This window comes from Stenotrophomonas sp. STEN033, from assembly GCF_056856655.1.
The window spans coordinates 1-44,111 of record NZ_JBXFWM010000032.1; the positions used below are offsets into that span (position 1 = coordinate 1).

Annotated in this window: 32 protein-coding genes and 1 pseudogene; 17 read left to right on the top strand and 16 right to left on the bottom strand. The window is 63.8% G+C overall.

The window, feature by feature from the left end; translation table 11 throughout:
* Positions 1–192: 192 nt before the first annotated feature.
* The 3 genes and pseudogenes from AC1VXC_RS12210 to AC1VXC_RS12220 form a co-directional block, all read right to left on the bottom strand.
* Positions 193–3,357: a multidrug efflux RND transporter permease subunit gene (locus AC1VXC_RS12210; RefSeq protein ID WP_481539205.1), complete on the bottom strand. Its 3,165-nt coding sequence runs from the start codon at positions 3,355–3,357 to the stop codon at positions 193–195.
* A gap of 24 nt (positions 3,358–3,381) precedes the next feature.
* Positions 3,382–4,551 (bottom strand): annotated as a pseudogene (locus AC1VXC_RS12215) (efflux RND transporter periplasmic adaptor subunit); the annotation flags it as partial.
* Positions 4,551–5,162, bottom strand: coding sequence for a TetR/AcrR family transcriptional regulator (locus AC1VXC_RS12220; RefSeq protein WP_481539206.1), 612 nt, complete (start codon positions 5,160–5,162; stop codon positions 4,551–4,553). The gene AC1VXC_RS12220 and the pseudogene AC1VXC_RS12215, both read right to left, overlap by 1 nt.
* Before the next feature lie 297 nt (positions 5,163–5,459).
* Between AC1VXC_RS12220 and AC1VXC_RS12225 the strand changes: the two genes are divergently transcribed.
* The 4 genes from AC1VXC_RS12225 (at position 5,460) to AC1VXC_RS12240 (ending at position 14,396) form a co-directional block, all read left to right on the top strand.
* Entirely contained in the window at positions 5,460–10,442 is a 4,983-nt protein-coding gene (locus AC1VXC_RS12225; protein WP_481539207.1) for an NAD-glutamate dehydrogenase, read from the top strand.
* 294 nt (positions 10,443–10,736) lie between these two features.
* A complete protein-coding gene (locus AC1VXC_RS12230) occupies positions 10,737–11,501 on the top strand; it encodes an NAD kinase (protein WP_481539208.1) in 765 nt (254 codons plus the stop codon).
* A gap of 98 nt (positions 11,502–11,599) precedes the next feature.
* Positions 11,600–12,544 (top strand): 5'-nucleotidase, encoded by a 945-nt coding sequence (locus AC1VXC_RS12235; RefSeq protein ID WP_313169953.1) that lies wholly within the window; start codon positions 11,600–11,602, stop codon positions 12,542–12,544.
* Positions 12,545–13,022: 478 nt separating this feature from the next.
* Positions 13,023–14,396 carry an NAD(P)-binding domain-containing protein gene (locus AC1VXC_RS12240; RefSeq protein WP_313169955.1) on the top strand — a complete coding sequence of 458 codons (1,374 nt, stop codon included), beginning with the start codon at positions 13,023–13,025 and terminating at the stop codon, positions 14,394–14,396.
* Between the two features lie 15 nt (positions 14,397–14,411).
* Here the strand turns inward: AC1VXC_RS12240 and AC1VXC_RS12245 are convergent, their stop codons facing one another.
* From AC1VXC_RS12245 to asnS, 12 genes are all read right to left on the bottom strand, one after another.
* The gene (locus AC1VXC_RS12245; protein ID WP_481539223.1) at positions 14,412–14,966 is read right to left on the bottom strand and encodes a DUF2939 domain-containing protein; all 555 of its coding nucleotides are present in this window, start codon (positions 14,964–14,966) and stop codon (positions 14,412–14,414) included.
* A gap of 19 nt (positions 14,967–14,985) precedes the next feature.
* Positions 14,986–15,459, bottom strand: a complete 474-nt coding sequence (locus AC1VXC_RS12250; RefSeq protein ID WP_481539224.1) for an SRPBCC family protein — start codon at positions 15,457–15,459, stop codon at positions 14,986–14,988.
* A gap of 71 nt (positions 15,460–15,530) precedes the next feature.
* Positions 15,531–16,217 carry a DUF2461 domain-containing protein gene (locus AC1VXC_RS12255; protein ID WP_313493006.1) on the bottom strand — a complete coding sequence of 229 codons (687 nt, stop codon included), beginning with the start codon at positions 16,215–16,217 and terminating at the stop codon, positions 15,531–15,533.
* Positions 16,214–17,653, bottom strand: coding sequence for an exodeoxyribonuclease I (gene sbcB, locus AC1VXC_RS12260; protein ID WP_313169962.1), 1,440 nt, complete (start codon positions 17,651–17,653; stop codon positions 16,214–16,216). Before sbcB ends, AC1VXC_RS12255 begins: the two co-directional genes overlap by 4 nt.
* On the bottom strand, positions 17,653–19,023 hold the full coding sequence (locus AC1VXC_RS12265) for an FAD-dependent oxidoreductase (RefSeq protein ID WP_481539225.1): 1,371 nt from the start codon (positions 19,021–19,023) through the stop codon (positions 17,653–17,655). Before AC1VXC_RS12265 ends, sbcB begins: the two co-directional genes overlap by 1 nt.
* 18 nt (positions 19,024–19,041) lie before the next feature.
* Entirely contained in the window at positions 19,042–20,316 is a 1,275-nt protein-coding gene (gene kynU, locus AC1VXC_RS12270) for a kynureninase (protein ID WP_481539226.1), read from the bottom strand.
* A gap of 50 nt (positions 20,317–20,366) precedes the next feature.
* Positions 20,367–20,894, bottom strand: coding sequence for a 3-hydroxyanthranilate 3,4-dioxygenase (locus tag AC1VXC_RS12275; protein WP_313169967.1), 528 nt, complete (start codon positions 20,892–20,894; stop codon positions 20,367–20,369).
* A gap of 295 nt (positions 20,895–21,189) precedes the next feature.
* Positions 21,190–21,852 (bottom strand): carbonate dehydratase, encoded by a 663-nt coding sequence (gene can, locus AC1VXC_RS12280; RefSeq protein ID WP_313493013.1) that lies wholly within the window; start codon positions 21,850–21,852, stop codon positions 21,190–21,192.
* 81 nt (positions 21,853–21,933) lie between these two features.
* On the bottom strand, positions 21,934–22,578 hold the full coding sequence (locus tag AC1VXC_RS12285) for an FMN-binding negative transcriptional regulator (RefSeq protein WP_313169970.1): 645 nt from the start codon (positions 22,576–22,578) through the stop codon (positions 21,934–21,936).
* Positions 22,579–22,588: 10 nt separating this feature from the next.
* Complete coding sequence (locus AC1VXC_RS12290) at positions 22,589–22,900, bottom strand: hypothetical protein (RefSeq protein WP_313169972.1); 312 nt, start codon at positions 22,898–22,900, stop codon at positions 22,589–22,591.
* The gene (locus tag AC1VXC_RS12295) at positions 22,897–23,202 is read right to left on the bottom strand and encodes a hypothetical protein (RefSeq protein ID WP_313493014.1); all 306 of its coding nucleotides are present in this window, start codon (positions 23,200–23,202) and stop codon (positions 22,897–22,899) included. Before AC1VXC_RS12295 ends, AC1VXC_RS12290 begins: the two co-directional genes overlap by 4 nt.
* A 32-nt stretch (positions 23,203–23,234) precedes the next feature.
* Positions 23,235–24,629, bottom strand: coding sequence for an asparagine--tRNA ligase (asnS, locus tag AC1VXC_RS12300; RefSeq protein ID WP_313169976.1), 1,395 nt, complete (start codon positions 24,627–24,629; stop codon positions 23,235–23,237).
* Between the two features lie 149 nt (positions 24,630–24,778).
* On the opposite strand from asnS, the gene AC1VXC_RS12305 reads away from it, so the two are divergent.
* A complete protein-coding gene (locus AC1VXC_RS12305) occupies positions 24,779–25,117 on the top strand; it encodes a HesB/IscA family protein (RefSeq protein WP_313169977.1) in 339 nt (112 codons plus the stop codon).
* A 228-nt stretch (positions 25,118–25,345) separates the two neighbouring features.
* Here the strand turns inward: AC1VXC_RS12305 and AC1VXC_RS12310 are convergent, their stop codons facing one another.
* Positions 25,346–26,560, bottom strand: a complete 1,215-nt coding sequence (locus AC1VXC_RS12310; protein WP_481539227.1) for an MFS transporter — start codon at positions 26,558–26,560, stop codon at positions 25,346–25,348.
* A 247-nt stretch (positions 26,561–26,807) separates the two neighbouring features.
* Here AC1VXC_RS12310 and rpsF point away from each other — a divergent pair, with 247 nt between their 5' ends.
* From rpsF to AC1VXC_RS12370, 12 genes are all read left to right on the top strand, one after another.
* Positions 26,808–27,239 (top strand): 30S ribosomal protein S6, encoded by a 432-nt coding sequence (gene rpsF, locus AC1VXC_RS12315; RefSeq protein WP_293708576.1) that lies wholly within the window; start codon positions 26,808–26,810, stop codon positions 27,237–27,239.
* An 11-nt stretch (positions 27,240–27,250) separates the two neighbouring features.
* Complete coding sequence (rpsR, locus tag AC1VXC_RS12320) at positions 27,251–27,481, top strand: 30S ribosomal protein S18 (protein WP_002804494.1); 231 nt, start codon at positions 27,251–27,253, stop codon at positions 27,479–27,481.
* Between the two features lie 176 nt (positions 27,482–27,657).
* Positions 27,658–28,107: a 50S ribosomal protein L9 gene (gene rplI / locus AC1VXC_RS12325; protein ID WP_313169980.1), complete on the top strand. Its 450-nt coding sequence runs from the start codon at positions 27,658–27,660 to the stop codon at positions 28,105–28,107.
* A 233-nt stretch (positions 28,108–28,340) separates the two neighbouring features.
* Positions 28,341–31,844, top strand: coding sequence for a chromosome segregation protein SMC (smc, locus tag AC1VXC_RS12330; RefSeq protein ID WP_482995050.1), 3,504 nt, complete (start codon positions 28,341–28,343; stop codon positions 31,842–31,844).
* A gap of 48 nt (positions 31,845–31,892) precedes the next feature.
* A complete protein-coding gene (zipA, locus tag AC1VXC_RS12335) occupies positions 31,893–32,633 on the top strand; it encodes a cell division protein ZipA (RefSeq protein WP_481539229.1) in 741 nt (246 codons plus the stop codon).
* Between the two features lie 185 nt (positions 32,634–32,818).
* On the top strand, positions 32,819–35,296 hold the full coding sequence (gene ligA / locus AC1VXC_RS12340; protein ID WP_481539230.1) for an NAD-dependent DNA ligase LigA: 2,478 nt from the start codon (positions 32,819–32,821) through the stop codon (positions 35,294–35,296).
* The gene (locus tag AC1VXC_RS12345; protein WP_481539231.1) at positions 35,293–35,769 is read left to right on the top strand and encodes an N-acetyltransferase family protein; all 477 of its coding nucleotides are present in this window, start codon (positions 35,293–35,295) and stop codon (positions 35,767–35,769) included. Before ligA ends, AC1VXC_RS12345 begins: the two co-directional genes overlap by 4 nt.
* On the top strand, positions 35,766–36,713 hold the full coding sequence (epmA, locus tag AC1VXC_RS12350) for an EF-P lysine aminoacylase EpmA (RefSeq protein ID WP_313169990.1): 948 nt from the start codon (positions 35,766–35,768) through the stop codon (positions 36,711–36,713). The genes AC1VXC_RS12345 and epmA overlap by 4 nt, the downstream gene beginning before the upstream one ends.
* 122 nt (positions 36,714–36,835) lie before the next feature.
* Positions 36,836–37,519, top strand: coding sequence for a DUF3011 domain-containing protein (locus AC1VXC_RS12355; RefSeq protein WP_313169992.1), 684 nt, complete (start codon positions 36,836–36,838; stop codon positions 37,517–37,519).
* A gap of 61 nt (positions 37,520–37,580) precedes the next feature.
* Positions 37,581–38,645, top strand: coding sequence for an S-methyl-5-thioribose-1-phosphate isomerase (gene mtnA / locus AC1VXC_RS12360; RefSeq protein ID WP_313169994.1), 1,065 nt, complete (start codon positions 37,581–37,583; stop codon positions 38,643–38,645).
* A 722-nt stretch (positions 38,646–39,367) separates the two neighbouring features.
* Complete coding sequence (gene gyrA / locus AC1VXC_RS12365; RefSeq protein ID WP_481539945.1) at positions 39,368–42,067, top strand: DNA gyrase subunit A; 2,700 nt, start codon at positions 39,368–39,370, stop codon at positions 42,065–42,067.
* A gap of 319 nt (positions 42,068–42,386) precedes the next feature.
* Positions 42,387–44,006 (top strand): acyl-CoA synthetase, encoded by a 1,620-nt coding sequence (locus AC1VXC_RS12370; protein WP_313169998.1) that lies wholly within the window; start codon positions 42,387–42,389, stop codon positions 44,004–44,006.
* Positions 44,007–44,111: the final 105 nt, after the last annotated feature.

The window sequence follows — 44,111 nt, forward strand, 5'->3', positions numbered from 1 at the left end:
AGGCAGCGTGGATGGAAATGCTGGAGGACTGAGCGTTGTGGGCGCGGCACAAGCCGTGCAGTGATGAGCGATGCCACTGTAGAGCCGAGCCATGCTCGGTTGGGGGTTTTCCGGTGATGCCCCTTGCCGAGCATGGCTAGGCACTACACAAAGCCATAAAAAAAAGCCCCGGCAATGCCGGGGCTTTTCGTATCAGCGGTCCTTCTGGATCGCGTGCACCTTGTGCCGTGCGATGTACTCCTTGGACTGTTCGTCCAATTTGTCACCCAGCACGCGGCGTACGGTGACGAAGAACAACGGAATCAACAGCACGCCGATCACCGTGGCGAACAACATGCCGCCGATCACGCCGGTACCCAGCGAGTGGCGGGCATTGGCGCCGGCGCCGGTGGAGATGGCCATCGGCAGCACGCCCAGGATGAAGGCGAACGAGGTCATCAGGATCGGGCGGAAACGCAGGTGCGCCGCTTCGATGGTGGCCTCGCGCAGGGTCTTGCCGGCCGCACGCTGTTCCACCGCGAACTCGACGATAAGAATCGCGTTCTTCGCCGCCAGACCAATCACCGTCACCATGCCGATCTTGAAGTACAGATCGTTCGGCAGGCCGCGCAGCAGCGAGAACACCACCGCGCCGAGGATGCCGACCGGCACCACCAGCAGCACCGCCACCGGGATCGACCAGCTCTCGTACAGTGCCGCCAGGCACAGGAACACCACCACGATCGACAGGACCATCAGCAGGGTGGCGGCGTTGCCGGCGAGGATTTCCTGGTAGGACATGCCCGACCAGTCGAAGCCGAAGCCTACCGGCAGGTCGTCATGCACCAGCCGTTCCATCGTGTTCATGGCTTGGCCGGAGCTGCCGCCCGGGGCCGGGGCGCCGACGATGTTGACCGCCGAATAGCCGTTGTAGCGGTTCAATGCCGGTGGGGCGTAGATCCACTCCGACTTGACCACCGCGCTGAGCGGGATCATCGCCGGCTGGCCGGTGGCGTCCTTGCTCAGCGAGCTGGGCACGAAATAGCTGTTCAGCGATTCCGGGCCGGTGCGGTAAGCGGCGTCGGCCTGCATGTTGACGCGCTTGATGCGGCCGCCATAGAAGAAGTCGTTGACGTACACCGGCGCCAGCATCATCTGGATGGCGGTGTAGACATCATTGACCGACACGCCCATGGCCTGGGCCTGCACGCGGTCAACCTTCAACTGCAGCTGCGGTGCATTTTCCAGCGTGTTCGGGCGTACGCCCACCAGCGATTTGTCCTGGCTGGCTGCACCCAACAAGGTGTTGCGCGCATCCATCAAGGCGTCCTGGCCCGCACCGGCGCGGTCCTGCAGCCACATGTCGAAGCCGCCGAACTGGCCCAGGCCCTGCACGGTAGGCAGGTTGACGAAGAAGATCTGTGCATCCTTGATGCCGTACGCCTTCTTGTTCATCTTCTGGATGAACTCGGGCGCGGTCTCCTTGCGCTCGTCCCAGTCCTTGAGGCGGACGAAGGCCATACCCACGTTCTCGCCGGCGCCGATGAAGCTGAAACCGGTGATCTGCATCAGGCCTTCAAAGGCTTCCTCGTCCTGCAACGTGCCCAGCAGCTGATCGAACACGGCGCTGGTACGGGTCTTGGTAGCGCCCGGTGGCAGCTGCACGATGGCCAGTGCATAACCCTGGTCTTCTTCCGGCAGGAAGCTGCCCGGCAGACGGGTGAACAGGAAGCCACACAACACCAGCAGCAGGGCGAACACCATCAGCCAGCGCGGGGAGTGCTTGATGACGCCGCCGACGGTGCCGACATAGCTCTTTTCCAGCTTGCCGTAGTACTTGTTGAAGGTGCGGTAGACCCAGTTCGGGTTGTCGTTGTGGGTGGGCTTGAGGAAGGCGGCACACAGCGCCGGGGTGAAGGTCAGCGCCAGCAGGGCCGAGAACGCCATCGCCATGGCGATGGTCAAGGCGAACTGCTTGTAGATCTCACCCGAGGCACCCGGCTGCAGGGCGGACGGAATGAACACTGCCGCCAGCACCACGGTGATCGCCACCACGGCGCCGGTGATCTGGCCCATGGCTTTCTGCGTCGCCGGCTTCGGGTCGAGCTTTTCCTCGGTCATGATGCGTTCGACGTTCTCGATGACGACGATGGCGTCATCGACCACGATGCCGATCGCCAGCACCATCGCGAACAGGGTCAACTGGTTGATGGTGAAGCCGATGGCCAGCATGCCCATGAAGGTGCCGAGCAAGGCGACCGGGATGACCAGGGTGGGGATGATGGTGGCGCGGAAGTTCTGCAGGAACACCAGCATCACCAGGAACACCAGGATGATGGCTTCGACCAGGGTGTGGACCACTTCCTCGATCGAGATGGTGACGAAGGTGGTGCTGTCGTAGGGAGTGAACCAGCTGACGCCAGGCGGGAAGCTCGGGGCCAGTTCGTCCATCTTCGCGCGCACGGCCTTGGACACGTCCAGTGCATTGGCACCGGGCAGCAGCTGGATGGCGAACACCGCCACCGGCTTGCCGTTGTACTTGGTGTCGAAGCCGTAGTTGGACGCACCGAAGGAGACCTTGGCCACGTCCTTGAGCTTGACCACGCTGCCGTCATTGTTGGCCCGCAGGATGGTGTTCTCGAACTCTTCCGGCGAGCTGTAGCGGCCTTCGGCTGCCACGGTGGCGGTGAAGGCCTGGCCGTTGGGGGCCGGGTCGCCGCCCACTGAGCCGGCAGCGAACTGCAGGTTCTGGGTGCCGATGGCGTTGTACACGTCGGTTGCCGACAGATGGTAACCCTGCAGCTTTTCAGGGTTCAGCCATACGCGCATGGCGTATTCGGAGCCGAACTGCTGGGTGCTGCCGACGCCGGGAACACGCGAAACCTGTTCCAGCACGCGTGCACCGACGATGTCGTTCAGCGCATCGCGGTCAACCGTACCGTCATCCGAACGCACGCCGATGGCCATCAGGAAGCCGGCGTTGGCCTTGGCCACCACCACACCCTGCTTGGTCACTTCCGAGGGCAGGCGCGGGGTCGCCAGCGACACCTTGTTCTGCACCTGCACCTGGGCGATATCGGCATCGGTGCCGCTGTCGAAGGTCAGGGTGATGGTGACGCGGCCGGTGGAAGACGACGACGAGCTGAAATACATCAGGTTGTCGATGCCTGTCAGCTGCTGTTCGATTACCTGGGTGACCGATTTTTCCGCGGTGGACGCACTGGCGCCCGGGTAGTTGGCGGTGACGGTCACCTGCGGTGGCGCCACGCTGGGGTAGGACTCGATACCCAGGTTGAGGATCGAGATCACGCCGCCAAGCGAGATCAGGATCGCCACCACCCAGGCGAAGACGGGATGCTCGATGAAAAATTTAGGCATGACGGCTTCCCGTTATTCCTTCTTTGCCGGTGCTGCCGCCGGCGCTGCCGCGGCAGGCTTGGCGGCGTCGGGCTGCCAGGGTTTGGTCGTGGCCGGTGCGCCTTCCTTGACCTTCTGTATGCCCGAAACAATGATCTGGTCGCCGGCGGCCAGTCCCGAAGAGACCAGCCAGTTGCCGCCCTGCTGGTTGTCCAGGGTGACGTTCTTGCGTGCGACCTTGCCGTCCTTGCCGACGATCAGCACATAGCCACCCTGGGTGTCGCGCTGCACGGCCTGCTGCGGCACCAGGAAGGCATTGTTGCGCTCGCCCAGGTTGGCCTTGAAGCTGACGAACGAGCCCGGCAGCAGGATGTGGTCCGGGTTGGGCAACTGCGCACGCAGCGACACGGTGCCGGTGGCCGGATCAACCGTGGTCGAGGAGAAGTCCAGGGTGCCTTCGTGCGCATAGGCGCTGCCATCGGGCAGGTTGACCTGCACCGTGGTCTTGCCGTCGCCGGCCAGTGCCACCGCGCCCTTGTCCTGGGCCGCACGCAGCAGGCTCAGTTCGTCGGCGGTCATCGAGAAGTTCACGTACAGCGGGTCGATCTGGTCCACGGTGGTCAGCAGGGTCACATCACCCTGGCCGACCAGCGCGCCTTCGGTGACCTGCTGCTTGCCGGCCTGGCCGGCGATGGGTGCGGTGACGCGGGCATAGCCAAGGTTGATGCGGGCGGTGGTGACCGCTGCTTCGGCCTGCTGTACGGCGGCGGCGGAGGAGCGCTCGGCGGCCTCGGCACTGTCCAGGTCGGACTTGGACACATAACTCTGCGGTGCCAGCGAGCGGGCGCGGTTGGCGGTTGCGCGGGCGTTGGCGTAAGTGGCGCGGGCCGAGGCCAGTGCACCCTCGGCGGAGGCCAGCGCGGCCTGCAACGGTGCCGGGTCGATCAGGAACAGTACCTGGCCTTCCTTGACCGTGCTGCCTTCTTCATAGACGCGCTTCTGCAGCACACCGGCGACACGGGCGCGGACGTCGGCGGAGCGGTACGGCGACAGGCGGCCGACCAGCTCGCGCTGCAGGGGCAGGGTCTGCGGTTTGGCATCTACCACACCGACTTCCTGCGGAGGAGGGGCGGCTTGCTCCTGCGGTTTCTTACAGGCGGCAAGGCTCAGTGTCGCTGCACAGGTGAGAGCGAGGAGGCGGAGTGGGGCGGTCATCAGGAGAAACTCCGGGTGTTGTTTTTATTTGGAGCTGCGGCGGCGTGGTAGGTGCAGGCAAAGGCACGTAGAAAACCGTCGGTGGCAAATTCGGCCCAGCGGCGACGCTGCTGTGGATCATCGCGGTAGGGGGTGTGAAAGCGCTGTCGTTCAAAATCCTGGCCTGCAATCATGCTGATCAGCAGCTCGGCCATGAACTGCGGGTCGTCATGCTTGAGCCGCCCGCGCTGCATCTCGGTTTGCATCCATTCAGCCACGTGGTTGCGGAGGGCCTCCGTGCTTCCCTGGTACATGAAGCGTGCTTCATCACGGAACTCGTGGACACTGGCGCCGATCAACTGCGCGGTGCGACGGACGTTGGGCTTGTTGCGATGTTCGAGATAGCCGATGGCGAAATCGAGCACGGTCTGGTCCAGCGGTTTCTCGTCGCATACCGACAGGGCAGCAGTCGCGTTGGATACATGCAGCCGCATTGCCTGCCGCAGCAATTCGCGTTTGCAGCCGTAGCGGCTGTACAGCGTTTGCTTGGAGCAGCCTGCAGCGGCGGCAATTGCATCCATACTCAGGCGTATTCCTTGCTTCGCCAACAGCTCACGCACGGCTTCGAACACGCGCTCGTCGCGCGCGTCGATTGGCGCGGGGGTGGCAGAGGGGGTTTGCATAAGCATTGGACTATACCGTCCAGTTTAGAAACGCCGCAACGTAATTCGTCTTTCACTGTGCCCGGTGAGCGAATGAGATTCAGGTGGCGGACATTGTCGTGTGATCGGCCATCAGTGAAATCGCGGCGGTTGCCCGCGTTCGACTCGTGATTGCGATGCAGATAATGCGGCCCTGCAGCAAGGTTCTTTTTGTTACCAGCGATACAATCGCGGTTTCTCCAACCGAGCAACACCCAAAGCTCTGCCATGAAATCGCAAAACAGTGCTGCCAAGTCCGCAAAGACGAAATCCAAACCGGCTGTGAAGCAGAACAACGCAGAAGCCGGCCTCTCGCTAGAACCGGTATTTGCAGCCTTGCGGAAGCGTTATCCCGCTGCGGCCGCACAGGCGCAGGCAGTGGCTTTTGCTACGGCGTTCTACAAGCGCATGGAAGCCGATGAGTTCACCCTGCACTCGGCCGATGATTGGGCGGTGCTGGCCGCCGGCATGCTCGAATTCGCACGCACCCGCAAGCCGGGCAAGGCCAATGTGCGGGTGTTCAACCCGACGCTGAAGGCGGACGGCTGGGAGTCGGCCCATACCGTGCTGCAGATCGTCAACGACGACATGCCGTTCCTGGTAGACACGGTGACGCTGGCCTTGGCCGAGCAGGGCATCGGCGTACACGTGCTGGGCCACCCGGTGATCAGCATCGCGCGCGACAAGGCCGGCAAGCTCAGCGGCGTGGGCGAGGGCAAGCTGGAATCGGTGATGCTGCTGGAAATCGATCGCCAGCCGGCCGAGGCGCTGGACGCGGTTGCCAAGCGCGTGACCGCCGCATTGGATGACGTGCGTGCCATCGTCAATGACTGGCAGCCGATGACCGACAAGGCGTTGGCGCTGGCCGACGACCTGGGCAAGCGTACCCTGCCGGTGAGCAAGGCATCGCGCGCCGAGGCGCAGGAGTTCCTGCGCTGGGCCGCCGACAACCATTTCACCTTCTTTGGCTACCGCGAATACAAGGTGGAGAAGAAGGGCAAGGAAGAAGTGCTGGTCGCCCAGAACGGCACCGGCCTGGGCCTGATGCGTGGCAAGGACACGATGGTCGCGCGCCCGGTCAAGGGCCTGGCCGCCGAAGGCCTGAACGCCACCAGCAGCCTGCACGACGCACTGATCCTGACCAAGACCAATGCCCGCTCGCATATCCACCGCGGCGGCTACATGGACTACATCGGCGTGCTGGAATTCGACGCCAAGGGCAAGATCATCGGCGAGCAGCGCTTCCTCGGCCTGTTCACCTCCAGCGCCTACAACCGCCGCCCGTGGGAAATCCCGCTGGTGCGCCAGCGCTATGAAAACGTGATGGCACGCTCGGGCCTGAGCCTGTCCAGCCACAGCGGCAAGGCACTGCGCCATATCCTGGAGTCGCTGCCGCGCGAAGAGCTGTTCCAGTCCAGCGAAGACGAGTTGTTCCGCACCGCCATGGGCGTGCTCGGCCTGCAGGAGCGCGTGCGCAGCCGTCTGTTCCTGCGCCGCGACAAGTTCAGTCGCTTCATCTCGGCGCTGGTATTCCTGCCGCGCGAGCGCTTCAACACCGACGTGCGCCTGCGCGTGGAAAGCATGCTCAAGGACGCCCTGCAGGGCGAATACGTCGATTCCAGCGTGGTGCTGGGTGACTCGCCGCTGGCCCAGGTGCACCTGATCGTGCGCCCCAAGGCCGGGCAGAGCCTGGAGCTGGACGTGGAAGGCATGGAGAAGCGCCTGGCCCACGTGCTGCGCAACTGGCAGGACGATCTGCGCGAAGCGCTGGTCGGCAGCCATGGCGAAGGCGAAGGCCTGCGCATTGCCTCGCGTATCGGCAAGGCCCTGCCGGCCGGTTACATCGAGGATTCCAGCGCTGAAATCGCTGCGGCTGACGTGGCCCAGCTGGACGCGCTGACCGGTCCGGACGATCTGCGCCTGAGCCTGCAGGCGATCCGCCGCGACGACGTCGACGGCCTGCGCCTGAAGCTGTACCGCCAGCTCAAGGACATCCCGCTGTCCGACGTGTTGCCGATGATGGAAAACATGGGCCTGCGCGTGATGGCGGAGCGCCCGTACAAGCTGATGGTCGACGATGCACCGGTGTATGTGCAGGACTTCGAAGTCGAGTCGGCCATCGGCACGATCGACCCGGCCCATGCCAATGCCGCCTTCAGCGACGCCTTCGCACGCGTCTGGCACGGCGATGCCGAGAACGACGGCTTCAACCGCCTGGTGCTGGGCGCCGGCCTGGACTGGCGCCAGGTGTCGATGCTGCGTGGTTACTGCAAGTACCTGCTGCAGATCGGCGTGCCGTTCTCGCAGGCCTATGTGGAAGGCACCTTCAACCGCTACCCGCTGCTGGCGCGCCTGATCGTGGAACTGTTCGAAGCCCGCTTCGAGCCGACCCCGTCGGCCGACAAGGCAGTGCTGGACGCGCAGCTGGCCCAGTTCAAGCTACTGGCCGGTGACGACGCTGCCACCCTCAAGCTGCTCGAGGGCGTGGTCAAGGCGCGCAAGAGCGACCGTGATGCGCGCATGGCGCTGGTGCACGAGGTGCTGGTCAAGCTGCTGGACGGCGTGTCCAGCCTGGACGAAGACCGCATCCTGCGCAGCTTCATCGGCGTGATCGAAGCCACCCTGCGTACCAGCTACTACCTGGTGCGCAAGGATGGCGTGCGTGCCGACGGTGGTCCGGCCGACTACATCAGCTTCAAGTTCGACGCCGCCAAGGTGCCGGACCTGCCCAAGCCGCGCCCGTACCGCGAGATCTTCGTCTGCGGCCCGCGCGTGGAAGGTACCCACCTGCGCTTCGGCCCGGTGGCCCGTGGTGGCCTGCGCTGGTCGGACCGTCGCGAAGACTTCCGCACCGAAGTGCTGGGCCTGGTCAAGGCGCAGATGGTGAAGAACACCGTGATCGTGCCGGTCGGCTCCAAGGGTGGTTTCTTCGCCAAGCAGCTGCCGGACCCGTCGGTCGACCGTGACGCTTGGTTCGCCGAGGGCGTGGCCTGCTACAAGCGCTTCATCAACGGCCTGCTGGACATCACCGACAACATCGTCAACAACAAGATCGTGCCGCCGCAGGGCGTGGTGCGTCATGACATGGACGACCCGTACCTGGTCGTCGCTGCCGACAAGGGCACCGCTACGTTCTCCGATACCGCCAACGGCATCGCCCGTGCACACGGTTTCTGGCTGGACGACGCGTTCGCCTCCGGTGGCTCGGTCGGTTATGACCACAAGGGCATGGGCATCACCGCACGCGGTGCGTGGGAGTCGGTCAAGCGCCACTTCCGTGCACTTGGCCGTGACTGCCAGAAGCAGGACTTCACCGTGGTCGGCGTCGGCGACATGTCCGGCGACGTGTTCGGCAACGGCATGCTGCTGTCCGAGCACATCCGTCTGGTCTGTGCCTTCGATCACCGCCACATCTTCCTGGATCCGAATCCGGTGGCTGCCAGCTCGTTCAAGGAACGTGCGCGCATGTTCAAGGTGCCCCGCTCGAGCTGGGCGGACTACGACAGCAAGCTGATCAGCAAGGGCGGCGGCATCTATCCGCGCTCGCTCAAGTCGATCGAGATCACCCCGGAAGTGCGTGAAGCACTGGGCATCGACGCCAGCATCAAGGCGATGAACCCGACCGACCTGATCAATGCCGCGCTGAAGGCACCGGTTGACCTGCTGTGGAACGGCGGTATCGGTACCTACGTCAAGTCGGCAACCGAGACCAATGCCGATGTTGGCGACCGTGCCAACAACGGCCTGCGCGTCAACGGTGGCGAACTGCGCTGCAAGATCGTGGGCGAGGGTGGCAACCTGGGCATGACCCAGCTCGGCCGCATCGAGGCCGCACAGGTTGGCGTGCTGCTCAACACCGACTTCATCGACAACTCGGCCGGTGTGGATACCTCCGACCACGAAGTCAACATCAAGATCCTGCTCAACGACGTGGTGCGCGCCAAGAAGCTCACCGTGGACCAGCGCAACAAGCTGTTGGCCTCGATGACCGGCGAGGTGGGCGAGCTGGTGCTGACGGACAACTACCGCCAGAACCAGGCGCTGAGCCTGATGGAGCGGATGAGCAGCAAGCGCCTGGGTTCCAAGCAGCACTTCATCCGCACGCTGGAGAAGCAGGGCCTGCTGGATCGCCAGATCGAGTTCCTGCCGTCCGACGCCGAGCTGTCGGCACGCAAGCTGCGCGGGCAGGGCCTGACCCGTCCGGAACTGGCGGTGCTGCTGTCGTACTCCAAGATCGTCGCCTTCCAGCAGCTGCTGGAATCGGACATCCCGGAAGACCCGTACCTGTCCAAGGAACTGCTGCGTTACTTCCCGCAGCCGCTGCAGAAGAAGTACGCCGACGCGATGGAACGTCACCGCCTGAAGCGCGAAATCATCGCCACGGCCGTGACCAACCAGACCATCAACCGCATGGGCGCCACCTTCCTGATGCGCATGCAGGAAGACACCGGCCGCACCGTGGCCGAGGTTGCCAAGGCCTACACCATCAGCCGTGAAACGCTGGATGCACGTGCACTGTGGGCGCAGATCGACGCGCTCGACGGCACCTTGCCCGAAGCGGTGCAGGTGGATGCGCTGGAAGTGATCTGGAAGCTGCAGCGCTCGTTCGTACGTTGGCTGCTGACCCGTCCGGGCGCGATGCCGGGTATCACTGCCGCGGTGGATCGCTACCAGGGCCCGTTCAACGACATCCGCGTTGCCTCGGGCGTGCTGCCGGATTCGCAGCGCCCGGCCTACGAGGCCAGCGTTGTGGCATGGAAGGAGAAGGGCTTGCCGGCGGCGTTGGCACAGCAGCTGTCCGAACTGCAGTTCCTGGAGCCGGCGTTCGACATCATTGAACTGGCGCGTCCGCGCAAGCTCAAGCCGGTCGACGTGTCCAAGGTTCACTTCCGCCTGGGCGAAGCCCTGCAGATGCCGTGGCTGTTCGAGCAGATCGATGCGCTGGAGGTCAACGGCCGTTGGCATGCGGTGGCCCGTGGCGTGCTGCGCGACGAGCTGGCGGCGCATCAGCGTGCCCTGACCGGCCAGGTGCTGTCGATGAAGGGCGCAACTGCCGAGGCCAAGGTGGCGGCGTGGTTGGGCCGTGATGACAGCGGCCTGCGCTTCACCCTGGCAATGCTGGCCGAGCTGGCCGAGCAGAAGACCCTGGACTACCCGACCGTGTCGGTGGCGGTGCAGCGTCTGGGCCAGCTGGCGGCGCACGGCGCTTAAGTCGGCAGGTTGTTGGTTTTGGAGAACGGGCCCGAAAGGGCCCGTTTTCTTTTGGAGAAATCAAGAGCTTGCCCTCACCCCAACCCCTCTCCCGCAGGCGGGAGAGGGGTTAGTCCACCGCGAGCGCAGGCATTCTGCGCAATTGCAGCTGTAGCCCCTCTCCCGCCTGCGGGAGAGGGGTTGGGGTGAGGGCAAGCTGTTGCCGTTGGCCTTCAGTTTCCAAGCAAACGAAAGCACCAGTCAGCACATCGGCAGGTTATCCTCGCCCTCCAAGCCGAACCGATAGACGCGCCCGTGTCCCCCCGAATTGCTTTCCTCGCCAGTACCGTCGAGGCCGTACAGCAGGCCCGTGCCACCCTGGCAGCCCGTTACGGCGACCATAGCCCGGAAGAGGCCGATGTGATCTGCCCGCTGGGCGGTGACGGCTTCATGCTGCAGACCCTGCATCGCCACGGCGGCAAGGGCAAACCGGTATTCGGCATGAAGCTGGGCACCGTCGGCTTCCTGATGAACCACCATCGCGAAGATGACTTGATCGAGCGTCTGGCCCTGGCTGAACCAGCCCACCTGCGCCCGCTGGAAATGATCGCGTTGACCGAATCCGGCACTACTACCGGCTCGCTGGCCTACAACGACGTCTCGATGTTGCGCCAGACCCGGCAGGCCGCGCATATCGGCATCGATCTCAACGGCCAGCAGCGGGTGGAAGAGCTGATCTGCGATGGTGTGCTTGTCTCCACTCCGGCCGGCAGCACCGCCTACAACTACTCGGCGCATGGCCCGATCCTGCCGCTGGGTTCGAACACCATCGCCTTGACCCCTTTGGCGCCGTATCGCCCGCGACGCTGGCGTGGCGCCATCCTTAAGGCCGAGACCGAAGTGCGCTTCCGCGTGCTCGATCCCTACAAGCGCCCGGTCAGCGTCACTGCCGATTCGCATGAAACCCGCGATGTGGTGGAAGTGACCATCCGCGAATCGCGTGAGCGTCAGGTGACCTTGCTGTTCGACCCCGAGCACAACCTCGAAGAGCGCATCCTCAGCGAGCAGTTCATGGTTTGAGGGCGGGGATCGGGGCTGGTGGGATCCGGGATTGGGGGAAGCGCGCCGCTTCCGGGTAGACTGGGTCCCGTTCCTTGATCGTATTGGGTTCATCGTCCATGGGTGACAACACTCCCCGGCTGCTTACCGTTGCGGTTACTTCGCGCGCCTTGTTCGATCTCGAAGAAGGCCACGCCCTGTTCGAACGCGAAGGCCTGGAGGCCTATGCCGCCTACCAGCGGGCGCACGAGGACGATGTGCTCAAACCCGGCGTTGCCTTCCCGGTGGTGCGCAAACTGCTGGCACTCAATGATGGAGCGCCGGTGGAGACGCCGCGCGTGGAAGTGATCCTGCTGTCGCGCAATTCGGCCGATACCGGCCTGCGCATCTTCAACTCCATCCAGCACTACAAGCTGGATATCGTGCGCGCCACCTTCACCGCCGGCGAGCCGACCTGGCCGTACGTCAAGCCGTTCGGCACCGATCTGTTCCTGTCGGCCAACCCGGATTCGGTGCGCCGCGCCCTGGTCAATGGCATCGCCGCCGCCACCATCCTGCCGCAGAGCGCACAGGAGGTGGCCGCCGCTTCGGCAGCGGCTACCGATACCGGCCGCTCCAAGACCCAGCTGCGTATTGCCTTCGATGGTGATGCGGTGATCTTTGGTGATGAGAGCGAGCGCATCTCGCGCGAACAGGGTGTGGAAGCCTTTGGTCGCCACGAACGCGAGCGTGCACACGAACCACTCAGCGGTGGCCCGTTCCGCAATTTCCTGTCGGCGCTGCATGCCCTGCAGGCGGCATTCCCGCCGGGCGAGTCGGCACCCATCCGTACCGCGCTGGTCACCGCGCGTTCGGCACCTGCGCATGAACGGGTGATCCGTACCCTGCGTGAGTGGGGCGTGCGTCTGGATGAGGCGCTGTTCCTCGGTGGTCGCCACAAGGGGCCGTTCCTGGAAGCCTTTGGTGCCGATATCTTCTTCGATGATTCGCAGCACAACATCGACAGCGCACGTCAGCACGTTACCGCCGGCCATGTGCCGCACGGCGTCGCCAATCCGGGGTAGAGCTGCCGTTTGTTGTGGGAGCGGCGTAAGCCGCGAAGCAAGCAATCTATCCGTCAGCAGGCAAGGTGCAATTGCAGCTGTCTCAGTTGTTTTTGCCTGGTCAGCTTCGCGGCTTACGCCGCTCCCACAGTCCGGTGTCTGCGCGACCTTGCAGCCCAACATTCCCCACATGCTAGGATGAAGCCGCTTTCGCGGGTTCCAAGCTGAACCAGCGGTAATCCTGCCGCGCCCTGATCTGCACGAATGCAGCAGATCCCTCCCGCACAGCACCCACCCGGTGATCCAGGGGCGGGGCCTGTCCCCGACCGGTAGCGTCAACGTACCTGCCATTCCCTTTCGCGCTGCCTTGCGTGGCGGCCGGGTGTTTCGCGCGCCGCGCGGGACCGGACGCATTGTCTCTCCTGCACGGCGCATAACGCGCCCTTGCGCAGTGCCGTCGCGTTTACGCGGCTGCAGCTACACAGGAGAAACAACCCGAATGACCATGCGTATCGCCATTCTTGGAGCCGGCCCGAGCGGCCTGGCGCAACTTCGTGCCTTTGAATCTGCCCGTCGAGGTGGGGCTGAAGTGCCAGAGATCGTCTGCTTCGAAAAGCAATCCGATCTTGGCGGAATGTGGAACTACACATGGCGTACCGGGCTGGATGCTTATGGCGAACCCGTACATGGCAGCATGTACCGCTACCTCTGGTCGAACGGCCCGAAGGAAGCACTGGAGTTTGCCGACTACAGTTTTGAAGAGCATTTTGGCCGCCCGATCGCCTCCTATCCGCCACGCGCTGTGCTGCGCGACTACATCATGGGCCGCATCGAAAAGAGCGGTGTACGTGATCAGATTCGCTTCAACATGGCGGTGCAATGGGTTGATTATTCGGAAGAAACCGAACGATTCACCGTCACCGTCCGCGACCTGAAGAAGGATGAGTTGCTGGCCGAGGAGTTCGACCGGGTCATTGTTGCAACCGGCCATTTCTCCACGCCGAATGCGCCATTCTTCGAGGGCGTGGATCGCTTTCCCGGCCGCGTGTTGCATGCGCATGATTTCCGTGACGCTTGCGAATTCGCAGACAAGGATCTGCTGCTGGTAGGGAGCAGCTATTCGGCCGAGGATATCGGTACGCAGTGCTACAAATACGGCGCCAAGTCGGTGACCTTCAGCTATCGCAGCGCGGCAACCGGTTACGATTGGCCGGCTGCCTTTGAAGAAAAGCCCTTGCTGCAGCGTGTTGAAGGCAACACCGCGCACTTCATCGATGGCAGCAGCAAGGACGTGGACGCGATCGTGCTGTGCACCGGCTACCAGCATCACTTTCCGTTCCTGCCCGATGCGCTGACCCTGCGCACGCGCAATCGTCTGTACCCGGGTGATCTGTACAAGGGCGTGTTCTGGATCGACAACCCCAAGCTGATCTACTTGGGCATGCAGGACCAGTACTACACCTTCAACATGTTCGATGCGCAGGCCTGGTATGCGCGCGATGTGATCCTCGGCAAGATGGCGCTGCCGACGACCGCGGCAATGCGTGCCGACAGCGAAGCCTGGCTGGCACGCGAGGAAGCAACGACCTCGGCCGAGCAGGACATCGACTTCCAGACCGAATACGTGCGCGACCTGCTGGACGCCACCGACTACCCGGACTTCAATGTCGAGGCGGTGGCCACGCTGTTCAAGCAGTGGAAGCACGACAAGAAGGAGGACATCCTGGGGTATCGCAACTACAGCTACCGTTCGGTGCTGACTGGCACGCTGGCGCCGCTGCATCACACCCCGTGGATGCAGGCGATGGATGATTCGCTGGAGGCTTTCCTCGCCGATAGCGTCATCGAGGAGCAGCCGCGCAGGATTGCCTGATGGAGATGGCGCCGGTCAGTCCGGCGCCTGTCCCAGTGGCAGCACGATATTGGTCAGTCGCCAGCGCAGCCCTTGGCGGCTGAGTACGAACACGACTTTGCGCCCGTCTTCCAGATGGGTGGTGGCGGTGTAGCGCGACAGCGATTCGTAATGGCCGGTGGTATTGGCCAACGGCTTGGCCGGCGAGGGCGGTGCCCAGGTATCGCCGCCGACGGTATCGCCGATGGCCCGCTTCCACAGGCTGTCCCCCTGCAGCAGGGCAGCAATGCCCAGCGGGGTGACGAAGGTGTCGACACCGGCACCGGTGAGATTGCCGGCCACGCCCAGCGCGACCTGGCCGAACAGACTCGACTGCATGTCGCTGCCGGCGCGGCGCACGATGTAATCGTTGATCTGCGCCTTGATGTTGACCCGCACCGCGCCGAAGTCGACGTGGCGCGCCAGCTTGCCGGTGTCACGCTGTTCTATGGCCTGGCTGATCCCACGGATCGCCAGATAGGGGCCGCCGATCACGTAGGCGGCCAGCAGCACTGCGATGGCGATGACAGTAGCGAGTATCCACCTCTTCATTGCGTTGCTGTCCTCGATATCAGGGGTGTGCGGGGATGCTGGCTTCGGCCCAGCGGCGCAGCATCACCAGGGTTTCGGCCCAGGCCTGGCTGCAGAAGCCCAGATATTCGCTGTCACCGTTCCAACCCAGGTGATGGAACTCCAGCACGGTCAACGGCTCGCCTTCATGCGGCAGCCCGCGCCAGGCGCCGGAGCTGGCCCGGCGTGACAGGTCGAAGCGGATTTCGGTGCCGGTCCAGGCCGAGGCCGGGCTTTGTGGCGGGTGGCGGCTGATCACTTCCCAGCGGATGCAGCGCTCGGGAATGATCTCCAGCACCTTCAGCGCGACGACGCCATGGCCGGAACCCGGGTTGTGGCTGATCACGGTGTCACCGTCGATGACCGATTGCTGGTGCGGTATCCACCAGCGGCTCAGCCCCTCTGCGCTGGCCAGGCCGTTGTAGACGGTGGCCAGCGGGGCATCGATCCAGACTTGCAGGTGGATGCTGGTCATGGCGGCTTCCTGTCGAAGGTTGCCGCCAAGCGTGCCGCAAACCAGGTTGGTTTGCGTGAAGCCCACGCCAATCAGAATTCCAGGTCCAGCGCGGCGCACAGGTAGTCGACGAACGGACCGAGTGCGGCCAGGTCCTTGGCCAGGGTCTGGCGCAGGCGCGGGCCGGTCATCGTTTCGTCGTCCAGCGAGCGCCACAGCACCCAGTTGCGGTGCTTGAGGTCGTCGATGAACTCGAAGTCGGCGGGGAAACCGCGCGGCGGCCGCACCAGCTTCTCGCTACTTTCGAACTCGTAGCGCTTGCGCGTGGCTGGCGCGTGCGCGGCGGCCTTCCAACTGCCGGGATTGTCGAGGATGAACTGGCGCAGGCGGCGCTGTACGTCCGGCTCGGGGTGCCAGATGCCAGCGCCAACAAAGCTCTCGCCCGGTGCCAGGTGGATGTAATACGACGGCGCCGGCACCTGCTTGCGGCGCTCGTGGAACAGGCGTGCGCCCTGCCAGGTCTTGTACGGCGCCTTGTCGTGGGAGAAGCGCGAGTCGCGGTAGATGCGGAACAGCGAGCCGCCGACGGTGCGAGGATCGGCCTGGAAGTGCGCGCTGACTTCGCTCAGGTCAGGCTGCAGGTCGGTGATCAGGCGCAGGAAGGGCTGCCGTACATGGTCTTCGTACTGCTGCTTGTGCTCGGCAAACCAGGTCTTGTCGTTGTGGCGGGCCAGCCCGCGCAGGAACTTGAAGCTGGCATCGCTGAAATACTGGGTCATGGTGTGTCCTGCAGGGAGTGGCGCCACTGGTCCAACGCATCCAGCAAGGCCAGTGAGTCCGGGTTGTCCTTGTGCTCCTCGCGCAATTGGGCGATCTGCGCGATGTACTCGGGCAAGGTCTGCTCGGCCATGCCCGGGGTAGTGAAGCGCTGCTGACGATACGCATCCCAGCGTGAGCGCGCGGTGGCGTCCAGTGTCTGCGGATGGTTGCGGGCGCGGTAGCGGAACAGCAGTTCGGGCAGGCGCGGATCGCGGAAGCGCTGTTCCAACTCGGCCAAAGCTTCCGGCGGTGCAGTGCGCACCTTGCTGAGCAGGCCCTTGTCGCCTTCGGCCAGGAAGCCATCGTACAGCGATGCATCGGCGTCGACCGGGCCATCGTTTACGCGTTCTCGGGCAAACACCTGGCGCGCCTTCTCGGCCAGTTGCGGGCCGAGTTCGCGCAGTTTTTCTGCCTTGGCTTCAATTGCCGCAGGATCAATCTGCAGGCGCTCAAAATCGGCCTCGCGCAGATGGTTCCACGCAACCAGCGCCGGTACCTTGTTGAGGTGGACTTCTTTCAGCGGAATGCGCTGCTGGCCTTCGGGCAGGTCGGCGGCACGGGTATACAGGCGTGCGGTGATTTCTTCGACCGACAGCTCCAGCAAGGGCTCGATATCGCCTTCCAGGTCGAACACGATCACCCGATTGTTGATGTGCGGATGACGGGCCAGTGGCAGCACCGGTGCGGCGCACAGGCGGCTGGCCGGGTAGCGCATCGAGATATGCAGCACCGGCTCCATCGCCACCACGTCGAGCAGGCTGCCGACATAGCGCTTGTCGCGCAGACGCAGCGCGTAGTCCCACATGCGCGGCTGTGCCTCACGGAAGCGCCGCGCCATGCCGATGGTGGCATGGACGTCCGACAGCGCTTCGTGGGCATCGCCTTGGCGCACATCATTGGCCAGCGCCAGATGCTCAAGCTTGAACGAGGTGGCGCCGTCTTCGCGCGTGGGCCAGTTGATGCCGTCCGGGCGCAGCGCGTGCACCAAACGTAACATGTCGAGCAGGTCCCAGCGCGAGTTTCCACTGCGCCACTCGCGCTCATAGGGATCATGGAAATTGCGGAACAGACCGTAGCGCACGAACTCATCATCGAAGCGCAGGGTGTTGTATCCCAGGGTGCAGGTCTGCGGCTTGCTCATCAACTCGTTGATGCGGGCGAAAGCCTCGGCCTCGCTGACACCTTCGGCCAGCGCATGCTGCGGGGTGATGCCGGTGATCAAGGTAGCGACCGGCGAGGGCAGCAGGTCGTCGGCTGGCTTGACGTAGAAGCTGACCGGCTCGTCGATGATTTTCAGGTTGGCATCGGTGCGCACCGCGGCGAACTGGGCGATGCGGGTACGGCGCGGGTCCTGGCCAAAGGTTTCCAGATCGTAGAACAGGAAGCTCTCGGCCATCAGTGCGCTCCTTCCAGTACTGGCAGCTGAGCGTGGACGACGTGTTCCAGCGTGGCCCAGTCGATGTTGTGCAGCGAGTCGTGGCCGGCGGTTGCGTCGGCAAGGATGGTCTGCTGCAGACGGGTGCGTTCAAGTGCGACTGCATACGGCGTGTGCAGGAAGGTGACCATCGTGTAATGCGGCACGAAACGGGTTGGCCAGCGCGCCTGCAGCGCCTGCTCCAGCTCGCGCTGCAGCAGGTAGCTCGGGTCGGCGACGCGATCGCGCATTTCCAGATAGTTGTCCAGGGCCATCTGCTGGATGGCGGCGGCATTGGGTTTGCGCTCGGCTTCAAATGCGGCGAAGGCTTGTTCGGTGCCGGGATGCTCGGCCAGGCAGCGTGCCAGCACCACGCAGTCTTCGAACGCGCAGTTCATACCCTGGCCGTGGAAGGGCACCATCGCATGCGCGGCGTCGCCGATCAGCACTGCCTTGCCACGCTGATGCCAACGTTCCAGGTACAGCGTGCCCAGCAGGCCGGGCGGATGCTGTTCCCAGTCGGCGCGCAGGTTCGGTATCAATGGCAGGGCATCGGCGAAGTCGCGCTGGAAGAGTGCTTCGGCTTCGGCACCGTTACGCACCGTTGCGAAGCTGGGATCACCTTCGTTCGGCAGGAACAGGGTGACGGTGAACGTGCCTTCGTCATTGGGCAGGGCGATGCACATGTAGTTGCCGCGAGGCCAGATGTGCAGGGCATTGGCTTCGATCTGGAAGCTACCGTCCGCTGCTGGCGGAATCTCCAGCTCTTTGTATGAATGATCGAGGAACTCGATGCGCTCGCCCAAGGGCAACTTGCGGTTCATTGCCGCGCGCAGCGCCGAGCCGGCGCCATCGGCTCCGATCAGCGGCGTGTTGAAGTGGATGTCGTGCGGCTGGTCGTCGCGGTCGTCGATGAAGCGTGCATAGCCAGCATCGAAGTCCACGGTATGCAGGCGACGGTGGAAGTGCACGGTGGCACCGGCTTCCTCGGCCAGCTGCAGCAAGGTGGTGTTGAGGTCCTTGCGGTGCACCGACCAGATCACTTCGCTGTCATCGCGGCCGTAGCGCTGCAGGTCGGCCGCGCCTTCGCGCGGATGCACCATGCGTCCGCGCATCATCACCGCCTTGGCCATCACCTCGTCCTCGACGCCAGCCTGACGCAGGGCGTTGCGGCCGCGTTCGGCCAGCGCCAGGTTGATCGAGCGACCGGACTCGTAGTCGGCGATACGCGGATCGCCACGGCGTTCGTAGATGGTGATCTTCCAGCCCTGCCGCGACAGCAGGATGGCGAGCAGGGAGCCGGCCAGGCCGGCGCCGATCAGGGTGAGGCTGCGTGGGGTGGGGGTGTTCAAGTCACAGTATTCCGTTGGTCAGACGCCAGCCCAGGTTTCCACTTCATCGACGAAGCGGTAGACATCGCTGTAGCGGTTGTACAAAGGCGTGGGCGAGATGCGGATGACATCGGGCTCGCGCCAGTCGCCGAGCACGCCTACCGATTGCAGGTACTCGAACAGCGAGCGCCCCTGTGCACGGCCACCGGCCACACGCAGCGACAGCTGGCAGCCGCGGCGCTCGGGTTCGGCAGGCGTGATGATCTGCAGCACATGGTCCAGGCGCGCACGCACCATGGCTTCCAGGTAGCCGGTGATCTTCAGTGACTTGGTGCGCAATGCATCCATGCCGGCTTCGTCGTACAGCGCCAGTGATGCACGCAGCGGCGCAAGGCCGAGCACAGGTGGATTGCTCAGCTGCCAGCCTTCGGCGCCACGTTCCGGCACGAACTCCGGCGCCATCTGGAAGCGGGTCGCCTGTTCGTGGCCCCACCAGCCGGCGAAGCGCGGCAGTGAGGTGTCCTTGGCATGGCGTTCGTGCACGAAGGCACCGGCAACCGCACCGGGACCTGCATTCAGATACTTGTAGTGGCACCACACCGCGAAATCGGGTGCGACATCATGCAGGTTCAACGGCACGTTGCCGACCGAGTGGGCCAGATCGAAACCGATGCTGGCGCCGTGCGCGCGGGCGAGGCGGGTGATCGCGTCGAGGTCGAACACCTGGCCGGTGCGGTACTGCACGCCCGGCCACAGTACCAGCGCGACGCGCTTGCCGTGTTCGCTGATGGCCTGCTCGATGGCCTGCATCGAGATGGTGCCGCTGGCTTCGTCCGGCTGCACTTCGATCAGATCGGTGGCCGGGTTGAAGCCATGGAAGCGGATCTGTGCCTCGACCGCGTGGCGGTCGGTGGGGAAGGCACCAGCTTCCATCAGGATCGCCGGGCGCTCGCTGCTGGGGCGGTAGAAGCTGACCATCATCAGATGCAGGTTCACGCTCAGCGTGTTCATCGCCACCACTTCATGCGGCAGCGCACCGACCACGCCGGCCAGGGAATCGCGCACCAGGCGGTGATAGCTCAGCCATTGCGTCGGACCGGTGAAGTGGCCTTCGACGGCGATGCGGCCCCATTGATCCATCACCTCCTGCATCATCGCCTGTGCGCCGCGTGGCTGCAGGCCCAAGGAGTTGCCGACGAAGTAGGCCTGGTCGGCGCCCTGGTGCTGCGGGATCAGGAACTGACTGCGCAGGTGGCGCAGCGGATCGGCAGCATCAAGTGCGGTGGCATGAGCGGGTGACAGCGTTTCGTTCATCGGTGCGGACACGTCGAGGATGTAGCCGCAGTGTAACCGCGCCCGGCCGCTCAGGCTTCCGGCGTGACCGGTTTTGGCAGTGGATGCACGGCCCCACATTGGCTGCAGGTACGGTGTTCGGTCGAGGCATGGAACCGGTCGAAGACCTTGGGCAGATCGGTCTCGATGTTCTTCAGGTGGAAGAACTCCTCGTAGATCTTGTGGTTGCATTGCTGGCAGTACCACATGAAGCCATCGAGCTCATGGTCCAGGCGCTTGCGCTCGACCACCAGACCGATCGATCCGGGCATGCGCTGCGGCGAATGCGGTACACGCGGGGGCAGCAGGAAGATCTCGCCGGCCCGGATCGGGATGTCGCGCACTGCGCCGTCTTCCTGCACCCGCAGCACCATCTCGCCTTCAAGCTGGTAGAACCATTCCGGACCCTCATCCCAGTGGTAGTCGTTGCGGCTGTTGGGGCCGGCAACCACCATGACGATGAAGTCACCGTTCTCGATCATCTTGTTGCCGACCGGCGGCTTCAGGAGGTGGCGGTGTTCTTCGATCCAGCCGAGCAGGTTCAGGGGTAGGGGGAGCATGCGGGGCCTGTTTGGTGAGGGTGGCTGCTTCCTTCTCCCGCCGGGAGAAGGTGCCCGGAGGGCGAAGCCTTTGCTTTTTCCTTCTCCCTTCGGGAGAAGGTGCCCGGAGGGCGGATGAGGGTTGGTTCCTGGCTTGGCTGGGGCGGTAGGCCCTCACCCCCAGCCCCCGCTCCGCGCCCCGGCCCTTGCGCTGGCGCAAGGGCGTTCGAGTAGCAGCGAACCTGTGGTTCGCAAGCTGCTCCTCTCACCCCGCGAGCGGGAGAGGGGAGGAAGCCTAGCTTCGGCAGGTTGGCTGTCAGTGCCTTTTGCCCTTCCGCGGCACAAACGACAAGGCCTTCTCATACGCCGGCTGCAGCTCCTCCGGCGAGCCCACATCAATGCCCATCTCGCTGACGCGGCCGTCGCGCAGGCTGTAGACCCAGCCGTGCACCATCAGCTTCTGGCCGCGGGCCCAGGCGTCCTGCACGATGGTCGAGCGGCAGGCGTTGACCACCTGCTCGATCACGTTCAACTCACACAGGCGCGCGTGGCGCAGCTCCGGGTCGTCGATCTGCGAGAGGATATCGTCGTGCTTCTGGGCGACATCGCCAACATGGCGCAGCCAGTTGTCGGCCAGGCCAACGCGCACATGGTTCAGTGCTGCATGCACGCCGCCGCAACCGTAATGGCCGACGATCAGGATGTGCTTGATCTTGAGCTGGTCCACCGCGTACTGGATCACGCTCAGGCAGTTCAGGTCGGTATGCACCACCACGTTGGCGATGTTGCGATGAACGAAGATTTCGCCCGGTGCCATGCCGATGATCTGGTTGGCCGGTACGCGTGAATCGGAGCAGCCGATCCACAGGTATTCGGGGCTCTGCTGCTTGGCCAGTTGATGGAAGAAGTCGGGATCTTCCTTCTCGATCCGGTCCGCCCATTCGCGGTTTTTCTGCAGCAGGTTATGGATGTCTTTCATGGTGAAGCTTCCCTTGCGATCTGGAGGGGGAGGGCGCTGCTGCGCGCTTGCACGGCAACGTCGCGGGAAACGGGGCTGGGTTCAATCATCGGATTGATCGCCATGCTCACTGCGGTATAGCTGCATCCACTGGGCCAGCTCGCTGGCATCGGGCGTATTCAAGGCATGCAAGGCCTTGATCACCGCCAGCTGGTTCGCCTGCGGGTGGTTCTGGCTCAGTTTCAGTTTGATCTGGATCTGCTGCACGTCCAGGCGGAAGCCTACGATGGCGCGCAGCGAGGGGGCGTGATCGTCCAGGCCGGCATCGAACTGCCAGCCCTGGCCGACGCTGGCCTCGAAGAAGTTGCTGGTGTCCGACAGCAGTTGAGCCAATGCCGCCGTGTCGTCGAAGCTGTGCAGTTCGCCGACAAGTTCAGCGGCGGCGTAGTTCCAGGTAGGGACGCGCGCCGCGCTTTCCTTGTCCGGATACCAACTGGCCGATACATAGCCCTGCGGGCCGTTGACCAACACCTTGGCGCGGCCGAGGTGACGTGACTGTTTGTTGGCTCGGGCCCAATGCCCGATCAGTTCGACCTTGTGCCCTTCGCGCCGATAAAGCACCGGCACGCGGGTCAGTTCGGGCAATCCGTCGCCGCCGGTGGTCAGCAAGGTCACGAACGGGTCACGCGCCAGCAGGCGATCCAGCCAGAGCAGCTCGGTCTCGATGAAGGCGCGCTGGGCGAACACGAAAGGCCGCTTAGACCCGGGTGCCGAGCAACTGCACCATGCGCTCGCGCAGCGTGTCGTCGTCGCCCTGCGGTGGGCTCACTTCGTGCAGCGAGAAACCACGGTGCAGCGCGTCTTCTTCGTCAAGGCCATCAAAGGCGACGAACTCGGCGTCGAACAGCTGTGCGCGGGCAGTGTCTTCACTGTCATAGCTCAGCGTGTTGCCGTCGCTGTCCAGTACTTCGGCGGTGCCGCCCGGGCGAACCCGCAGGCGCGCCCAGATCAGGGTGCCGCCGAGCTGCGCCAGCCACCACTGGTCGGGAGTGTTCTCGAAATCAGTCATTTCATTACCTGCGAAAAAAGCCACAACAGCAGTGCCATGCCCAGTCCGCCGAACGTTACCAGCAGGGCGATGCGGGCGGGCGTGGCCAATCCGGACAGCGAGCGGTCGGCGATGCCGCTGAAGCCACGGCCCAGCAGCCAGCGCAGGCACTCTGGTTTGAGAAAGGCGCCGGCACCGAATTCGGATGCCAGCGCCGGATGCCGGTCGCGGATATGGACCAGCGTCAATGGCCAGAAAATCAGGAAGGCGCTGAGGCCGGCAATGGCCACGCCAACGAAGCAAAGAGCGAAGAACAAGGTCAACGGCGCCGCCTCCTGTTACTGGATCAGATGAATCAGAACTCCGCCGAACCCGGTGCGCGCGGGTAGGGGATCGCATCGCGGATGTTGGACAGGCCACAGACATAGACCACCAGACGCTCGAAGCCCAGGCCGAAACCGGCATGCGGCACCGAACCATAACGACGGAAATCGCGGTACCACTGGTAGTGCTCCGGATCCAGACCGAACTGCGCCATGCGTGCGTCGAGCACGTTCAGGCGCTCTTCGCGCTGGCTGCCGCCGATGATCTCGCCGATGCCCGGGGCCAGCACGTCCATCGCGGCAACGGTCTTGCCGTCGTCGTTCAAGCGCATGTAGAAGGCCTTGAAGTGTTCCGGGTAGTTGGTCACCACGACCGGGCGGCCGACGTGCTCCTCGGTCAACCAGCGCTCGTGCTCGGTCTGCAGATCCAGACCCCATTCGACCGGGTAGTCGAACTTCTTGCCGGACTTCTGCAGCAGGCTGATCGCATCGGTGTACTCGATGCGCTCGAACGGTGCGTTGACGAAGGCTTCCAGGCGGGTAATGGCGTCCTTCTGCACGCGCTCGGCGATGAAGGCCATATCGTCGGCACGCTCGTCCAGCACCGCGCGGAACAGGTACTTCAGGAACTCTTCGGCCACACGCGCGTTTTCGGCCAGGTCGGCGAAGGCGATTTCCGGCTCCACCATCCAGAACTCGGCCAGGTGGCGGGTGGTGTGGCTGTTCTCGGCGCGGAAGGTCGGGCCGAAGGTGTAGACCTTGCTCAGTGCCAGACAGTAAGCCTCGACGTTGAGCTGGCCGGACACGGTCAGGAAGGTTTCCTTGCCGAAGAAGTCACGGCTGAAGTCGATTTCACCGTCACCGGTGCGCGGCAGGTTGGCCATGTCCAGCGTGGAGACGCGGAACATCTGGCCGGCACCTTCTGCGTCGGAGCTGGTGATGATGGGCGTGCTGATCCAGTAGAAGCCGTTCTCGTGGAAGTAACGGTGCACGGCCTTGGACAGGCAGTCACGGATGCGGGTGACCGCGCCGAACAGGTTGGTGCGCGGGCGCAGGTGCGCCACTTCGCGCAGGAACTCCGGCGACATCGGCTTGGGCTGGATCGGGTAGGTCAGCGGATCTTCGACCCAGCCGACGATTTCCAGGCTCTGCGCCTGGATCTCGAAGCTCTGGCCCTTGCCCTGCGACTTGACCAGCGTGCCGGTGGCGATCACCGAGCAGCTCGGGGTCAGTTTCTTGATGTCTTCGAAATTGGACAGCGCTTCGGTGGCCACGACCTGGATCGGGGCAAAGCCCGAGCCATCGCTGACGTTGACGAAGGCCAGTCCAGCCGAGCCGCGCACCGTGCGGACCCATCCGCGGACTGTGACTTCTCCGCCTTCCGGGAACTTCCCGGCAAGGGCGTGTGCAACGCTGACCACCGTCATGACTTGAATCCTCTGTTGATCGACTCGATCTGTGAATGCGAGATTTTAGCGGCTCAACGCCCGGGCAGGCGAGCATTTATCCACGCTTGCAGTCCGGCGGGCCGCCCACATCTATAATTGGACCGTAATTCTGCTGGAGTCGCCCTACCATGGCTGTTCATCTGACCCCCATCGCCCATTCCCGCGTGCAGCGCTTCGTCAGCAGCACCCCGGGGGCGCTTGGCCTGCGTTTTGGCGTGACCCGCACCGGTTGCTCGGGTTGGGGCCACATCACCGACCTGGCCAAGGATGAGCGCGAGGGTGACACCGTGTTCGAGCAGGATGGTGTGCGCATCTACGTGGATGCCCAGAGCCTGCCGCTGGTGGATGGCACCGAGATCGACTTCGGCAAGCAGGGCCTGAGCGAGACCTTCACCTTCAAGAACCCCAACGCAGCGGCCGAATGCGGCTGCGGCGAGAGCTTCACTACTGACGACATGCACCGCTGAGTCGCGTGTAGTTGTAGGAGCGGCGTAAGCCGCGAAGCGGGTCAGGTGTCGGGGCCGGGAAGGTCCGGCGCACGGGGCGCTCCCCCTGTAGAGCCGAGCCATGCTCGGCTGGAGCATTCCCGACGATGTCCGGGATAGTGTTGTGCATGAGGCCTCTGCCGAGCATGGCTCGGCACTACAGGTTGGCTTTGTTGGGAAAGCTTCTGCCGAGCATGGCTCGGCACTACGTCAGTCGGTGGCCAACTGTTCTGGTGCGTTCTGCCGACGCTGCAACATCACCGCAATACCCCACAGCAACAAGCCTGCCGCTGCCGTCGCTGCGCCCACATAACCGGTAGAAGCGTGGCCATAGCCGGCGCCAATTGCCATGCCACCCAGCCATGGGCCCAATGCGTTCGCGGTATTGAAGGCGGCATGGTTGGAGGCGGCGGCCAGGGTCTGGGCTTCGCCGGCGGCATCCATCAGTCGGGTCTGCAGGGCCACCGCCAGGGCGCCCATCGTGCCCACGGCGATGATCGCCGGCACCATTGCCCAGGCCGAATGCGCGGCCAGCGGGAACAGCATCAGCACGACGATGGACCACGCCAGCAGCAAGCCGGCGGCGCGAAACTGCAGCCGGTCGACCAGCTTGCCGCCGGCCACATTGCCGATGATCGCGCCCACCCCGAACAGGCCAACCGCGACCGGCATCCAGCGTTCATTGATGCCAGTGACGTTGACCAGGGTCGGGGCCAGATAGGTGAAGACGCAGAACATGCCGGCAAAGCCAATCGCGCCGATCGCCAGTGCCAGCCACACCTGTGGGGTGTTGAATGCGCGCAGCTCACGCATCGGCGAGGTGCGGGTTTCGGCCGGGTCCGCCGGAAGCTGCCGTGCGACCAGGGCCGCCGTGGCGATGGCCAGCAGGCTGACCAGAACGAAGGCGCTGCGCCAGTTGAACTGCTGGCCGAGCCAGGTGGTCAGCGGATTGCCCAGCAGGATGGCGATGGACAGGCCCAGCAGTACCTTGGACACGGCGGCACCACGTTGTTCGGGCGGGCTGATCGAGGCGGCAACCAGCATTGCGACGCCGAAGTAGGCGCCGTGCGGCAGGCCGGCCACGAAGCGGGCCAGCAGCATGCTGTGGTAGGTCGGGGCCAGCGCGCTGGCCAGGTTGCCTACGGCATAGAAACCCATCAGCCACAGCAGCAGGGTGCGGCGGCGCAGGCTGGCGCCGGAAAAGGCCAACAACGGTGCGCCGACCACCACGCCGATGGCGTAGGCGCTGATCAGATGCCCTACCTGGGCTTCGCTGATGGCCAGGCCGCGGCTGATCTCCAGCATCAGTCCCATGCTGGCGAACTCGCTGGTGCCGATGGCGAAGCCGCCCAGTGAGAGCGCAATGAGAATGAAAGTGCGCTGGCGCGGCGTCAGCTGCGCTGCCAGGGAAAGCGTGGAATTCACGTCGGGTGGTCCGGGAGGGGCGTGGAATCGGTTACATAGTGTACTGTTGCGTCGCAGCAATCAGCCCTCATCGGCGGCTTTTCGATGCCGGATGCTGTGTTGCGCCAGTCGGGCGACTTGCCTCGGGCCCTTGCGCAGTGGATAATGCCCGGCTTCCTGCGCTCCAGTGCAGGAACCCTTGCCCCACCGCAAACCACGGCGGGGGGCTGTCCGGCCCATCAGGGCCACATCCGAAAGGTATGAAAACATGAGTCGTCATTACGAAGTCGTGTTCCTGGTCCATCCGGACCAGAGCGAACAGGTCCCCGCCATGATCGAGCGCTACAAGGCGCTGGTCGAAGCCGGCAACGGCACCATCCACCGTCTGGAAGACTGGGGCCGCCGCCAGCTGGCTTACCCGATCCAGAACCTGGTGAAGGCTCACTACGTGCTGCTGAACATCGAAGCTGACCAGTCGGTTCTGAACGAACTGACCGAGAGCTTCCGTTTCAACGACGCCGTGCTGCGCAACCTGGTCATCAAGCGTGACGAGGCTGACACCGAGCAGTCGCTGATCATGAAGAGCAAGGACGAGAAGGGTGACAAGCCCGAGCGTGGCGAGCGCCGTCGTCGTGACGACGAAGAAGGTGCATCTTCCAACAATGACGAAGCCGGCGACGACGCCGCTTCTGCTGAATAAGGAGCACTTTCATGTCCAAGTTCTTCCGCCGCCGCAAGTTCTGCAAGTTCACCGCTGAAGGCGTGAAAGAGATCGATTACAAGGATCTCAACACCCTGCGCCAGTACCTGACCGAGAACGGCAAGATCGTTCCGAGCCGCGTCACCGGCACCAAGTCCAAGTACCAGCGCCAGCTGGCAACGGCCGTCAAGCGCGCCCGTTTCCTGGCCCTGATCCCGTACACGGACAACCACGACGTCTGAGTGCAGAAGTGAGTCGCGGCGCATGCGCCGCGATGGGAAGTGAGAGGTGGGAGTAGGGCGTTTGTCCTTTCCCGTTTCTCACTCCCCTTTACTCGCTTATCGCCTCAAACCCGTCCTATTCGGACAGCAAGCGTTGCGGAGCCATTGGCGCCGCTAACGAATAACGGAGCTACACCATGAAGCTGATTCTTATCCAGAAAGTGACCAACCTCGGCGGCCTGGGCGACCTGGTTGACGTGAAGCCGGGCTACGGCCGTAACTTCCTCGTGCCGCAGGGCAAGGCCGTGCCGGCCACCGAAGCCAACATCGCCGAGTTCGAAGCCAAGCGCGCCCAGTACGAAGCCAAGGCCCAGGCCTCGCACGACGAAGCACAGGCCCGTGCCAACAAGTTCGAAGGCGCCAGCGTCACCATCGGTGCGCACGCTTCGACCGAAGGCAAGCTGTACGGTTCTGTTGGCCCGCGTGACATCGCTGAAGCCTTCACTGCTGCCGGCCTGGAGCTGAGCAAGAGCGAAGTGATCCTGGGCGAAGGCGCTTTCCGCAACGTTGGCGAGTTCGACGTCATCGTCAAGCTGCACGCCGACGTGGAAACCACCGTCAAGGTCATCGTCGAAGCCGACGCTTGATTCTGCCGGACTGGTTGTAAAGAACGGGCGCCGCAAGGCGCCCGTTTCTTTTGGCCGGCCTGCAGGCCAGGCCCCACCAGTGGCCATGGGTGTCGCTATACTCGGTTGCCAGTGCCGCGCTTGATCATTTGAATTCCAAGGAATATCAATGATTTGAGCTCGGGGACGGAACCTCCGGACCATCCCTCCGGGTGTCGGCAGTGGCAGCCGACGTCCGCCAACAGCCCGATTCCATGCGTCTATCCACGATCAAGCTCTCCGGTTTCAAGTCCTTCGTCGATCCCACGACGTTGCACCTGCCGACCAATATGACCGGTGTCGTTGGCCCCAACGGCTGCGGCAAGTCCAACATCATCGACGCGGTGCGTTGGGTGATGGGTGAGAGCTCGGCCAGCCGCCTGCGCGGCGATTCGCTGACCGACGTGATCTTCTCCGGTTCGGCGGGCCGCAAGCCGGTGTCACAGGCCACGGTGGAGCTGATCTTCGACAACACCGACCATACGATTTCCGGCGAATACGCCTCGTTCAACGAAATCTCGGTCAAGCGCACCGTAAGCCGCGATGGCAGCAGCAATTATTATCTGAACGGCACCAAGTGCCGCCGCCGCGATATCACCGATCTGTTCCTGGGCACGGGCCTTGGCCCGCGCAGCTACTCGATCATCGAGCAGGGCATGATCAGCCAGATCATCGAGGCGCGCCCGGAAGACCTGCGCATATATCTGGAAGAAGCCGCCGGCATCTCCAAGTACAAGGAGCGCCGCAAGGAAACCGAAACCCGCATCCGCCACACCCGCGAAAACCTCGATCGGCTCAATGACCTGCGCGAGGAAATCGGCAAGCAGCTCGAACACCTCAAGCGGCAGGCACGGCAGGCCGAGCAGTACCAGGCCTTGCAGGAAGAGCGCCGGGTCAAGGATGCAGAATGGAAGGCGCTGGAATTCCGCGGGCTTGACGGGCGCCTGGGCGGCCTGCGTGAAGCGCTGTCGCGCGAGGAAACCAAGCTGCAGCAGCTGATCGCCGAACAGCGCGACGCGGAAAGCCGCATTGAAACCGGCCGCGTGCGCCGCGAAGAGGCGGCGGAAAACCTGAACAAGGCGCAGGCTGATGTCTACCAGGTGGGCAGTACCCTGGCCCGGCTCGAGCAGCAGATTCACCATCAGCGCGAGCTGGCGCAGCGCCTGCACAAGGCGCGCGACGAGACCCGCCAGGCGTTGTCGGAACTTGGTCAGCACATCAGTGGTGACGAAGCCAAGCTGATCGTGCTGCGCGAATCGGTCGAAAATGCCGAGCCGCAGCTGGAGCAGCTGCAGGAAGAGAATGAGATCCGCCAGGAGGCGCTGCGCGAGGCCGAAGCAAGGCTCGCCGATTGGCAGCAGCGCTGGGAAGCGCACAATCGGAATACCTCCGAGGCGACCCGCTCCGGCGAGGTTGAGCGCACCCGCGTGGACTACCTGGACAAGCAGATTCTCGAAGCCGATCGCCGCCGCGAAGCATTGCAGGCAGAGCGCGCCGGCCTGGATCTGGATGCGCTGGCGGAAGCCTTCGAGCAGATGCAGCTGGAACATGAGACCCAGAAGGCCGCGCTGGAAACCTTGAACGAGCAGGTGGAGTTGCGCAAGGAATCGGTGGCGGCACTGCAGGAGCAGCAGCGCGCCGGCCAGTCTGAGCTGGCCGACGTTCGCAAGCAGGCACAGTCCGCGCGTGGCCGCTTGTCCTCGTTGGAAACGCTGCAGCAGGCAGCACTCGGCCAGGAACAGGGGGCGGCGGCAGCATGGCTGAAGGCGAGCGGCCTGGATTCGGCCGCGCGCGTCGGCGAGCGCATCACCGTTGAAAGTGGCTGGGAAAACGCAGTTGAAAGCGCGCTTGGTCAGCTGATCGAAGGTGTGCTGGTGGATGCGCCGGAAGCCTTGGTTGATGCGTTGGCTGAGCTGGGCGAAGGGCGCATCGCACTGGTTGCAGACGCCGATGGCAAGGATGAGTTCGCGCCGACTTCATTGGCGGCGAAAGTGCAGGGGCCGTTGGCGATCCGCCGCTTGCTGGCGCACCTGCATGGCGCTGAAGATCTTGCGCAGGCGCAGAAACTACAGCGCACGCTGGGTGGCGCTGAGTCGGTGATTACCCGTGGCGGTGAACGACTGGGGCAGGGCTGGGTGCGCATGTCGCGCTCCGGTGCCGCCGAGCAGGGCGCGCTGTTGCGCGAACGCGAGATCGTCACCTTGCGCGAGCAGATCGAATCCCTGCAGGAGCGTGAGGCCGCATTGGAGCAGCAGCTGGCTGGCTTGCGTGAGCAATTGCTGGCTGCCGAGCAACAGCGCGAAGATGTGCAGCGTTCGTTGTATCAAGCGCATCGCGCCGGGTCCGAATTGGCGGGGCAGTTGCAGAGCCAGCAAGGCAAGCTGGAATCCACGCGCACGCGCATTGGACGTATCGAAGGTGAGCTGGCGCAGCTGCTGGAAACGCTGGACGCCAGCCGCGAACAGGCGAGCGAGGCGCGCCTGCGCCTGGATGAGGCCGTGTCCAGCATGGGCGACCTGGAGTCGGCCCGGCACGCGCTGGAAAGCGAACGCAGGCAGATGAGCGAAGCGCGCGACCAGGCCCGGGATGCGGCGCGCAACGTGCGTGACAACATGCATGCACTGGCCTTGACGCTGGAGTCGCAGCGCACCCAGATCAGTTCGCTGAGCCACGCGCTGGAGCGTATGGGCAGCCAGCGTGGCCAGCTCGATTCACGTCTGGGCGAGCTGCACTCACAGCTGGATGAGGGGGGTACGCCGGTCCATGCGCTGGAGGCCGAGCACCAGAACGCGTTGGCCGAGCGTGTGCGTGTGGATCGCGTGCTGGCCGAAGCGCGGACCCTGCTCGACGGTATTGACCACGAACTGCGTGGATTGGAACAAACGCGTCATCAGCGTGATGAGCAATCGCTGGCGCAGCGCGAGCGTATCTCCCAGCGCAAGCTCGACCAGCAGGCTTTGGTGCTCAGTGCCGAGCAGCTGGCGGCCGCGGTGGAGAAGGCCGGGTTTGTGCTGCAGGACGTGATCAACACCTTGCCCGAAGACGCGCGCGTGTCGGATTGGGAATCGACGGTGCACCAGATCGACGGCCGCATGCGGCGGCTGGAGCCGGTCAACCTGGCGGCGATCCATGAGTACGGCGAAGCTTCGCAGCGCTCGGAGTACCTGGAAGCGCAGAACGTCGATCTGAACACCGCACTGGAAACCCTGGAAGACGCGATCCGCAAGATCGACCGCGAGACACGTGGCCGTTTCAAGGACACCTTCGACCGCGTCAATGCCGGCGTGCAGGCGCTGTATCCGCGCCTGTTCGGCGGCGGCCATGCCTATCTGGAACTGACCGGCGAAGATCTGCTCGATACCGGCGTGACCATCATGGCGCGGCCGCCCGGCAAGCGTGTTTCCAATATCTCGCTGCTGTCCGGCGGCGAGAAGGCCATGACCGCGGTGGCGCTGGTGTTTGCCATCTTCCAGCTCAATCCGGCCCCGTTCTGCCTGCTCGACGAGGTGGACGCGCCGCTGGACGAGGCCAACGTCGGCCGCCTGGCCAATATGGTCAAGGAAATGAGCGAGAAGGTGCAGTTCCTGTTCGTCAGCCACAACAAGGCGACGATGGAGGCGGCGCACCAGTTGTCGGGTGTCACCATGCGCGAGCCCGGCGTCAGTCGCCTGGTCAGTGTTGACCTGGAAGAGGCTGCCCGATTGGCGGGCGCCGCCTGACATGCCATCCTTTAACCACCTGAACGATTAACCCGGAGACTGCAACGCATGTCTGACATGGCACTGTTGCGTATCGGCATTCTGGTGGCCGGCATTTTGCTGGTCGCAGCCATTTTCTTTTTCAGCCGGCCCAAGCGGCAGGCCCAGGGCAAACGCAAGGAGCCGGCTGACGCCGAGCGCCCGCGTCGTGAACCGGTGCTGGGAGGCGCCGAGGGTGCTGCGGCTGCCGAAGCGGGCGAGGGCGCTGCGCAGGATGACGGCGTAACCCAGCCTGAGCTCGGTCTGCCTGACGTGGACGCAAGCAACCTCAGTGAGCTGGGCAAGCGGCCTACCCAGGATTTCGACAAGATCGTCTCGCTGTACGTGGCTGCCCGTTCCGGGCAGGTACTGCGTGGCGAAGACATCGTGGTGGCGGCGGAGAAGACCGGTCTGGTCTTCGGCTACATGAATGTGTTCCATCGTCTGGTGGAAGGGCATTCGGAGCGCGGCCCGATCTTTTCGATGGCCAGCATCATGAAGCCGGGCAGCTTCGACATGGCCAACATCCGCGACATGGAAACCCCGGCCATCGCCTTCTTCCTGACCTTGCCGGCGCCGATGACCGCGCTTGATGCCTGGGAAAAGATGCTGCCGACCGTGCAGCGCATGGGCGAACTGCTCGATGGCGTGGTGCTGGATGACAGCCGCAATGCCCTGGGCCGCCAGCGTATCGCGCATATCCGCGATGACCTGCGTGCTTATGACCGCCAGCACCAGGCGCCGCCGTTGACCAAGTCGCCGCGTTGGTGAGGATTTAAAAGCTACCCCTCTCCAACCCTCCCCTGGCTACGCCAAGGGAGGGAGCAGGGCTTTTTCCCCTCCCTTGCGCGCAGCGTAGGGGAGGGTCGGGGAGGGGGGCTGTTCGCAGCAAACAAGGTTGCACTCGCAGCAGCTGCTTTTACCGCGCCAACACTTCGCGCAGGTAAAATCGCCACATGAATCAGAATACCGACGCCACCCGGCGCATCAGCGAACTCCGCCGCCAGCTGGCAGACGCCTCGCGTGCCTATCACGAGCACGATGAGCAGATCATCCCGGACGCCGAGTACGACCGGTTGATGCGCGAGCTGGAAGCGCTGGAAGCCGCGCATCCGGAACTGGACAGCGCCGACTCGCCCAGCCATCAGGTAGGCGGCAAGCCATCATCGCGCTTCCCTGAAGTCGTGCATGCCGTGCCGATGCTGTCGCTGGGCAATGCCTTCAGCGATGCCGAGGTGCATGATTTCGTGCGCCGCATCGATGAGCGCCTGCATCGTCGCGAGCTGTACTTCTCCGCCGAACCCAAGCTGGATGGTCTGGCCATCAACCTGCGCTACGAGAACGGCGTTTTCGTGCAGGGGGCGACCCGTGGTGACGGTGCAACTGGCGAAGACGTCAGTGCCAATCTGCGGCAGATCAAGGTCATCCCGCAGCAGCTGGCTGGGCAAGGCTGGCCGGAGGTGCTGGAAGTGCGTGGCGAGGTCTACATGCCGCGCGCCGACTTCGAGCGTTACAACGAGCAGGCGCGCCTGCATGGCGGCAAAGTGCTGGCCAATCCGCGCAATGGCGCCGCCGGTTCACTGCGCCAGCTTGATCCGAAGATCAGCGCGCAGCGGCCGCTGAGCTTCTATGCCTATGGCCTTGGTGAAGTGTCCGGTGGCGAACTGCCCGGGACGCATTCGGCAACCTTGGCGCAGCTGGCGCAATGGGGTTTCCCGGTCAGCGACCTGTGCAAGGTGGTGCAGGGCGCCGAAGGTCTGCTGGCGTACTATCGCGATATCGGTGAGCGCCGCGACAGCCTGGCCTATGACATCGATGGCGTGGTCTACAAGCTCGATGATCGCGAAGGCCAGCAGGAAATGGGTTTCGTCGCACGCGCACCGCGTTGGGCGATTGCGCATAAGTTCCCGGCGCAGGAACAGACCACCACGGTTGAAGCCATCGAGATCCAGATCGGTCGTACCGGTGCGGCGACGCCGGTTGCACGGCTGAAGCCGGTGCATGTGGCTGGGGTCGTTGTCACCAACGCCACCCTGCACAACGCCGATCAGATCGCGCGCCTGGATGTACGGGTCGGCGACTCGGTTATCGTGCGTCGCGCTGGCGATGTGATTCCGGAAGTGGTCAGTGTCATTGTTGATCGCCGCCCTGAAGGCACCACGCCGTGGCAGATGCCGCGTGCCTGCCCGGTGTGTGGCTCGGAAATCGTGCGCGAGGAAGGCGAGGCGGCCTGGCGTTGCTCGGGTGAGCTGAGCTGCCCGGCGCAACGCAAGGAAGCCATTGCCCACTTCGCCTCGCGCAAGGCGATGGATATCGATGGCTTGGGTGACAAGTACATCGAGGTGTTGGTGGATGCCGGCATCGTGCGCGGTGTTGCCGACCTGTATGCACTCAATCGCGACCAGTTGCTGGTACTGAAGCTGGCGCTGGATGCCGATTCGCCGGAAGCACTCGCTTCGCAGCTCGGCCTGCACCTGCAGCCGGAAGGCAGCGGCGACACCCTCAATCGCATCCTCAAGCTGGATGCGGATGATGCGTCCTGGCGCGCACAGGCCTTGTCGGTGCCGGCCAGCTTCCAGTGGAACACCAGGAAGATCGCCACCAAATGGGCTGACAACCTGATTGCTGCGATTGCCGCCAGCCGCAATACCACGCTGGAGCGCCTGCTGTTCGCACTGGGCATCGAACACGTGGGCGAAAGCACCGCCAAGGCCTTGTCGGCGTGGTTTGGTGATCTCGAGTTGATCCGTCACCTGCCGTGGCCAATATTCAAGCGCGTGCCCGACATCGGCGGTGAAGTAGCCCGTTCGATTGGTCACTTCATGGCCCAGCCGGGCAATCAGCAGGCGATTGATGCGTTGCTGGAGCGTGGCGTGCGGATCAGCGATACGCACGCCCCCAACGCCAAGCTGCGTGCAGATCTGAATCTGGCTACCTTGTTGTCGGACCTGGAGATTCCCAAGGTCACACCGGTACGCGCACGCCAACTGGCTGAAGCGTTCGGTTCGACGGCGGCGATTCTGGATGAAGAAGCACACAATTTCATGACCGCCGGTCTGCCAGCGGAGACCGCCAATGCGCTGGTCGCCTGGCTGAATGTCGATGCCAACGCACAGCTGTTCACCGATGCTGGCGTTGCCCTGGAGCGTCTGCTTGCGATCACGCCAGAGGCGCAGGAGCAGGTCGCCGGTGTGCTTGATGGCAAAACCGTGGTGCTGACCGGTACCTTGGCGCAGATGGGCCGCGATCAGGCCAAGGCAAGGCTGGAAGCGCTGGGAGCCAAGGTTTCTGGCAGTGTGTCGAAGAGAACCAGTTTCGTGGTGGCCGGTACCGAAGCCGGCTCCAAGTTGGACAAGGCAAATGAGCTTGGTGTGGAAGTATGGGACGAAGCGCGTCTGCTTGCCTTCCTCGCCGAGCACGGAGAACAGGCATGAGTGAGATCAAGGCGCGCTTGGCGCAACTGGAAGACTTCCCGCAGCTGATCGCGATGGTGCGTGACTTCTATGTGGAAGATCAGATTCCCTATATCGCCGAACGGGTCGAGCCCGGTCTGCAGACGCTGCTGGAGCAGCCAAGCTGTGGCGCGGCGTTGCTGCTGCTCGATGGCGACAGCGTGGTCGGCTACATCACCCTGGGCTGGTGCTTCAGCGTCGAGCAGGGCGGTCGTTTCGTATTGCTGGATGAGTTGTACCTGGGCCCGGCTGCACGCGGTCGTGGCTGGGGGCGACAGGCCTTGGCGCTGGCCCGTGACTGGGCTGCAGGGCAGGGCGCGGCGGTCATCCGCCTGGAAGTGAACCACCACAACGCCAAGGCCAAGTCGCTGTATCTGTCGGCGGGCTATCGCGACGACGAGCGCGACATCCTCACCTTGTCCTTGAACGGGGCGTCCGGGCGCCTGCACTCGTGATCGAGGCCCTGCGTCAGCGCGCACGCCTGAATGCATTGATTCGTGGTTTCTTTGCCGCGCGCGATGTGTTGGAAGTGGAGACCCCAATCATGTCGGCGGCCGGCAATACCGAGCCGAACATCGAGGGCTTCCATACCCGCTTCAGCGGGCATGTCGATGCCGGTTCGCCGCAGCGTTGGTTGCGCACCTCGCCGGAGTATCCGCTCAAGCGTCTGTTGGCTGCCGGTGTGGGTGATTGCTACGAACTGGGCCGGGTGTTCCGCAACGGCGAGGCCGGCGGGCGCCACAACCCCGAGTTCACCATGCTGGAATGGTATCGGGTGGGTTGGGATCATCACCGCCTGATCGAAGAAACCATTGCGCTGGTGCAGGAGGCGTTGGCAATGGTGCAGCGGCCGCCTGCATCGGTGCGCATCGTCAGCTACCGCGAGCTGTTCATGCAGGCAGTGGCGCTGGATCCGTTCCTCGCTGACGAAGCACAGCTGCGTGCGGGTCTGGGCGAAGTCGGCATCCAGCCTGATGGCCTGACCCGCGACGACTGGTTGGATCTGCTGATGAGCCATCGCATCCAATCGCAGTTCGCGGCCGATGCCATCACCGTGATCCATGACTGGCCGGCCAGCCAGGCCGCGCTGGCCAGGATCCGGCCGGGCACGCCGCCATTGGCTGAACGTTTTGAGCTTTACCTGGGTCCGGTCGAACTGGCCAACGGCTACCACGAGCTGAACGATGCAGTCGAGCAACGCCAGCGATTCGAGCGCGATCTGGCGATCCGTGCGGCGCGCGGGGCTGAACAACCGCCCCTGGATGAAGCCTTTCTTGCGGCATTGCCGTCGTTGCCTGCCTGTGCCGGTGTTGCAGTTGGCGTGGATCGACTGCTGATGGCCCTGGCCGGTACGCCGCGTATTGGCGATGTATTGGCGTTTGATTTCGCCAACGCCTGATGCTGGTTTGCGCTGGATCATGGATATGCAGCGTGGCGGCGACCAAGATAATGCTTTGCTCACAATGACTCAGGCAGTGTGTGACCATCGGAACCCATCATGACCGAACAGGGGAGCGTCTGATGAAGCGGGTCTGCGGCGTGCTGTTATTGCTGGCGCCGAGCGTGCTGGCAGCCCAGGAGCCTGCGCCCGCAGCGGCGGGCCGTGAGGTAGTGCGCTGTGAATCGGGTGAGCAACCGCGGACGTTCTGCCCGATGGATACCCGCGCCGGCGTACAACTGGTGCGGCAACTGTCCAAGCGCGATTGCATCCGTGAGACCAGCTGGGGCATGGAAGACAACGCGGTTTGGGTGAGCCAGGGCTGCAGTGCTGAATTCGCCCGGCCCCAGGCCACAACACGCACGACACGCCGCGTAGTGCGCTGCGAATCAAAGGGGCGCACGGAGGTATGCCCGGTGGTGCTGCGCGGGGCGCCGGTGCGCCTGCTGCGGCAGCAATCGGTGCTGCCGTGCCGCGAGGGCCGTAGCTGGGGATACAGCGGCAAGGAAATCTGGGTCAGTCGCGGATGCCAGGGCCTGTTTGAAGTGGGGGCCGAGGATGGCTCTGGCTTTGTCGATACCCCGCGCCGGGTGATCTGCGAATCCAAGGGCGAGTTGCGGCGCGAATGTGGTGTAAGCGTCACGCGTCGGGTCACGCTGGTGGAGCAGTTGTCCCATGCTGCCTGCCGGGAAGGGGACAGTTGGGGCTGGGACCGCAATGGCATCTGGGTGGACAAGGGATGCCGCGGCGAATTCTCCGCTGACTGAGCCGATGGTGCGGGCAGTAGGTTGTTGATGCGTGCCGGGCAGCGCCGATTACAATGGGCGCATGAACGATACCCCTGCCATTGATTACGCCCGTTACGACCATATCCGCCCGATCCGCTGGACCGGCGAGGCCCTGGAGCTGCTGGACCAGCGCAAGCTGCCGTTTGTCGTCGAGCACGTGCTGTGCCACGACAGCGATGCGGTTGCCGAGGCCATTCACGCATTGACCGTGCGCGGTGCGCCCGCGATCGGAATTGCCGCCGCTTGGGGTGTGGTGCTGGCGGCGCGTGAGGTGCAGGCCAATGACGGTGCAGCTGCATTGCAGGCGCTGGCACCGGCGCTGGATCGGCTCAATGCCTCACGTCCCACGGCGGTCAACCTGGCCTGGGCGTTGGCGCGCATGCGTCGCGCTTTGGCCGCTGCCGGTTCGGACTGGAAGCTGGTCGCCGCGCTTGAAGCGCAGTCAATCGCTGATGAAGACCTTACCGCCAACCGTCATATGGGCGCCTTGGGTGCAGCGTTGATTGCACCGGGTAGCGGCGTGCTGACCCATTGCAACACCGGTTCGCTGGCCACCGCCGGCTTCGGTACCGCCTTGGGCGTGATCCGTGCTGGCGTTGCGCAGGAGCGCATTGGGAAGGTGTTTGCCGGTGAGACCCGGCCGTGGTTGCAGGGTGCACGCCTGACCGTTTGGGAGCTGCAGCAGGACGGAATCGATGCAACCTTGATTGCCGACTCGGCTGCCTCGCACCTGATGAAGACCGGTGCGGTGCAATGGGTGATCGTCGGCGCTGACCGTATTTGTGCCAACGGCGACACCGCCAACAAGATCGGCACCTACCAACTGGCCATTGCCGCGCGCCATCACGGCGTGAAATTCATGGTGGTTGCCCCGTCTTCGACCGTGGACATGGGTACTGCCCATGGCGACGAGATCGAGATCGAACAGCGTGACCCGGGCGAACTGTTTGGCGTCGGCGGTGTGCGCACCGTGGCCGAGGGCATTGCCGCCTGGAATCCTGTGTTCGACGTGACTCCGGGCGAGTTGATCGACGCCATCGTCACCGAGCGCGGCGTAATCCTGAAGCCGGACCTGGCGACGATGGCCGCCGCGTTCCCCGACTGACCGGTAGTGCCGAGCCATGCTCGGCAGGGGCTTGCCCGGTAGATCCTCAGCCGAGCATGGCTCGGCTCTACAGTGAATCCTTCCGACAGTGCTCACGGGCACAACCTAGCCGGTAGTGCCGAGCCATGCTCGGCAGGGGCTTGCCCGGTACGGCCGCAGCTGAGCATGGCTCGGCTCTACAGTGAACCCTTCCGACAGTGTCCACTGGCACAAACCAGCGGGTAGTGCCGAGCCATGCTCGGCAGGGGCTCGCCCGGTACGGCCTCAGCCGAGCTTGGTTCGGCCCTACAGTGAATCCTTCCGACAGTGCTCACGGGCACAAACCAGCCGGTAGTGCCGAGCCATGCTCGGCAGGGGCTTGCCCGGTAAGTCCTCAGCCGAGCATGGCTCGGCTCTACATGAGGCTTTCATGCTTGTGGGAGCGGCGTCAGCCGCAAAGCTGGCAATGCCTGAATCGCCGGCGATGTTGCGATCTGCGGAGTCTTTGGCTTCGCAGCTTGTACAGCTCCTGCCCGGTTCCTCGACAAGGGCCCAGCAGGACATGGCTCACCTCACCCGGCAAGGCGCCCCTAAGTTCCTGATTTCTTCCGGTAAAAGGACCTGAACCAGCGCCGAAAAACCGCCCTTTGTGATAAACTCCGCAGGTTGATCCCAGATCCCGGCAGGGCGGCCCGTCAAGGAGTCGTCACCGGACAGGATCGCTACCTGACAACGGAACCCGAATGGCAGAAAACGCCAAGGAAATCATCCAGGTCAACCTGGAAGACGAGATGCGCAAGAGCTACCTCGATTACGCGATGAGCGTGATCGTCGGCCGCGCACTTCCCGATGCCCGCGATGGCCTCAAGCCGGTTCATCGCCGCGTCCTGTTCGCGATGAATGAACTGGGCGCGCACAGCAACAAGCCGTACTACAAGTCGGCGCGTATCGTCGGTGACGTCATCGGTAAGTACCACCCGCATGGCGACGCGTCGGTCTACGACACGCTGGTGCGCATGGCGCAGCCGTTCTCGCTGCGTTACATGATGGTGGACGGCCAGGGTAACTTCGGTTCGGTCGACGGTGACTCTGCTGCAGCAATGCGTTACACCGAGGCGCGCATGTCGCGCCTGACGCATGAGCTGATGGCCGATATCGACAAGGAAACCGTCGATTTCCAGCCCAACTACGATGAAAAGGAGCTGGAACCGACGGTCATGCCGACCCGGTTCCCGAACCTGCTGGTCAACGGTTCGGCCGGGATCGCGGTGGGCATGGCGACCAATATCCCGCCGCACAACCTCACCGAGTGCATCAATGCCTGCATCGCGCTGATCGACGAGCCGTCGATCGACGTGGATGGGCTGATGGAATACATCCCGGGCCCGGATTTCCCGACCGCCGGTATCATCAATGGCACCGCCGGCATCATCGCCGGTTACCGCACCGGCCGTGGCCGCGTGCGCATCCGTGCCAAGGCCGATATCGAAGTGGCCGACAATGGTCGCGAGTCGATCATCGTCACCGAGATTCCGTACCAGGTGAACAAGGCACGGCTGATCGAGAAGATCGCCGAGCTGGTCAAGGAAAAGAAGCTCGAAGGCATCAGCGAGCTGCGCGATGAGTCCGACAAGGACGGCATGCGCATCTACATCGAAATCAAGCGTGGCGAGTCTGCCGAGGTTGTGCTCAACAACCTGTACCAGCAGACCCAGATGGAGTCGGTGTTCGGCATCAACATGGTGGCGCTGGTCGACGGCCGCCCGAAGTTGATGAACCTCAAGGAGATGCTGGAGGCGTTCATCCGCCATCGCCGCGAGGTTGTCACCCGCCGCACCATCTTCGAGCTGCGCAAGGCGCGCGCACGTGCGCACGTGCTGGAAGGCCTGACCGTTGCATTGGCCAACATCGATGAAATGATCGAGTTGATCAAGACCTCGGCCAACCCGGCTGAAGCCAAGGAGCGCATGCTCTCCAAGGTGTGGCAGCCGGGCCTGGTGGGTGCATTGCTGGGCGCCGCCGGCGCGGAGGCATCGCGCCCGGAAGACCTGCCCAAGGGCATTGGTCTGGTCAACGGCAACTACCAGCTCAGCGACGTCCAGGCCACGCAGATCCTGGAAATGCGCCTGCACCGCCTGACCGGGCTGGAGCAGGACAGGCTGACGGAAGAGTACAAGCAGCTGCTGGAAGTGATCGCCGGCCTGATCCGCATCCTGGAGAACCCGGATGTGCTGTTGCAGGTGATCCGCGAGGAGCTGGAAAGCATCCGTGCCGAGTTTGGCGACGACCGTCGCACCGAGATCCGCCACAGCGAAGAAGATCTGGATATCCTGGATCTGATCGCGCCGGAAGACGTGGTCGTGACCCTGTCGCGTGCCGGTTACGTCAAGCGCCAGCCGGTCAGTGCCTACCGCGCGCAGCGTCGTGGTGGCCGCGGCCGCAGTGCCGCCGCGACCAAGGACGAGGATTCGATCGAGCAGCTGTGGCTGGTCAACACGCACGACACACTGTTGACCTTCACCAGCTCGGGCAAGGTGTTCTGGCTGCCGGTACACCAGTTGCCGGAAGCCGGTTCCAACGCCCGTGGCCGCCCGATCATCAACTGGATCGCGCTGGAGAACGGTGAACGCGTGCAGGCCGTGCTGCCGGTGCGTGAGTACGATGAAAACCACTTCGTGTTCTTTGCAACCCGCAACGGTACGGTCAAGAAGACCCCGCTTAGCGAGTTCGCATTCCGTCTGGCGCGCGGCAAGATCGCCATCAACCTCGACGAAGGTGATGCCCTGGTCGGTGTAGGCCTGACCGACGGCGAGCGCGACGTCCTGTTGTTTGCCTCCAATGGCAAGACGGTTCGCTTCGGCGAGGACAAGGTCCGTTCGATGGGCCGTACCGCTACTGGCGTGCGTGGCATCAAGATGCCCAAGGGTGAGGAAGTGGTCAGCCTGATCGTCGCCGAAAGTGCTGGCGGCGTTGAGGATGAGAACGAAGACGACAACGGTGTCGAGGAAGTGGCAGTGGACGGTGGCGAGATCGTCGACGCTGCCGACGACGCAGGCGTGCAGTACATCCTGACGGCGACCGAGAATGGCTACGGCAAGCGCACGCCGTTGGCCGATTACCCGCGCAAGGGGCGTGGCACCCAGGGTGTGATCGGCATCCAGACCAGTGAGCGCAATGGCAAGCTGGTCAGCGCGGTGCTGCTGGGCACGGGCGACGAAGTGTTGTTGATTTCCGACGGTGGCACCCTGGTGCGTACCCGTGGCTCGGAGATCTCGCGCGTCGGCCGCAATACCCAGGGTGTGACCCTGATCCGTCTGTCCAAGGGCGAGAAGCTGCAGGCCGTCGAACGCCTGGATGCATCGCTTGAGGCCGAAGAGGAGGTGCTGGAGGACGACGCAGTCGAGGCTGGGGAAGCCATGGCACCAACACCGCCGGAGGCCTGATTCTGCAGGCTTTGGGTTCGGAGAAAGCGCCGGCATGCCGGCGCTTTTTTTGTGGTGCTTTTTGTCTGGCTCTATCGGCTCAAAGCTTGCCCTCACCCCAACCCCTCTCCCGCGGGCGGGAGAGGGGCTAGCAATGCTCGCGCTCGTGGTGCACTGAGCCCCTCTCCCGTTTACGGGAGAGGGGTTGGGGTGAGGGCAAGCTTCTGGCCAGCAGCCTCAAATCCCAAGCCAAATCCCTGCGACTAATGTCGCAGCGACAAACACCACCCGGCTGGCCGACTCTCTACCCGCAAAATCCATGCAGAGGGAGAGGCTCCAGATGTACCAGGATCTTGGCCGTAACCAGGCCAACTACACCGCGCTGACGCCGCTGAGCTTCCTGCGCAAGGCCGCGACCGTGCATCCGCAGCGTCTGGCGGTGATCCACGGCGAACGTCGTCTGGATTGGGCACAGGTCTACCAGCGCTGCCGTCGGCTGGCTTCGGCCCTGCAGCGCCAGGGCATTGGCAAAGGCGATACCGTTGCGGCGTTGCTACCCAATACTCCGGCAATGATCGAACTGCACTACGGGCCGGCGATGCTGGGTGCGGTGCTGAATACCCTCAATACCCGGTTGGATGCGCAGACCCTGGCTTTCATGCTGGACCATGGCGAGGCCAAAATCGTATTCAGTGATCGCGAGTTCGCACCGCTGATGGAAAGGGCCTTGGCACTTTGCAAGCAACCGCCGCAGGTCATCGATGTCGACGATGCAGAGATCGAAAGCGGCGACTTCCTCGGCGAGATCGAGTACGAGGCGCTTTTGGCCACCGGCGATCCGGACTTTGAGTTCGAGTTGCCAGCCGATGAGTGGGATGCCATCACCCTCAACTACACCTCCGGCACCACCGGTGATCCCAAGGGTGTGGTCTACCACCATCGCGGTGCCTACTTGAATGCGGTGGCGAACATCATCGACTGGGGCATGCCGCAACACCCGGTGTACCTGTGGACGCTGCCGATGTTCCACTGCAACGGCTGGTGTTTCCCGTGGACCATGGCGGCGGTGGCCGGCACCCAGGTCTGCCTGCGACGGTTTGATCGCAAGCGCGTGCTGGAGCTGATGCGCGAACACGCTGTCAGTCACTATTGCGGCGCCCCGGTAATCCATGCCGCGCTGGCAGCTGCGCCCGAAGAGAGCAAGCAGGGCCTGGCTGGGATCAAGGGCCAGGTCGCCGGTGCGGCGCCACCGGCCGCCGTGCTGGAAGCGATGGAGCGCATGGGGGTCGAGATTACCCATGTCTATGGTCTGACCGAGGTCTATGGCCCGGCATCCATCTGCCAGCCGCAGGCCGAGTGGACGCAACTCCCCATTGCCGAACGGGCCGAGCTCAACAGCCGCCAGGGTGTGGCCTGTTTGCTGCAGGAAGACATGCAGGTGCTGGATCCGGAAACCCTGCAGCCCGTGCCGTGGGATGGCGTCAGCGTTGGCGAAATCATGTTCCGCGGCAACATCACCATGCAGGGCTATCTGAAGAACCCGCGCGCAACCAGCGAAGCCTTTGCCGGCGGCTGGTTCCATACCGGTGATCTTGCCGTGGTCTATCCGAATGGCGCGGTGAAGATCCGTGATCGGTCCAAGGATGTGATTATTTCCGGCGGCGAGAACATCTCCTCGCTTGAAGTGGAAGATGTGCTGTGCAGGCATCCCGCAGTGTTGGCAGCGGCGGTGGTCGCACGGCCGGATCCGAAGTGGGGCGAAACGCCCTGTGCCTTCGTCGAGCTGAAGGAAACGTCGAGCCTGGAGGCGGCCGAGGCATTGGCGCATTGCCGCCAGCACCTGGCCAGCTTCAAGCTGCCGCGGCGTTTTGTTTTTGGTCCGCTGCCGCGCACGGCTACCGGCAAGGTGCAGAAGTTCAGTTTGCGCGACGTGGCCAGGGAACTGGTCGATATCGACTGATGCATGCAAGCCTGTCGGTGGGGGAGAGCTCCGTAGTGGCGGGGGCGGCCGGACAGCGGGGGGGCGCAGCTAGCGCGAAGAAAGGAAGACGGAGGCCCGCCCCGG

Excerpts from the sequence above, each read along its gene's own strand:
- AC1VXC_RS12210 (WP_481539205.1), bottom strand. The coding sequence starts at position 3,357 with ATGCCTAAATTTTTCATCGAGCATCCCGTCTTCGCCTGGGTGGTGGCG.
- AC1VXC_RS12225 (WP_481539207.1), top strand. The coding sequence starts at position 5,460 with ATGAAATCGCAAAACAGTGCTGCCAAGTCCGCAAAGACGAAATCCAAA.
- AC1VXC_RS12235 (WP_313169953.1), top strand. The coding sequence starts at position 11,600 with ATGGGTGACAACACTCCCCGGCTGCTTACCGTTGCGGTTACTTCGCGC.
- AC1VXC_RS12240 (WP_313169955.1), top strand. The coding sequence starts at position 13,023 with ATGACCATGCGTATCGCCATTCTTGGAGCCGGCCCGAGCGGCCTGGCG.
- AC1VXC_RS12245 (WP_481539223.1), bottom strand. The coding sequence starts at position 14,966 with ATGAAGAGGTGGATACTCGCTACTGTCATCGCCATCGCAGTGCTGCTG.
- AC1VXC_RS12250 (WP_481539224.1), bottom strand. The coding sequence starts at position 15,459 with ATGACCAGCATCCACCTGCAAGTCTGGATCGATGCCCCGCTGGCCACC.
- AC1VXC_RS12255 (WP_313493006.1), bottom strand. The coding sequence starts at position 16,217 with ATGACCCAGTATTTCAGCGATGCCAGCTTCAAGTTCCTGCGCGGGCTG.
- sbcB (WP_313169962.1), bottom strand. The coding sequence starts at position 17,653 with ATGGCCGAGAGCTTCCTGTTCTACGATCTGGAAACCTTTGGCCAGGAC.
- kynU (WP_481539226.1), bottom strand. The coding sequence starts at position 20,316 with ATGAACGAAACGCTGTCACCCGCTCATGCCACCGCACTTGATGCTGCC.
- AC1VXC_RS12275 (WP_313169967.1), bottom strand. The coding sequence starts at position 20,894 with ATGCTCCCCCTACCCCTGAACCTGCTCGGCTGGATCGAAGAACACCGC.
- can (WP_313493013.1), bottom strand. The coding sequence starts at position 21,852 with ATGAAAGACATCCATAACCTGCTGCAGAAAAACCGCGAATGGGCGGAC.
- AC1VXC_RS12290 (WP_313169972.1), bottom strand. The coding sequence starts at position 22,900 with ATGACTGATTTCGAGAACACTCCCGACCAGTGGTGGCTGGCGCAGCTC.
- asnS (WP_313169976.1), bottom strand. The coding sequence starts at position 24,629 with ATGACGGTGGTCAGCGTTGCACACGCCCTTGCCGGGAAGTTCCCGGAA.
- AC1VXC_RS12305 (WP_313169977.1), top strand. The coding sequence starts at position 24,779 with ATGGCTGTTCATCTGACCCCCATCGCCCATTCCCGCGTGCAGCGCTTC.
- rpsF (WP_293708576.1), top strand. The coding sequence starts at position 26,808 with ATGAGTCGTCATTACGAAGTCGTGTTCCTGGTCCATCCGGACCAGAGC.
- rpsR (WP_002804494.1), top strand. The coding sequence starts at position 27,251 with ATGTCCAAGTTCTTCCGCCGCCGCAAGTTCTGCAAGTTCACCGCTGAA.
- rplI (WP_313169980.1), top strand. The coding sequence starts at position 27,658 with ATGAAGCTGATTCTTATCCAGAAAGTGACCAACCTCGGCGGCCTGGGC.
- smc (WP_482995050.1), top strand. The coding sequence starts at position 28,341 with ATGCGTCTATCCACGATCAAGCTCTCCGGTTTCAAGTCCTTCGTCGAT.
- zipA (WP_481539229.1), top strand. The coding sequence starts at position 31,893 with ATGTCTGACATGGCACTGTTGCGTATCGGCATTCTGGTGGCCGGCATT.
- ligA (WP_481539230.1), top strand. The coding sequence starts at position 32,819 with ATGAATCAGAATACCGACGCCACCCGGCGCATCAGCGAACTCCGCCGC.
- AC1VXC_RS12345 (WP_481539231.1), top strand. The coding sequence starts at position 35,293 with ATGAGTGAGATCAAGGCGCGCTTGGCGCAACTGGAAGACTTCCCGCAG.
- AC1VXC_RS12355 (WP_313169992.1), top strand. The coding sequence starts at position 36,836 with ATGAAGCGGGTCTGCGGCGTGCTGTTATTGCTGGCGCCGAGCGTGCTG.
- mtnA (WP_313169994.1), top strand. The coding sequence starts at position 37,581 with ATGAACGATACCCCTGCCATTGATTACGCCCGTTACGACCATATCCGC.
- gyrA (WP_481539945.1), top strand. The coding sequence starts at position 39,368 with ATGGCAGAAAACGCCAAGGAAATCATCCAGGTCAACCTGGAAGACGAG.
- AC1VXC_RS12370 (WP_313169998.1), top strand. The coding sequence starts at position 42,387 with ATGTACCAGGATCTTGGCCGTAACCAGGCCAACTACACCGCGCTGACG.